51 protein-coding genes, 3 tRNA genes and 1 CRISPR repeat array (2 of these 55 cut by a window edge) are annotated in these 57307 nt (G+C 63.4%); of the genes, 31 read left to right on the top strand and 23 right to left on the bottom strand.

Annotated features, from left to right (window positions below):
- Positions 1 to 697 carry the 5' portion of a cytochrome P450 gene (locus tag Hhyl2_RS03765; RefSeq protein WP_483549394.1) on the bottom strand. 623 nt of this gene lie to the left of the window's left edge, so 697 of the gene's 1320 nt are visible here — the first part of the coding sequence; its start codon is at positions 695 to 697; its stop codon lies beyond the left edge, outside the window.
- Positions 698 to 785: 88 nt separating this feature from the next.
- Here Hhyl2_RS03765 and Hhyl2_RS03770 point away from each other — a divergent pair, with 88 nt between their 5' ends.
- Both Hhyl2_RS03770 and Hhyl2_RS03775 read left to right on the top strand, forming a co-directional pair.
- A complete protein-coding gene (locus Hhyl2_RS03770) occupies positions 786 to 1433 on the top strand; it encodes a helix-turn-helix domain-containing protein (protein WP_483549395.1) in 648 nt (215 codons plus the stop codon).
- Positions 1434 to 1529: 96 nt separating this feature from the next.
- Positions 1530 to 2501 carry a phosphotransferase family protein gene (locus Hhyl2_RS03775; protein WP_483549396.1) on the top strand — a complete coding sequence of 324 codons (972 nt, stop codon included), beginning with the start codon at positions 1530 to 1532 and terminating at the stop codon, positions 2499 to 2501.
- A 25-nt stretch (positions 2502 to 2526) separates the two neighbouring features.
- Here the strand turns inward: Hhyl2_RS03775 and Hhyl2_RS03780 are convergent, their stop codons facing one another.
- On the bottom strand, positions 2527 to 3669 hold the full coding sequence (locus Hhyl2_RS03780; RefSeq protein WP_483549397.1) for a CBS domain-containing protein: 1143 nt from the start codon (positions 3667 to 3669) through the stop codon (positions 2527 to 2529).
- Positions 3670 to 3778: 109 nt separating this feature from the next.
- On the opposite strand from Hhyl2_RS03780, the gene Hhyl2_RS03785 reads away from it, so the two are divergent.
- From Hhyl2_RS03785 to Hhyl2_RS03800, 4 genes are all read left to right on the top strand, one after another.
- Complete coding sequence (locus Hhyl2_RS03785; RefSeq protein ID WP_483549398.1) at positions 3779 to 4114, top strand: lycopene cyclase domain-containing protein; 336 nt, start codon at positions 3779 to 3781, stop codon at positions 4112 to 4114.
- 167 nt (positions 4115 to 4281) lie between these two features.
- On the top strand, positions 4282 to 4773 hold the full coding sequence (locus tag Hhyl2_RS03790) for an HTH domain-containing protein (RefSeq protein WP_483549399.1): 492 nt from the start codon (positions 4282 to 4284) through the stop codon (positions 4771 to 4773).
- Between the two features lie 110 nt (positions 4774 to 4883).
- Positions 4884 to 6104 (top strand): sensor histidine kinase, encoded by a 1221-nt coding sequence (locus Hhyl2_RS03795; RefSeq protein WP_483549400.1) that lies wholly within the window; start codon positions 4884 to 4886, stop codon positions 6102 to 6104.
- A gap of 417 nt (positions 6105 to 6521) precedes the next feature.
- Positions 6522 to 7277: a lysostaphin resistance A-like protein gene (locus tag Hhyl2_RS03800; protein ID WP_483549401.1), complete on the top strand. Its 756-nt coding sequence runs from the start codon at positions 6522 to 6524 to the stop codon at positions 7275 to 7277.
- A 172-nt stretch (positions 7278 to 7449) separates the two neighbouring features.
- On the opposite strand, the gene Hhyl2_RS03805 is transcribed toward Hhyl2_RS03800, so the two are convergent.
- A tRNA-Val gene (locus Hhyl2_RS03805) sits at positions 7450 to 7524 on the bottom strand.
- Between the two features lie 178 nt (positions 7525 to 7702).
- Here Hhyl2_RS03805 and trpD point away from each other — a divergent pair.
- The 4 genes from trpD to trpG are packed head-to-tail and all read left to right on the top strand — an operon-like array spanning position 7703 to position 11584.
- On the top strand, positions 7703 to 8698 hold the full coding sequence (gene trpD / locus Hhyl2_RS03810; protein WP_483549402.1) for an anthranilate phosphoribosyltransferase: 996 nt from the start codon (positions 7703 to 7705) through the stop codon (positions 8696 to 8698).
- Positions 8695 to 9336 (top strand): phosphoribosylanthranilate isomerase, encoded by a 642-nt coding sequence (locus Hhyl2_RS03815; RefSeq protein WP_483549403.1) that lies wholly within the window; start codon positions 8695 to 8697, stop codon positions 9334 to 9336. The genes trpD and Hhyl2_RS03815 overlap by 4 nt, the downstream gene beginning before the upstream one ends.
- Positions 9333 to 10949 carry an anthranilate synthase component I gene (gene trpE, locus Hhyl2_RS03820; protein ID WP_483549404.1) on the top strand — a complete coding sequence of 539 codons (1617 nt, stop codon included), beginning with the start codon at positions 9333 to 9335 and terminating at the stop codon, positions 10947 to 10949. Before Hhyl2_RS03815 ends, trpE begins: the two co-directional genes overlap by 4 nt.
- Positions 10946 to 11584 carry an anthranilate synthase component II gene (gene trpG, locus Hhyl2_RS03825; RefSeq protein ID WP_483549405.1) on the top strand — a complete coding sequence of 213 codons (639 nt, stop codon included), beginning with the start codon at positions 10946 to 10948 and terminating at the stop codon, positions 11582 to 11584. Before trpE ends, trpG begins: the two co-directional genes overlap by 4 nt.
- Positions 11585 to 11603: 19 nt before the next feature.
- Here trpG and Hhyl2_RS03830 read toward each other — a convergent pair whose 3' ends face one another.
- Positions 11604 to 11792, bottom strand: coding sequence for a DUF8029 family protein (locus Hhyl2_RS03830; protein WP_483549406.1), 189 nt, complete (start codon positions 11790 to 11792; stop codon positions 11604 to 11606).
- 479 nt (positions 11793 to 12271) lie between these two features.
- Here Hhyl2_RS03830 and Hhyl2_RS03835 point away from each other — a divergent pair, with 479 nt between their 5' ends.
- Complete coding sequence (locus Hhyl2_RS03835; RefSeq protein WP_483549407.1) at positions 12272 to 16801, top strand: adenosylcobalamin-dependent ribonucleoside-diphosphate reductase; 4530 nt, start codon at positions 12272 to 12274, stop codon at positions 16799 to 16801.
- A gap of 97 nt (positions 16802 to 16898) precedes the next feature.
- Here the strand turns inward: Hhyl2_RS03835 and Hhyl2_RS03840 are convergent, their stop codons facing one another.
- Positions 16899 to 17048, bottom strand: a complete 150-nt coding sequence (locus Hhyl2_RS03840) for a hypothetical protein (RefSeq protein WP_483549408.1) — start codon at positions 17046 to 17048, stop codon at positions 16899 to 16901.
- A gap of 110 nt (positions 17049 to 17158) precedes the next feature.
- Positions 17159 to 18658 carry a molybdopterin-dependent oxidoreductase gene (locus Hhyl2_RS03845; protein ID WP_483549409.1) on the bottom strand — a complete coding sequence of 500 codons (1500 nt, stop codon included), beginning with the start codon at positions 18656 to 18658 and terminating at the stop codon, positions 17159 to 17161.
- Between the two features lie 86 nt (positions 18659 to 18744).
- Between Hhyl2_RS03845 and Hhyl2_RS03850 the strand changes: the two genes are divergently transcribed.
- Complete coding sequence (locus tag Hhyl2_RS03850) at positions 18745 to 18870, top strand: HVO_2523 family zinc finger protein (RefSeq protein ID WP_483549410.1); 126 nt, start codon at positions 18745 to 18747, stop codon at positions 18868 to 18870.
- Positions 18871 to 18935: 65 nt separating this feature from the next.
- A complete protein-coding gene (locus Hhyl2_RS03855; protein WP_483549411.1) occupies positions 18936 to 21821 on the top strand; it encodes a PAS domain-containing sensor histidine kinase in 2886 nt (961 codons plus the stop codon).
- On the opposite strand, the gene Hhyl2_RS03860 is transcribed toward Hhyl2_RS03855, so the two are convergent.
- Positions 21796 to 22458 (bottom strand): TVP38/TMEM64 family protein, encoded by a 663-nt coding sequence (locus Hhyl2_RS03860; RefSeq protein WP_483549412.1) that lies wholly within the window; start codon positions 22456 to 22458, stop codon positions 21796 to 21798. The genes Hhyl2_RS03855 and Hhyl2_RS03860 overlap by 26 nt on opposite strands.
- A gap of 75 nt (positions 22459 to 22533) precedes the next feature.
- On the opposite strand from Hhyl2_RS03860, the gene Hhyl2_RS03865 reads away from it, so the two are divergent.
- Positions 22534 to 22905, top strand: a complete 372-nt coding sequence (locus Hhyl2_RS03865; RefSeq protein WP_483549413.1) for a DUF5830 family protein — start codon at positions 22534 to 22536, stop codon at positions 22903 to 22905.
- Positions 22906 to 22909: 4 nt separating this feature from the next.
- Here the strand turns inward: Hhyl2_RS03865 and Hhyl2_RS03870 are convergent, their stop codons facing one another.
- Positions 22910 to 23845: a DUF7115 domain-containing protein gene (locus Hhyl2_RS03870; RefSeq protein ID WP_483549414.1), complete on the bottom strand. Its 936-nt coding sequence runs from the start codon at positions 23843 to 23845 to the stop codon at positions 22910 to 22912.
- 112 nt (positions 23846 to 23957) lie between these two features.
- Between Hhyl2_RS03870 and Hhyl2_RS03875 the strand changes: the two genes are divergently transcribed.
- Positions 23958 to 24101: transfer RNA gene (locus tag Hhyl2_RS03875), tRNA-Met, on the top strand.
- 209 nt (positions 24102 to 24310) lie between these two features.
- Here the strand turns inward: Hhyl2_RS03875 and Hhyl2_RS03880 are convergent.
- Both Hhyl2_RS03880 and Hhyl2_RS03885 read right to left on the bottom strand, forming a co-directional pair.
- Positions 24311 to 25243, bottom strand: a complete 933-nt coding sequence (locus Hhyl2_RS03880) for a hypothetical protein (RefSeq protein ID WP_483549415.1) — start codon at positions 25241 to 25243, stop codon at positions 24311 to 24313.
- Between the two features lie 57 nt (positions 25244 to 25300).
- Positions 25301 to 25600, bottom strand: coding sequence for an HVO_A0114 family putative DNA-binding protein (locus Hhyl2_RS03885; protein ID WP_483550548.1), 300 nt, complete (start codon positions 25598 to 25600; stop codon positions 25301 to 25303).
- A 393-nt stretch (positions 25601 to 25993) separates the two neighbouring features.
- Here Hhyl2_RS03885 and Hhyl2_RS03890 point away from each other — a divergent pair, with 393 nt between their 5' ends.
- Entirely contained in the window at positions 25994 to 26881 is an 888-nt protein-coding gene (locus Hhyl2_RS03890) for a hypothetical protein (RefSeq protein ID WP_483549416.1), read from the top strand.
- Positions 26871 to 27623 (top strand): hypothetical protein, encoded by a 753-nt coding sequence (locus Hhyl2_RS03895; RefSeq protein WP_483549417.1) that lies wholly within the window; start codon positions 26871 to 26873, stop codon positions 27621 to 27623. The genes Hhyl2_RS03890 and Hhyl2_RS03895 overlap by 11 nt, the downstream gene beginning before the upstream one ends.
- Before the next feature lie 168 nt (positions 27624 to 27791).
- On the opposite strand, the gene Hhyl2_RS03900 is transcribed toward Hhyl2_RS03895, so the two are convergent.
- The 4 genes from Hhyl2_RS03900 to Hhyl2_RS03915 form a co-directional block, all read right to left on the bottom strand.
- The gene (locus Hhyl2_RS03900; protein ID WP_483549418.1) at positions 27792 to 28334 is read right to left on the bottom strand and encodes a DUF7351 domain-containing protein; all 543 of its coding nucleotides are present in this window, start codon (positions 28332 to 28334) and stop codon (positions 27792 to 27794) included.
- A gap of 68 nt (positions 28335 to 28402) precedes the next feature.
- Positions 28403 to 29743 carry an RNA-guided endonuclease InsQ/TnpB family protein gene (locus Hhyl2_RS03905; protein ID WP_483549419.1) on the bottom strand — a complete coding sequence of 447 codons (1341 nt, stop codon included), beginning with the start codon at positions 29741 to 29743 and terminating at the stop codon, positions 28403 to 28405.
- A 306-nt stretch (positions 29744 to 30049) separates the two neighbouring features.
- Complete coding sequence (locus Hhyl2_RS03910; RefSeq protein WP_483549420.1) at positions 30050 to 30454, bottom strand: ArsR/SmtB family transcription factor; 405 nt, start codon at positions 30452 to 30454, stop codon at positions 30050 to 30052.
- Between the two features lie 43 nt (positions 30455 to 30497).
- Positions 30498 to 31358 carry a hypothetical protein gene (locus tag Hhyl2_RS03915; RefSeq protein ID WP_483549421.1) on the bottom strand — a complete coding sequence of 287 codons (861 nt, stop codon included), beginning with the start codon at positions 31356 to 31358 and terminating at the stop codon, positions 30498 to 30500.
- Between the two features lie 781 nt (positions 31359 to 32139).
- On the opposite strand from Hhyl2_RS03915, the gene Hhyl2_RS03920 reads away from it, so the two are divergent.
- A complete protein-coding gene (locus Hhyl2_RS03920) occupies positions 32140 to 33372 on the top strand; it encodes an FAD-dependent oxidoreductase (protein ID WP_483549422.1) in 1233 nt (410 codons plus the stop codon).
- A 6-nt stretch (positions 33373 to 33378) separates the two neighbouring features.
- On the opposite strand, the gene Hhyl2_RS03925 is transcribed toward Hhyl2_RS03920, so the two are convergent.
- The gene (locus tag Hhyl2_RS03925; protein WP_483549423.1) at positions 33379 to 33948 is read right to left on the bottom strand and encodes a HalX domain-containing protein; all 570 of its coding nucleotides are present in this window, start codon (positions 33946 to 33948) and stop codon (positions 33379 to 33381) included.
- Positions 33949 to 34111: 163 nt separating this feature from the next.
- Between Hhyl2_RS03925 and Hhyl2_RS03930 the strand changes: the two genes are divergently transcribed.
- Both Hhyl2_RS03930 and Hhyl2_RS03935 read left to right on the top strand, forming a co-directional pair.
- Positions 34112 to 34525 carry a DUF8009 family protein gene (locus Hhyl2_RS03930; protein WP_483549424.1) on the top strand — a complete coding sequence of 138 codons (414 nt, stop codon included), beginning with the start codon at positions 34112 to 34114 and terminating at the stop codon, positions 34523 to 34525.
- A 177-nt stretch (positions 34526 to 34702) separates the two neighbouring features.
- Entirely contained in the window at positions 34703 to 34945 is a 243-nt protein-coding gene (locus Hhyl2_RS03935) for a DUF8028 family protein (RefSeq protein ID WP_483549425.1), read from the top strand.
- 292 nt (positions 34946 to 35237) lie between these two features.
- Here Hhyl2_RS03935 and Hhyl2_RS03940 read toward each other — a convergent pair.
- Positions 35238 to 35321 (bottom strand) — tRNA-Leu (locus Hhyl2_RS03940).
- Between the two features lie 95 nt (positions 35322 to 35416).
- Between Hhyl2_RS03940 and Hhyl2_RS03945 the strand changes: the two genes are divergently transcribed.
- A complete protein-coding gene (locus Hhyl2_RS03945) occupies positions 35417 to 35725 on the top strand; it encodes a cyclin family protein (protein WP_483549427.1) in 309 nt (102 codons plus the stop codon).
- Here the strand turns inward: Hhyl2_RS03945 and Hhyl2_RS03950 are convergent, their stop codons facing one another.
- From Hhyl2_RS03950 to Hhyl2_RS03970, 5 genes are all read right to left on the bottom strand, one after another.
- Positions 35726 to 36214 (bottom strand): phosphopantetheine adenylyltransferase, encoded by a 489-nt coding sequence (locus Hhyl2_RS03950; RefSeq protein ID WP_483549428.1) that lies wholly within the window; start codon positions 36212 to 36214, stop codon positions 35726 to 35728.
- Positions 36215 to 36360: 146 nt separating this feature from the next.
- Entirely contained in the window at positions 36361 to 36894 is a 534-nt protein-coding gene (locus Hhyl2_RS03955; RefSeq protein ID WP_483549429.1) for a helix-turn-helix domain-containing protein, read from the bottom strand.
- A gap of 426 nt (positions 36895 to 37320) precedes the next feature.
- Complete coding sequence (locus Hhyl2_RS03960) at positions 37321 to 38403, bottom strand: glutamate--cysteine ligase (RefSeq protein WP_483549430.1); 1083 nt, start codon at positions 38401 to 38403, stop codon at positions 37321 to 37323.
- 52 nt (positions 38404 to 38455) lie between these two features.
- Positions 38456 to 39082 carry a fibrillarin-like rRNA/tRNA 2'-O-methyltransferase gene (locus tag Hhyl2_RS03965; protein WP_483549431.1) on the bottom strand — a complete coding sequence of 209 codons (627 nt, stop codon included), beginning with the start codon at positions 39080 to 39082 and terminating at the stop codon, positions 38456 to 38458.
- Positions 39079 to 39924 carry an NOP5/NOP56 family protein gene (locus Hhyl2_RS03970; RefSeq protein WP_483549432.1) on the bottom strand — a complete coding sequence of 282 codons (846 nt, stop codon included), beginning with the start codon at positions 39922 to 39924 and terminating at the stop codon, positions 39079 to 39081. Before Hhyl2_RS03970 ends, Hhyl2_RS03965 begins: the two co-directional genes overlap by 4 nt.
- 165 nt (positions 39925 to 40089) lie before the next feature.
- Between Hhyl2_RS03970 and cas6 the strand changes: the two genes are divergently transcribed.
- From cas6 to Hhyl2_RS04020, 10 genes are all read left to right on the top strand, one after another.
- The gene (cas6, locus tag Hhyl2_RS03975; RefSeq protein ID WP_483549433.1) at positions 40090 to 40902 is read left to right on the top strand and encodes a CRISPR-associated endoribonuclease Cas6; all 813 of its coding nucleotides are present in this window, start codon (positions 40090 to 40092) and stop codon (positions 40900 to 40902) included.
- A complete protein-coding gene (gene cas8b / locus Hhyl2_RS03980) occupies positions 40889 to 43036 on the top strand; it encodes a type I-B CRISPR-associated protein Cas8b/Csh1 (protein WP_483549434.1) in 2148 nt (715 codons plus the stop codon). The genes cas6 and cas8b overlap by 14 nt, the downstream gene beginning before the upstream one ends.
- A gap of 1 nt (position 43037) precedes the next feature.
- Positions 43038 to 44108, top strand: a complete 1071-nt coding sequence (cas7b, locus tag Hhyl2_RS03985) for a type I-B CRISPR-associated protein Cas7/Csh2 (protein WP_483549435.1) — start codon at positions 43038 to 43040, stop codon at positions 44106 to 44108.
- Between the two features lie 2 nt (positions 44109 to 44110).
- Positions 44111 to 44917, top strand: a complete 807-nt coding sequence (gene cas5b / locus Hhyl2_RS03990; RefSeq protein ID WP_483549436.1) for a type I-B CRISPR-associated protein Cas5b — start codon at positions 44111 to 44113, stop codon at positions 44915 to 44917.
- A 1-nt stretch (position 44918) separates the two neighbouring features.
- Complete coding sequence (locus Hhyl2_RS03995; protein ID WP_483549437.1) at positions 44919 to 47600, top strand: CRISPR-associated endonuclease Cas3''; 2682 nt, start codon at positions 44919 to 44921, stop codon at positions 47598 to 47600.
- The gene (gene cas4 / locus Hhyl2_RS04000) at positions 47597 to 48181 is read left to right on the top strand and encodes a CRISPR-associated protein Cas4 (RefSeq protein ID WP_483549438.1); all 585 of its coding nucleotides are present in this window, start codon (positions 47597 to 47599) and stop codon (positions 48179 to 48181) included. Before Hhyl2_RS03995 ends, cas4 begins: the two co-directional genes overlap by 4 nt.
- A 2-nt stretch (positions 48182 to 48183) precedes the next feature.
- A complete protein-coding gene (gene cas1b / locus Hhyl2_RS04005; protein ID WP_483549439.1) occupies positions 48184 to 49176 on the top strand; it encodes a type I-B CRISPR-associated endonuclease Cas1b in 993 nt (330 codons plus the stop codon).
- Between the two features lies 1 nt (position 49177).
- Entirely contained in the window at positions 49178 to 49441 is a 264-nt protein-coding gene (gene cas2, locus Hhyl2_RS04010; RefSeq protein WP_483549440.1) for a CRISPR-associated endonuclease Cas2, read from the top strand.
- A 102-nt stretch (positions 49442 to 49543) separates the two neighbouring features.
- A CRISPR array of direct repeats spans positions 49544 to 52395; the repeat unit is 30 nt; unit sequence GTTTCAGACGGACCCTTGTGGGGTTGAAGC.
- Between the two features lie 165 nt (positions 52396 to 52560).
- A complete protein-coding gene (locus Hhyl2_RS04015) occupies positions 52561 to 52959 on the top strand; it encodes an Hsp20/alpha crystallin family protein (protein WP_483549441.1) in 399 nt (132 codons plus the stop codon).
- 75 nt (positions 52960 to 53034) lie between these two features.
- On the top strand, positions 53035 to 55014 hold the full coding sequence (locus tag Hhyl2_RS04020; protein WP_483549442.1) for an AMP-dependent synthetase/ligase: 1980 nt from the start codon (positions 53035 to 53037) through the stop codon (positions 55012 to 55014).
- Between the two features lie 15 nt (positions 55015 to 55029).
- Here Hhyl2_RS04020 and Hhyl2_RS04025 read toward each other — a convergent pair whose 3' ends face one another.
- Positions 55030 to 55416 (bottom strand): secondary thiamine-phosphate synthase enzyme YjbQ, encoded by a 387-nt coding sequence (locus Hhyl2_RS04025; protein ID WP_483549443.1) that lies wholly within the window; start codon positions 55414 to 55416, stop codon positions 55030 to 55032.
- Between the two features lie 60 nt (positions 55417 to 55476).
- Positions 55477 to 57307, bottom strand: partial view of a SpoVR family protein gene (locus tag Hhyl2_RS04030; RefSeq protein ID WP_483549444.1) — the 3' portion only. Its footprint extends 206 nt past the window's final position; the window shows 1831 of its 2037 coding nt (coding positions 207-2037); the start codon falls outside the window, past its right edge; its stop codon occupies positions 55477 to 55479.

Below are 57307 nucleotides of genomic sequence, written 5' to 3' on the forward strand. Positions count from 1 at the left end.
CGCGTGCAGCGAGCAGGCGCGTGCACACGTCGCCCCCACCCGTATCGGGGTCTTTCTCGTCCAGGATCCCAGCCACATAGTCGTCGAGGGCAGCCACGGAGCGCTCGAAGCGCCGGTCGGTCGGCGTCGGCACCCAGTCCGGGAGCAACTGTCCCGGCCGCCCGAAGTCGGCACGGTCGACCAGGGCGTCCGAGGCCGCCAGGACGGCCGCTTCGTCGCCACTGGCGTCGACACCCAGCAGCGCGTCGGCCAGCAACTGGACGGTCAACCGTCGCATCTCGTGGTGGAGGTCGACGTCGGCGCCGGCGTCCCACCGCTCGACGAACGACGCCGTCGTCGGCCCGAACCGGTCGGCGTACCGGTCGAGCGCGTCTCTGGCGAAGGCGGGCCGGAGCGCGTTACGGAGACGGTGCCATCGCTCGCCCGTCGTGGTTGTGATCGCGTGGTCCTCGACGCCCTCGAAGGAGTCCCGCTGTGCTGGTCCGATGGAGAACCGCTCGTGTTTCTCGACGAGGACCTGCTCGATCAGTTCGGGATCGGTCAACAGATACATCGACTCGCCGGGGATCCGGAGCCGGACGAGCCCGCCCCGTGTAGCCCACTGTTCCATGGCGGTCACCGGGTCGCGGGCGAACGAGAACGCGTTGCCCACTATCGGCAAGCCGTCGACGGTCGGTGGTGCTCTCGTATCGGCCATACCTGTTCTTTCGGTGTCGACGCCCGTAGCGCTACCCTGCCGCATCCGAACCGGTTTTATGTCGGTCGCGACGCGACGTTCGAACGGGATGCGGTACGTCACCGTGGTCATGTACCCGGACCCGGCGGAGCTCCACCCCGTGGAGCGGCAACTGGCCGAGGACCCGGCGGTCCAGCGCCGGGCGATCCACGAGGTCAAGGAACTCGACGACGGCACCATCGCCCTCCTGGCGGAGGTGTCGGGCGACCTCGATCGGTACCGGGAGATCATGGAGACGACGGCGTCGGTCCACGAGTTCGCCGTCTCCGGTGACGAGTCGGGGTACTGCTACAGCCGCGTCGACCCGACGCCGCTGACCAGACGCCTCATGGGAAGCAACCAGGCCGAGGACTTCGTCGTGCAGATGCCCATCGAGTACACCGAGGACGGTGGCCAGCGTGTCACGCTCGTGGGCCGCGAGACGGACTTCGCGGGACAACCCATGGATCTGCCGGACACCGTCGACATCGAACTGGAGTCGACTGGGCCGTACTACCCGGAAGCAGAGGGCGTCTTCGCGGACCTGACCGACAGGCAGCGCGAGGTCCTGGAGGTGGCACTCAGGCTCGGCTACTACGAGCAGCCACGCCAGGCGACACAGGACGCGATCGCGAGAGAGGTCGGCGTCGAACCCGGAACGGTCGGCAAGCACCTCCGGGCAGTCGAGTCGAAGGTGTTCTCGAAGTACGTCCGGTGAACCGGCGCCCCGCAGAGGTACCACGGCGTCGCCGACAGAGTCCGGTGGGCGAACGTTTTTCACCCGAACGCCGAATACGGAGACGGAATCTCCCGTATGTCCGACGCCATCGAACGCGCCCTCCACAGCGCCCTCCCCGACCGTACCGTCGAGACGATCGATCCACAGACGACCCGTCCCGGTAACGAAACGGCGTTCGTGACGTTCTCGGACGGTGACCCGGTCTATGTGAAGACCACGACCGAGACAACGAGGCGACTCCGACGCGAGATCGCGGCGATCCGCTACGCCGGGACTCACTGCAGAGTCGGGACGCCGGCGATAGTGGCCGCCGACCCAGCAGCTGACCCGCCGTATCTGCTCACCGAACCGCTGTCCGGGACGCTGTTCAACGACAGGTGGACCGAGGGCGGTGACCGGGAGCCGCTACTTCGCAGTCTCGGTACAGTCGTCGCCGGCGTCCACGATGCGAGGTTCGATCGTCCGGGTGTCGTCACCGGCGGTGACGCCGACGCCCTCACGGTGCGGGAGGGAACCTGGACCGAGACGCTGTGCCGGACCATCGAAGCGCGAGCGGACGACTGGCTCCCCGAGCGGTTCGCGGACATGCCCGAACGACTCGTCGAGACTGTCCGCGAGGTCGACCCTACGCTCGAAGGCTCACCGACACTCCTCCACGGGGATCCCAGTCGGATCAACGTCCATCTCGACCCTGCAGGACTGCTCGACTGGGAGCGCGCTCTCGTCGGCGACCCGGCCTTCGGGCTGGTCGACGCGATGTTCCACCACACCGGACAGCCGGACGTCTCCGAGACCGAACAGTCGGCCCTCGACGATGCGCTGCTAGAGGGCTACCGGGAGCGAGCGGGAGCGCTCCCGCCTGGGTTCGAGCGGTACGAATCGCTCTACCGGGCCGTCTCGTATCTTCTGGTCCCGCAGGCGTTCGACGACTGGTCGGCCGACGCCGAGGCGCCGGCTGACGAACTGGCTGCTGACGTTCGGGCGGAGTTCGACAGGAGACTCACGGCCGCTCGCGAGCCGACAACGGCGGACCCATCACAGTCGTAAGCGGGAGAGAACGAGAGAGACCCGGCTACAGCTCGCCGAGCTTCCGCAGCAGCTGGCCGCGGTACTCCTCGTCGGCCTGGACGCCCTTCAGTTCGAGGACGTTCCGTTCGAGTTTGTCGAGCGCGACGTTGAACGCCGTCTCGGCGCCGTAGCCCTCGCCGGAGCCGGCGGCCTGGCCCTTGTTGGTCCGGAGCCGGATCTGGCACTGGATCAGCGGGGTGCCACGGAGTTTCTCCTTGTGCTCGTGGAACCGGACGTGGGCGTGCTGGACCTGCATCGCCTGGTACTTGTCGGCGACGTCCTGGATGGACTGGCGGATGTCCTCGCGGCTGATCGTATCGAGAAGGTTGATGTTGGTGATCTGGACGTCCATGTGTTCCTCCTCGGTGTAGGTCAGCGCACGTAGGACGTCGGTCTTGGTGACGATCCCGGCGACGTGGGTATCGTCGTTCTCGGGCGTGACCACGAGGCCGGCGAAGTCGTGTTCGAGCATCCGCGCGACGGCGTCCCGGACGGACTCGTCGAGGGTCGTGGTCGCGACCGGACTGGACATGACGTCGTAGACTGGCAGGTCGAGAATTCGCTCGATCTCACCGGCACGGTCGCCTCTGGTGGCTTTGTTCATGTCCCGGACGACGACGTCGACGATGTCGTGACGGGTCGTCATGCCGGAGAGCTGGTCGTCGCCGTCCAGCACCGGCAGCCGGGAGATGCCGTTCTTCCGCAGGAGGTTGACAACCTGGCCGACGTTGGTGTCCTCCTCGACCGTGATGACGTCCTGGGTGTAGATCTGCTCGACGGTGAGGGCGTCGAGATTTTCGAGGACCGCTTCGAGGATGGCGTCCTCGGTGATGATCCCCCAGAGGGTCTCTCCCTCGAAGACGGGTGCAAGCTTGGTCCCGCCCTCGACGAGCACGCGAGCGACCTTCCGCACGTCGTCGGTCCGCGCGACTTTGGGCGCCGTGCTCGTCATCGCCCCCGCTTTCGCGTTGTCCTCCACGTGGGACTGGACCAACTGTTTCTGCGTGATGACGCCAGCGTAGGCACCGTCCTCGGTGACGATGATGCCCTTGGGGTTCTCGCGCTCGAAGATAGACCGAACCTTCCCGAGGCGCTTGTTGGCGTCGACCTCGACAAACTCTCTGGTGGCGATATCAGCAATATCCATCGTGCTTCACACCGCGGAGGTTCGACGTGAAGGGTTATCAAGCTTGGTTCGGTTCCCGGCAAGGGAGACCTCCGGATAGGTTTTTGCACCGTCAATACGTCCGTGGAATATGCTTCCGGATATCGGTGTGTTCGGCCCCTACACATACCTCGTCACCGAGGTCCTCTGGGGGAGCGTCGCCCTGGTCCTGCTGTGGCGGGCCGAGGCGCTCCGCAAGGCCGCCCGGACCATCGTGATTCTGTACCCGATCGCGTACGTCTGGGACTGGTATACGCTGGAAGTCGGTGTCTTCGAGATCACGCTCCGGACTGGCGTGGATCTGCTGGGGATCCCCATCGAGGAACACATCTTCATGGTCGTCGTGCCCGGATTGGTCATCGGACTCCACGAGACGATCCACGGCCAGCGTGACACTGACTCGCGAGATGTGTCAGACTCCGTATGACGCGTTTCGGTTGGAAACGCTGCTCCCTTTCTGGCACAACGCTGGAAACTACATTCTACAGAACCACCAGATAGCGCCGTGGTAATAGGAATATATACTCTCCCGTGATGTGCATACAGTCCCCACAGTATCTATTTGTAGTCTCGCCTGTATGACTCGTAACAGACATGAGCGAAGACACGTCCACCACGCATATCGAACTCTACGTCCGGTCGATGCTGCCCGACGGCGCCAACGAGCGACAGGAAGCGGTGATCGACCATCTCGAACGACTCGACGCCGACGACGAGATCGAGGGGTTCAACGTCGTGGTCTGGGGCAAACAGATCGCCCCGGAATCCGCTGCCGCTGGTACCGAGGAAGGCACGTACATCCTGAACCGGGTCGCGGAGTTCAAGCAGTGGGCCCTCTCGCACAACGTCTCCCTGGAGTCGTTCTACCAGACCACCGAGGTCGAGTCGGAGGTCACCGAGGAGGCCTACGACGCGATGGTGTTGCCCGTCATGGGTCTGGCCGAGTACCGCGACGGGGAACTCGCACACGTCGCGCCCTGCACCGAGGGAGACATCGTCCACACCATCATGGACCGACTGGAGCGCCTCGACAGCGGCCAGGAGAGCGAGATCAGCCGGAGCGCTCCGGACGCGAGCGTCGTCTAACGCCCGGCAACGAAACCCGAAATCGTCGCGTCCTGTTTCTCCGAGTATTCGTCTCGGCGACGCTGAAACCGTCTCGTGGGTTTATGAGTATCCGTACCTATCATCAGATAATGACCGGGGACGAGGGTCCCGACAGCCCTACCGAGGGCAGTGGGGACTCCCCACCACGAGAGCCAACCGTCGCGGAGACGCCGCTGGCCGAGCGGATCGAAGCGCTCCACAGGGCGGCCACGGATATCGGCGCCGCGACGACCGCGGAGGACGCCTGCCGGGAGACGATCGTCGCGGCCGCCGACATCCTCCAGTTCGAACTCTCGACGGTCGTACTCTACGAGGACGGGATGCTGGTCCCGAAAGCGATCTCCGCCGATGCCGCCGCCGACGGCGCTCGTCCGATGGAGCCAGATCAGGGGAACGCCGGCCAGACGTTCCAGACGGGGGAATCACTGATCGTCGACGACATCCACGAGAACGAGCGCTCCGACCCGTCCAGGGAGAGCTATCGATCGGTCGTCAGCGTCCCTGTCGGCGACCACGGCGTCTTTCAGGCGGTCTCCGAAGAGGTCGCCCGGTTCGACGAACAGGACCTTCGACTGGCCGAACTACTCGTCTCACACACCGGGTCGACCCTCGACCGGATCGAGCGCGAGCGTCGACTCCGGGAGAAGAACAGGCGGCTGGAGAACTTCGCCGGACTCGTGAGCCACGACCTCCGTAATCCCCTCTCGGTGGCTGCGGGCCACGCCGAACTCGCTGTGCAGACTGGCGATCTCGAACACGTCGAGACGGTCGTGGACGCCATCGAGGACATCGACGAGATGATCGACAACCTCCTCGTGCTCGCTCGTGAGGGCGACGTCGCCGGCGAGACCGAGCGGATCGACCTCGAACGGACCGTCCACGCAGTCTGGGGAGAACTGGATACGTCCGGAGCAACGCTGGACTGTGACGTGAATTGCACCGTCGACGCCACACAATCCCATCTGCGGCATCTGCTGGGGAACCTGTTCCGGAACGCCGTGGAGCACGGCTCCACGAGCAATCGGACAGGGTCCGATGACGCGGTCGAACACGCTGGCTCGACAGACGCGGAGACGACGGTAACCGTCGACGATCTGGACGACGACAGCGGGTTCTACGTCGCCGACGACGGTCCTGGTATCCCACCGGAGCACCGAGACGAGCTGTTCGAACCGGGGTACTCGACGGACGCCGATGGAACGGGCTTCGGGCTCTGTATCGTCGAGGAGGTCGGTTCCTCGCTCGGCTGGGCTGTCTCGGTGACCGAGAGCACAGACGGGGGCGCTCGGTTCGAGATCCGGACCGAGTGAGCGGCCGACCATACCGGAGATATCGAGTCTCGGCACACAGGTGATTTCGTCGCTCCGAATTGGTCGCGACAGAAGTAGTGGGTTCGGGCGTCCTGCGCGCCAGCGCAGGGCTACGGGTGAGCGGAACTCTCCCGGCGGACTCGAACCACGCCGAGATATGCTCGCTTCGGGTGTCTCGTCTACTGCAAATCCGGCCCTGGTGAAACCATCGATCGGTGATCGGTGTCGATAACCTCGCTGCATACACAGCGTAAATGCAGTAGTGAGGGAGAGCACCTCAGTAGTAACCAGCAGTTCGTTCAGTCGTAGACTGAGTTAGAAAATGTCACTACGAATTTATTACCTCGGGTATCGTTTAGACGAACGGCAAATATGCCGTGATACAGCATGTCGTCAATTACGAAACAACAAGACCAGGTGCGGTCCGAGAGATCACCCGGGGCCTCGACGGGACACGGGACCGCCCGAAGCTTCCTTGCGGCCTTCGCACTGCTCGGAATCTCGACGTTCGGCGGATTTCTGATTGTAGAAGGGTTCAGCCGGTTCCAGACGCTCGTGGGACTCGGTGATAGCTTCGCGCTAACCTTCATCATCGGCGGATCGCTCGCCACGTTCTGGTTCGCCGTCGTCGGCATCGTCTACCTTCGGTACCGACCGGTATCGATCAACTACGATCTCCGGTGGCCGACGCTCCGTGATGGCGGCTGGATCCTCGGTGGGTTGGCCGCAATCATCGTCGCGTCACTCCTCACCGAACTCGTGGTAAGTCTCTTCGGATCCGGGTCGGCGACGAACATCTCGAACGCGGCGGCGGTCGAGAACCCCGTGCTCATCTACTCGCTGTTCATCGTCGCCAACTTGCTGTTCATTGCGCCGATCGAAGAGTTCCTGTACCGCGGCGTCGTCCAGGGCCGCCTGCGTGAATCGTTCGGGGCAATCACCGCGATCTCGATCACTGCAATCGGATTCGGTCTCACGCACATCCCGAGTTACTGGTTCGGTGGTTCGGATCTCCTCTCCATCGGTGTCTGGGGGGCGGTGCTGAGCATCTCGGCGACCGGCTTCGTCCTCGGCTACGTCTACGAACGGACGAACAGCCTGCTGACGGTGAGCATCATCCACGGACTCGTCAACACCATCGGGATCGGACTAGCCCTGCTCGCGTTCCTCTGAACACACCGCCTGATCGCCCGAGTCAGACGCGACGGCCTCGACTTTAGCAGACAGGTCCCCGATCGAATCGAGCGAGCGCTGGGGCCAGGGCGTGCCCTCTGCTATGAGTTGACAGTCGAACCCGTCCGCATGAACGATTCAGTCACTCACGGGTTGGTTCGCGACAGAAATATGGGTTCGGGCGGATTTGAACCGCCGGCCTCCTCCATGTCAAGGAGGTGTCATAACCGACCTAGACCACGAACCCTCGCTGCCTCGTACACTTCTCTGTTGCCGGGGGGTATAATTGAAGGTTTCGAATTCGGTATCCGTGCGTCGTCTGTTGGTTCGACCCACACCAGCCGGATACGGCCGCCGGCCCGACAACGTTAAGTCAGTGTACGAATTTGTACATCACAACACGAAATAGTCCATTGGTGCATACTATGCAGGAGTACATCGAACGCGTCACAGACGGTGAGGACCTGACACAGGACGAGGCACGCGAGGTCGCGGGCCTGGTCTTCGAAGAAGCGACGGAGGCTCAGATCGGCGCGCTGTTGACCGCGCTCCGGGCGAAAGGCGAGACCGAGGCCGAGATCGCCGGATTCGCTCAGGGGATGCGCGACGCCGCTCGGACCATCGCACCCGAGCGGGACACGCTCGTCGACACCTGTGGAACCGGTGGGGACGACTACGACACGATCAACGTCTCGACGACGAGCGCTATCGTCGCCGCCGGGGCCGGCGTCCCCATCGCCAAGCACGGCAACTACTCGGTCTCGTCCTCGTCGGGCAGCGCGGACGTACTGGAGGTCGCCGGCGTCGACGTCGAGGCCGAGCCGCCGGCCGTCGAGGACGCTATCGAGGACGAGGGGATCGGGTTCATGCTCGCGCCGGTGTTCCACCCGGCGATGAAGGCGGTCATCGGGCCACGCAAGGAACTGGGGATGCGGACGGTGTTCAACATCCTCGGGCCGCTGACCAACCCCGCCGGCGCGGAGGCGCAGGTCCTGGGCGTCTACGACCCGGACCTCGTCCCGATCGTCGCGGAAGCACTCGCACGGATGGACGTCGACCGGGCGCTGGTCGTCCACGGCGCGGGCCTCGACGAGATCGCCATCCACGGTGAGACCACCGTCGCCGAGGTGACCGGCGACCGGATCGAGGAGTACACGATGGTCCCCGAGGACATCGGGCTGGAGACCTACGACATCGACGATGTCGCCGGTGGCTCCCCCGAGGAAAACGCCGAGGACCTGCGGGGCATCGTCGAGGGAACCGTCGACGGCGCCAAGCGGGACATCATCCTCGCGAACGCGGGCGCGGCCATCTACGTCGCCGGCGTCGCCGAGACCCACACCGAGGGCGTCGAACTGGCTCGCGAGGCCATCGACTCGGGCGACGCCGCCGCGAAACTGGAGGACCTGGTCGGGGTATGACGCGGGTCAAGATCTGTGGCGTGACGTCCGCCGAGGACCGCGACGCCGTCGTCGCGGCCGGGGCCGACGCCGTGGGCGTCATCCACGGGGTCCCGGTTGACACCCCCCGCGAGGTCGACGAGAAGACGGCCGCACACCTCGTCGAGGGCGTCCCGCCGTTCGTGACCAGTGTCCTCGTGACCATGCCGACGACCGTCCAGGCGGCCGTCCGCCGCGTCGACGCCGTCGAACCGGGTGCCGTCCAGGTCCACGACGGGCTCTCGCCGAGCGAACTGGGCGCGCTACGGCGGCGCGTCTCACAACCGGTCGTCGCCGTCGTCGACGCTGCGGCCGACGACCTCCAGGCCTACGCCGACCACGCCGACGCGTTGCTGGTCGATTCGGTCGACGCCGACGGGGCCGGCGGCACGGGCGAAACCCACGACTGGGAACGCACGCGCGACCTCGTCGCCTCGCTGGACGTTCCGGTCGTGCTCGCAGGCGGACTGACGCCCGAGAACGTCGCCACGGCCGTCGAGACCGTTCGGCCGTTCGCAGTCGACGTCGCCAGCGGTGTCGAGGCCAGCGGGGGCGTCAAAGATCACGACGCCGTCGAGCGCTTCGTCGCCGCGGCGACCGGCGTGGAGGTGGCCGCGTGACCCTCGACCGCTCGCGCGAGCAGTTCGTCGCCGACGCCGAGGCCGACCGACCCGTCGTCGTCCGCGCCGCGGCAGAACTGGACGTCGACGTCGAGCCGTTGACGGCCTACGCCGCGCTGACGGGCCGAACGACCGACGTCGACGCCGGCGACTACACCTTCCTGCTTGAGAGCGCCGAGAAGGTCGCGTCCAGCGACCCCGACGGTGCGTTCGCGCCTGATACCGACGACCGGCACGCGCGCTTCTCGTTCGTCGGCTACGACCCACGCGCTGTCGTCACCGTCACCGGCGACGACAGCGAGGTCGAGGTCTTCGACGACCGGTACGCCGACCTCGTCACGACCGACGGGGGCGACGTCGTCGACGATCTCCGGGCGGCGATGCCCGACGTCGAACTCCGGGGCTTCCCGGAGATGGACCGCCAGCATCTAGACGGTGGCCTCGTCGGCTTCCTGTCCTACGACGCCGTCTACGACCTCTGGCTGGACGAGGTCGGCCTGGACCGACCGGACTCGCGGTTCCCGGACGCCCAGTTCGTCCTGACGACGGCGACGGTCCGGTTCGACCACGTCGAGGACCGCGTCGAACTCGTGTTCACGCCGGTCGTCCGCGAGGACGAGGACGCGGGCGCCCGCTACGACGAACTCACCGCCGAGGCCGAACGCGTCGAGTCTGTCCTCTCGGACCTGGACCCGCTTGACACCGGCGGCTTCACCCAGGTCGACGAGGTGGCCGGCCCCCAGGACGAGTACGAGGACGCCGTCGAGCGAGCCAAGGAGTACGTCCTCTCGGGCGACATCTACCAGGGCGTCATCTCACGCACTCGTGAACTGTACGGCGACGTCGATCCGCTTGGCCTGTACGAGGCACTGCGGTCGGTCAACCCCTCGCCGTACATGTACCTGCTCGGGTACGACGACCTGACTATCGTCGGCGCCAGCCCCGAGACGCTGGTCTCGGTGGCCGGCGACCGCGTCGTCTCGAACCCCATCGCGGGCACCTGTCCGCGCGGGAACTCCCCGGTCGAGGACCGCCGGCTGGCCGGCGAGATGCTCGCCGACGACAAGGAACGGGCCGAACACACGATGCTGGTCGACCTGGCGCGCAACGACGTTCGCCGGGTCTCCGAACCAGGCTCGGTCCGGGTCGACGAGTTCATGAACGTCCTCAAGTACAGCCACGTCCAGCACATCGAGTCGACGGTCACGGGGACGATGGACGAGGCGGCCGACGCCTTCGATGCTGCACGGGCGACGTTCCCGGCGGGCACGCTCTCGGGCGCCCCGAAGATCCGCGCGATGGAGATCATCGACGAACTGGAACTGTCGCCACGGGGCCCCTACGGCGGCGGCGTCGGCTACTTCGACTGGGGTGGTGACACCGACTTCGCCATCGTCATCCGCTCGGCGACGATCGAGACCGACGCGCCGCTGCCCGACGCCGACGGGACCGCCGACCGCGTCACCGTTCAGGCCGGCGCGGGCATCGTCGCGGACTCGGATCCGACCAGCGAGTACGAGGAGACCGAACAGAAGATGGACGGCGTACTGGTCGCGCTGGACAGGATCCGGAACGACGACCAGGTCGAGGTCGCCCCGGAGGGAGACCGATGAGCGCGCCAGCACCCGCGGGCGAGGGCGCCGTGCCGGCGAATATGCGCGTGCTGTTCGTCGACAACTTCGACTCGTTCACGTACAATCTCGTCGAGTACGTCTCCGAACACGCAGAGACCGAGGTCGTCCGCAACACGGCCACGCTGGACGATGTCGAGGCGTTCGACCCGGACGCCATCGTCCTCTCGCCGGGACCGGGCCACCCCAAGAACGACCGCGACGTGGGCGTGACGATGGACGTCCTCCGCGAGGTCAGCCCCGAGGTTCCGACGCTGGGTGTCTGTCTCGGGCTGGAATCGGCGGTGTACGCCTACGGCGGCACCGTCGGTCGCGCCCCCGAACCGATCCACGGGAAGGCCTCGCCCATCGACCACGACGGCGAGGGCGTCTTCCGCGGGCTCGAACAGGGGTTCCAGGGTGGGCGCTACCACTCGCTGATCGCTTCGTCGGTGCCCGAGGAGTTCGTCGTCTCCGCGACGACCACGGAAGAGACCGCCGACGGGGCGACCGAACTCGTGATGGGCGTGCGCCACCGCGAGTACCCCATCGAGGCAGTGCAGTTCCACCCCGAGTCGGTGCTGACCGCCGTCGGCCACGACATCATCCGGAACTTCCTGCGGGCCGCCGAGCGGTGAGTCGTGGCTGGCGCGCCGATCAGAGGATCTGGAAGCCGAGGACGCCCAGAATCCACACCGTCGCCACGATGATGATGGCGATGACGACCAGCCGCCAGGCGACCTTCATGACGACGCGCCCGACGAGCAATACCGCCGCGATGGCGAGGAGACCGACCAGTATCGCTGGCAGCCCGGGCAGCCCACCGAGTTGTAAGAGAGAGAGCATACTAGCAAGAGGCGAGTCTGTCACAAATACTTCGTGGCTGTGTCCTGACTGGAGCGGCGTGTCCCGGCCGCACTTGCGGGGGCCCCACCCCGTTTGAGGACAGGGAGCGGCCGGTGGTCGGGACGGTCGGCGAACAATCTCCAGTCGAAACCCCCGTTCGTTTCCACTGGATGTTCGGCCCCTGTCCTGTGGTTCGGTAGGTTCCGATTTCACTTTCACCGTGGTCTGGAAGGTATTAAGAAGCGACCGACGTTGCTAGTGGTCGTACGCGCCGGCGATGCGAGCCGCGCCGTTGCACTGCCTGACGACCACCGTAGTCACTACTCTCGCATAGCTACGGAATCCGACAAAATCCGCAGACAGAAGCGTTATACGACATCCATGAGTACAGATGTGCCGCCAGAAATGACAGGAACTGGGTCAGCCGTAGATCGGGGTATCGACCGACAGACACCCGCTGTCGGGGAGACGATGAACAGATGAGCGATGCGGAACTCTCCGCCGACGAGATTTCGTTGCCGATCAAGCGCACCGAGGGGGAGACACTGGCCGACCGGCTCACCGACAACGCCTATCACAACATCCTGCCGGCCCGGTATCTCCGGAAGGACGCCGACGGCGACCTCGTCGAACAGCAGGAGGATCTGTTCGAGCGGGTCGCGAAGAACATCGCCCTGGCCGAGGCGGTCTTCGAGTCCGAGACGGAGGACGTCGACGTGACGGTGACGCCGGACCAGCTCAAGCCCGACCACCCGCGCCGTGACGAACTCGCAGAGGAGGTCTTCGGGAAGGGCACCAGCGTCGACGACGACACCGAGACCGAACTCTCGGTCTACAACGTCAACAAGTTCGCCTACGAGACGGTCGTCCCCGAACTCCCGGACGCGGTTCGCGAGCACGTCGAGGAGACCGCCGCGGAGTTTCAGGAGTCGATGGAGCAGCTCTCCTTCATGCCGAACTCGCCGACGCTGATGAACGCTGGCGACGAACTCCAGCAGCTCTCGGCCTGTTTCGTCGATTCGCCCGAGGACGACATCGACGACATCCACCAGACCGCCAAGGAGGCCGCACAGGTCTTCCAGTGTCTGACTGCCGAGACGGCCGTCCACGTCGACGGCAAAGGGACCATCTCGATCGCCGACGTCGAACCTGGCGACGAAATCTGCCAGCGTCACGACGATGGCCACCGATCCCAGACCGTCGAGGAGACACACGCCTATCACGACGCACCGGTCAACCGCGTCGAGACGGCTGCTGGTATCGAACTCACCGGCACGCCGAACCACGAACTGTTCGTCGACGGCGCATGGACCCGGATCGACGAGATCGAGGAGGGGGCGACGCTCTCCGTCTCGCTGGGCTGGCTCGCCGACATCGATGAGACCGACCAGCTTACGACCGTCGCAGCCGGTGGGCAGTGGTCCCAGAACCGCACCGTCACGAACGACGAGATTCTTGACCTCTACGCCGACGGACTCAGCGACTACGAGATTGCAGACCGACTCGATTGCTCTGCTTCGACCGTTCAGCGACGACGCGCCAACGGACTCGGTCTCGACCCCAACGGCAGCGGTGGCCGCGCTGCTGGCAGTGTTTCCTTCGATACCGACCAGTTCGAGACCCTCTACGAAGACGGTCGTTCCGACCGCGAGATGGCCAGCGAACTCGGTGTCAGTGCTGGCACTATCTGCCAGTATCGCGCCAGCCAGTCACTCGAACCCAACGGCGAACCGGTAAAGACAGTCTCTCAGCCGACGACGCTCTCTTCCGATCTAGCCGAACTCCTCGGTATGTGGGTCGGCGACGGTTCGACCCACCAGGACGGCATTCGCTTCCACCTCAGCCGTGAGGAGAACCTCGAACACGTCGACCATCTCTGCCGTCGCCTCTTCGACGAGGGTCTCGACTGGCGCTTCGAGGATGGTTGCTACGACGCGGTCCTCCATAGCCACGAAGTCAAGCGCTTCTGGCTCGCCAACTTCGGCGACGCAAAGCCCGACGCACCGACTGCGGAGATCCCAGACCAGATCTGGGCCGCCGACCACGAGACCGTCGGTGCCTTCCTCCGTGGTCTCTTCTCGACCGACGGCAGTCTCCAGAAAGACCGCTATCCGCGACACTGGAGCGCGTCCGAGGACCTCATCGACGGCGTCCAGCAACTCCTGATCGGTCTGGGAATCCCCGCCACGACCTGGGAGATCGACGACGACGAACGCGACTACTACAACGTCGGCCCGACCAGCGAACGGGGACTCACTCGCTTCGCCGAGCTGGTAGGCTTTACCGACAGCCGTGACGAGACACTTCAGTCGGAACTCGACGACGCGGCCTTCCGTGACACCACCTGTGGCACCGTCCGCGACGACGGTGTCTGGGAAGTGCCCGTCACCGCCGTCGAGGACGCCGGTACCGACACTGTTTACGATGTGACCGTCGCTGGCGACCACCAGTACGTCGCCTCCTCTGTCGTCTCACACAATAGCGGCGGTGGCATGGGCTACGCCTTCTGGCGTCTCCGCCCCTACGGTGATCAGGTCGGTTCGACTGGCGGTATCGCCTCGGGGCCGATCACCTTCATGCGGACCTACGATCAGATGTGTGAGACCATCGCCCAGGGTGGCGCTCGGCGGGGCGCCCAGATGGGCGTCATGCGCGTCTCGCACCCGGACGTCATCCAGTTCATCCACGCCAAGAACAAGGACGTCTCGCTTGCTCACACGCTGCGGCTCAACGACCCCGACGACTTCACGCACAACTCCTTCGCCGACGCGCTCGACGAGGCCCGCGAACTCATCGACGAGGACGGCAAGGTGCCCAAGCACCTCCGGAACGCCGTCGAGGGCCACCTCTCGAACTTCAACATCTCCGTCGGCGTCACGGACGCTTTCATGGACGCGCTGAAGAACGACGAGGAGTTCACCTTCACCAACCCACGGACCAACGAGCCCCACGTCGCCACCGAACAGACCGAGGAACTCTACGAGATGTTCGACCTCGGCGAGTACGTGGAGGCTGGCGAAATCCTCTCGGTGCCTGCGGACAAGCTCTGGGAACGGATCGTCGAGGGCGCCCACGAGAACGGCGAGCCCGGCGTCATCTACCTCGAACGAGTCAACAAACAGCACAGTTTCGATGTGGACAAACATCCAAATCATCGCATCTTAGCTACAAATCCCTGCGGCGAGCAACCGCTCGAGGAGTACGAAGCGTGCAACCTTGGCCATATTAATTTGTCAACGTTGGCTGCTGAAGACGCGCCGGACTGGCGCGTCTGGGAGGCCGCTCACGCCGACGAGTACGACACCGAGGCCGAGGCCGTCGCGGCGTTCCTCGAAGAAGCGGTCGACTGGGAGGAGTTCGATCGCCGCATCGCGATGGGCACCCGTTTCCTGGAGAACGTCGTCACGATGTCGGACTTCCCGGTCGACGAGATCGAACGGAAGGTCCGGGAGATGCGCAAGATCGGGCTGGGCATCATGGGACTGGCACAGCTGTACATCCAGCTGGGCATGAAGTACGGCTCGGAGACCTCCAACGAGGTCGCCCGGCAGCTGATGACCCACATCAATCACGGCTCGAAGGCCGCCTCGCACGAACTCGCACAGGAGCGGGGCTCCTTCGAGGAGTGGGACAACTCCAAGTACGCCGATCCGACCGCCTACCCCGAGTGGTTCGAACACCAGACCGGCGAGGACGCCGACGACTGGGCGGACGGCTACCCGATCCGCAACCACAACACGACGACCATCGCGCCGACCGGGACGACGTCGATGATCGGCAACACCACCGGTGGCTGTGAGCCCATCTACAACGTCGCCTACTACAAGAACGTCTCGGACGACGTCCAGGGCGACGAGATGCTCGTCGAGTTCGACGACTACTTCCTCCGGGCCCTAGAGGAGAACGACCTCGACGTCGAGGCCGTCAAGGAGGAGGCCCAGGAGCAGATGGCCAACAACGAGTTCGACGGCATCGACGGGCTCACCACGGTTCCGGACACCATCGGTGAACTGTTCGTCACGACCGGCGACCTCCCCGCGAAGGGCCACGCCGGCGTTCAGGTCGCCTGCCAGCAGGGCGTCGACTCCGCCATCTCGAAGACGGTCAACGCGCCCAACGACTCGACCGTCGACGACGCTGCCGAGGTCTTCGAGTACATCTACGACCACGGCGGCAAGGGCGTCACCTACTACCGCGACGGCACCCGCAGCAAGCAGGTGCTGACCACGCGAGCACAGAACACCGAGTTCGCCGACATGGACGCCGAGGAGATCGTCGCCCAGATCGAGGCGGTATTCGGCGGTATCGAAGGCTTCCTCGAGGACGAGGCCGTCCAGGCCGCCATCGACGACTCCGTCGAGGCCGTCCTCGACGTCGCCGACGGCGAGCAGTCCGAGTTCGCCAAGAAGCGCTCGCGCCCGGACGTCCTCCACGGCGTCACCCAGCGCATCGACACCGGCTACGGGAAACTCTACGTCAACATCAACGAGGACCCCGAGGCCGAGCGGCCGTTCGAACTGTTCGCCAACATCGGCAACTCCGGGGGCTTCACGGCTTCCTTCACCGAGGCGCTGGCCAAGACCATCTCGACGGCGCTTCGCTCGGGTGTCGATCCACGGGAGATCGCCGACGAACTGCAGGGAATCCGGTCGCCGAAGGTCGCCTGGGACAAGGGCGAGCAGATCCAGTCCATCCCGGACGCCATCGGCACCGCGCTGCGTCGCTACCTCGACGGCGAGGTCGACAAGGCCTATCCCCAGCAGGCGACGCTCGAAGAGACCGCCGAAGACGAGGAAGAGACGAGCGCCAACGCCGCCACCCAGACGGACGGTGGGCCCGGCACGACGGCGACACAGGCGAGTGCCGACGCCGACGCTGGCGCCTCGGGCGACCAGCAGGACATCATCGACGCCGGCGAGAGCCCGGAGTGTCCGGAGTGTAGCTCGCTGTCGCTGTACTACTCGGAGGGGTGCAAGACCTGCGAGTCCTGTGGCTGGTCCGAGTGCTGAGCTGACACTCCCGGCTCTCGTAGCCGGTCGAAGCAGACGCTGGAGCGTGTGACATACGGAGCCGTCGTTCGCGTTCGCCGTCGCTCGCAGACTGTTTTCACCGTGGGACGTCGACCCAGCCGCTGATCCATGCCTCGCCGTCGCCGGGGACGTACGCGACCGTGATGCCGCCGAACTCCGTCACCTCGACCGAGGGGTCCGGTGGCTGGTCGCGGGCCGGCGCCTCACGGTGGCCCTGCTCGCTCACTGGGACCGCCTCCGGTGTGGGCTGGGTGACCGCATAGCACGTCTGGCTATCGGCCGGGAACGCTCCTCGTTATATCTCGCGTACCGGGGAGTAGCAGGAGGCTACGGGGCTCAAGCGAACTGCTTGGAGACCCACCCGCTGGGGCCGCTGGGGTACTTGCCGGTCTCCTCGCTTGGCTGGACGGTCCCGTCCTCGTCGATCATCCGGACGACGGCGGTGTGGGACCGGTCCGGGGGCTCGTACGTGTAGGACCACTGGCGCCAGACATCGTCGTCGGGCAGCGGGTCCGAGAGCGTCGCCTCGTCCCAGGAGGTCCCACCGTCGGTCGAGACCTCGACGGTCGAGACGCCGCGGGTCCCGGCGTAGGCGTGGCCGCCCAGTTCTCGGGTCCCGTCGTCGAGCAGTTCGTGATGGTGGAGTTTGGCGACCGGCTTGACGGGGCCGGTGCCGTGCCAGCCGCGTTTCTCCCAGTACCCCTCGGCCTCGCGTTCGAGGATCTCGATCTCGGTGAGCCACTTGACGTTGATCTCTCCCCAGTGGCCCGGGATCAGCGCCCTGACCGGGTAGCCGTGGCCTCTCGGGAGGAGTTTCCCGTTCATCCCGTAGACGAGCAGGCCGTCTTCGAGTGCCTCGAGTGGGAACTCCTCGAAGTAGTCGTCGGCTGCCCGGAGCATGACACAGTCGCAGTCGCTCTGGATGCCGGCTTCCTCTAGCAACTGGTCGACGGGGACACCGGTCCACAGGGCGTTGTCCATCTTCTTGCCGTTGAGGTCCTCGCCGACACAGCGCAGCGTCGAGAACTGGTTCCTGGCCTCCATCTCGGTGAGCTGTTCGTAGTCGATGGTGACCTCCTCCTCGACGGCCCCGGTGATCGTCAGCGACCACTCTTCGGCGTCGAGCGAGGGGTCGATGGAGTTGATGTCGACCTCGAAGAAGCGGTCGCTGACCAGCGGTTCGAGTCCGTCGACGGCCAGCCCGTTCGATTCAGCAGTCCGAAGTTTCTGCCGTGCATCTTGGAGGTCGGCGCCGGGCGCAGTCAGCGGTGGTGCCTCGTCAGCTGTCGCCGTCGGTGTCCGGTCGCGCCCGACGGTGAACCCGACCGCGCTGGCACCCAGGGCGACGCCGACGGTCCCGAGCGCCCGCCGTCGTTTGGCCGAGATGGGGTCGGCACTGTCGGCGGCGGCATCGAGCACCTGTGCGAGGACGACCACGCCGGCGGCAGGCAGTGCTGCGCCGGCCGAGAGGACGACCTCGTCGGTCAGTATCAGCGCCGCGACCCAGACGATGATCGCGGTCCCCACCGACGGGAGCACCCGGTTGTTTGCCGCGTCACCGAAGATGAGCGCCGCTCTGGCGGCCAGAGCGACGAACAGCATCGTCAGCACGATCGCGGTCAGGAAGTTGAGTTGCTGCCCGAGGCTCCCGAGTGTCGTGATAGCAAACGAGACGACGATACCGGGCATCGTGCGGGCGAGCGTGCGCTCGACCGGCGACGCCAGGAAGGCGGGCGAGGCACCCGTCAGGGCGTACGAGCCGGCCACCCCCGCGACGCCGGCCGCCGCGCTGACGAGCAGTCGCCCCCAGCGCGAGTCGAGTAGATCGTCGGTCATACCTGGCCAGAAGCAGTCTCCCCCAAAAGGTGTTGTTCCAATTTCGTTCCCAAAGAGCCATGCCGTCGGCCGGCCTGGGATCGCGTATGGCAGAGGAAGTCGCGGGCCGGCCGTGTCCGCGCTGTGACCGGCAGATGTACCACCGACACTGCAAGTACGTCTGTCCGGAACACGGCGTCGTCTACGACTGCGCAGATACCTTCTACGACTGAGAGACGGCGTCCGCATCGGTCGACTGCTGTCGGATTTATAAGGGTGGCCCCACAGGTGTGGAGTAATGAGTCGCGCGGCCGGGGAGATCCGCGTTCTCCACGTGGACGACGAACAGGACTTCGGCGAGATCGTCGCCATGCATCTCGAACGGATCCACGAGGAGATGACCGTCACCACCGTCGGGTCCGCACAGGCCGGACTCGACCGACTCGCGGAGTCGGCGTTCGACTGTGTGGTCAGTGACCACGACATGCCCAACATGGACGGCCTGGAGTTCCTCCGCTGTGTGCGCGAGGAGTACCCCGATCTCCCGTTCGTCCTCTTTACCGGCAAGGGCAACGAGGAGATCGCCAGCGACGCCATCTCCGCCGGTGTCACAGAGTACCTCCAGAAGGACGTCGGCACGGACCAGTACGCCGTGCTGGCCAACCGGATCGAGCGAGCGGTCAGCGAGAAACGAGCCAAGACCGCACTCGAAGAGTCCGAGCGGATGCTCTCGACGCTCATCTCGAACCTCCCGGGCATGGTCTACCGGTCCCGCAACGACCCGGACTGGCCCATGGAGTTCGTCAGCGACGGGGCGAGCGACCTGGTCGGGTACGATTCCGAGCAGATCGAGAGCGGTGCGGTGTCCTGGGGCTCGCTCATCTGCGAGGAGGAGACCGACCGGCTCTGGACCCAGGTCCAGACGTGTATCGCCGCCGACGAACCGTTCGAGGTCACCTACCGCGTCGAGACGGCCGACGGGCGCATACGATGGCTGTGGGAACGGGGCCGCGTCGTCGGTGAGGCTGACGACGGTGTCGAGATTCTAGAGGGGTTCGTCACGGACATCACGGCCCGCAAACAGCGTGAACAGGAACTCGAACGCGAGCGGGAGTTCACCGAGGACCTCATCGACGCTATCGACGACGCGTTCTACCTCATCGGGACCGATGGGCGTCTCATCCGCTGGAACGACACGCTCGCGTCGGTCACCGGCTACAGCGACGAGGAGATATCCGGGATGCACGGCTCGGAACTGCTCCCGGAGGAGTACCGTGACGACCTGGCTGCGACACTCGACGAGTCGACCGAGACGGGCGACAGCACGTTCCAGGCACCACTGTCGACGAAGGACGGGCGTGAGATCCCCTACGAGTTCCGCGGGTCGATCATCAAGGGCCGTGACGGCGAGATCGTCGGTATCGCCGGTATCGGCCGGGACATCACCGAGCGCCGGGAACGCGAGCGGAAACTCGAACAGTACGAGACGCTCGTCGAGAACGTCGGTGATCCGATGTTCATCCTCGACCGCGAGGGCCGTATCCAGATGGCCAACCAGGCGATGGCAGAGTACCTGAACGAGGACCGCGAGGACGTCGTCGGGTCGCTGACGGGCGAGTACATCGCAGACGAGGACGTCGAGCACGGACTCGAACTACTGCGGGACCTGCTCGGGTCGGACGAGCGGGCGTGGTCCACCTACGAGATGCAGGTCACCACGGCCGATGGAGAGGAACGGATCGCCGAGAACAAGATGGCCGTCCTGACGGACGACGGTGAGTTCATCGGCACGGTCGGCGTGGTCCGGGACGTCACCGAACGGAAGCAACGACAGCGAAAGCTCAAACAGTACGAGACGCTCGTCGAGAACGTCGGCGACGCGATGTACGTCCTCGACGAGACGGGGACCATCCAGGTCGCCAACGAGGCCATGGCCGACCACCTCGGCTACGACCGCGACGAGATCGTCGGTGCCGAGCCGACGAAGTTCATGCCACCCGGGGACGTCGAACACGGGACCGAGATCATCCGCCAGTTGCTAACCGACGAGTCGCGCATCTGGGAGACCTTCGAGATGCACACCATCGACGCCTGCGGCGAGCGCACGATCAACGAGGACAAGATCGCACCGCTACTCGACGACGGCGAGTTCGCCGGCTCTGTCGGTGTGATTCGCGAGATCAGCGACCGCAAGGAACGTGAACGCGAACTCGAACGCTACGAGACCATCGTCCAGGCTGTCGGCGACCCCGTATACACGCTCGACGAGGACGGCGTGTTCACGTTCGTCAACGAGGCGATCGAGCGGTTGACCGGCTACGAGCCCGACGACCTCGTCGGCGAGCACATCGGGGTCGTGATGACCGACGAGGACATCGAGCGCGGACAGGACCGTATCCAGGAACTCCTCGCGGAACCGGAGCGCGAACACGCCACCCTGGAGATGGACGTGGTCACCAAGTGGGGCGAACACGTCCCCTGTGAGAACAACATCGCGTTGCTCCCCACCGAGGACGGGTTCATGGGGAGTGCGGGCGTCATCCGGAACGTCGCCGACCGTGTCGAGCGGGAACGACAGCTCTCTGAGTTCGCCTCGGTCGTCAGCCACGACCTGCGGAACCCGCTGAACGTCGTCCAGGGGCGGCTCTCCCTGGCGGTCGAGACGGGCGACATCTCACACCTCGACGACGCCATCGCCTCCGCTGAACGGATGGAACAGCTCATCGAAGAGTTGCTCTCGCTGGCCAGAGAGGGCGAGACGGTCGGCGAGACGACTCAGGTCGAGGCCGGCCCGGTCGCACAGCAGGCCTGGGAGAACGTCGATGCACCGGACGCGGCACTGACCATCGCGGGGACGGCGACCGTCGAGGCCGACACTGCACGGCTCCGTGAACTGTTCGAGAACCTCTTTCGCAACGCCATCGAACACGGGCGCGAGGACGTCACGGTCGCCGTCGGCGCGCTGGACGATGGGTTCTACGTCGCCGACGACGGGCCAGGGATCCCCCCGGACGAGCGCGAACAGGTCTTCGACCGCGGGCACACCACCAGTCCGAACGGGACCGGATTCGGGCTCGCTATCGTCGAGGAGATCGCCGACGCCCACGGCTGGACGGTCGCGCTCACGGAGAGTACGGATGGCGGCGCTCGCTTCGAATTCAGGACGACTCCGGACGACCGTTGACGTGGCGGTACGCCGGCCCCGCCAGCAACAGTACTGCCAGGACGCCGCCGAGGACGAGCACGTGCGGGAGCGCGTCGACCGAGAGGCCGGTCAGCGCGAGCGACCGCATCGACGCCCCGGCGATCACTTCGACGACCACCCACGGGATCTCACCGAAGAACGTCCCGACGACGAAGGCACGCGTCGAGACCCCCGCGAAGCCCGCACCGTAGGAGACGGGATCGGCGGGTACCGGCGAGAGCCGGGCCGCCAGTACGCCGCGGGTCTCCCCGGTCACCTCGATGATCCGGCGACCGGAGTCGCCGAGCCAGCCGAACATCCCGCCCTGTTCGCCGGCCTCAAGCGCGAATCGATACGGGATCAGACAGGTGACCAGGGCACCCATCAGTGCGACCGGGATGCCGTACTCGATACCGAGCACGAAGCCGACGAAGGCAGACAGCGGCATCGTCGGCCAGGCGAACAGCGGTCGGATCAGGTAGAGGCCGACGATGACGCCGGCGAGATAGACGGGGTGGTCCGCCAGGTGCATCGCCTCGGCGACGACACGCGCCGGCGAGAGGACGACCGTCGCCACCACGACCAGCGCCACCAGCCCGGCACTCCCGACCAGTTGCCGCTTCGCGAGACGGTCCATCTACTATCTGTACCCACAGGCATCGGCAAACCTCTTGTGGTAAGCGTTTAGCCACAGGCGGTCCCAGAAGCGGGTGTGCCAGCCGCCGACCGGGACCCCGTCGAACTCGGGGTCGAACTGCTCGCCCACCTCGAACACGCGGAGCTGTCGGTCGCGGACGCGATGGACCGCATCGAGACCGTGACGACCAACCCACAGCTACAGCGAGAGATCCTCGACACCGCCGTGATGCGTGGCGTCGTCGACCGCGAGGACGGGATCGTCCGTCCCCGCTCGCAGGGGACCTACGTGAACTTCGAGGCCGACGTCGTGGTCCGCGAGGGCGACTACAACTGTGAACGCTGTGGTGCCTCCATCGGGACCGGTCACTTCGTCCAGTTCGACGGCGGCGAACTGGGGCCGTTCGGCTCGACCTGCATCAGGAAAGTGCTGGGCCGTGAGGACTGAGGGCCTACCGGCCCTGCCTGAGTTCGGCGATGAGCTTCTTGATGATCTGCTCCTGTCGCTGGAGTTGCTCGTTTTGTTGCTCGATCTGTTCGGTCAACTCCTCGACCTGTGCCTGGAGTGCCGCGAGGTCGCCGTTCGACGCCGGCGCCGCCGTCGAATTCTCGCCCTCGACCATCTCCCATTCGTCGGGATCGGCCTCGGATTCGGTGCTTTCGTCCTCCGCCGTGTCTCCTTCTCCACCGACCAGCGGGTCGATATCGGCGTCCAGTCCGAGGTTCGACGCCGTGTTCCCCGTCTCCTCGTCCTCGCCGACTTTCGCGTTCAGCTCGTCTAGCGACGAGACGTCGTGGTAGTCGAACAGCGCCTGCTGGAGCGCACGCCGTAGTGACGGTGCCTTGTCCGAAGGTGCCTTGATGCGTTCGGACCGTCCGGCCACCGAGAGGACGATGGCCGTGGCGACACTCCCCTGTTCGAAGTCCAGGCCGGTGACGTCCTCGAAGGAGAACTGTTCGAAGTCACCGTCCCAGGTGACGCTACCCACGTGTTTGAGCAGTTGTGCGGTGGTGACCACGAGCGTGAGTTCGCTGAACCGGAAGACGCCCGCGACCGTCTCGTCCTCGTCGAGGATGCCTGTCGCTGTGAGCGCACTCCCCAGCAGTCGTTCGAGGACGTCGTCGACCCGTTTCGTCGGCACCGACAGTTCGCGCTTGGTGTCGACGTACACGAGGGTGAACGTCGCCTTCCGCCGCCCTTCGGAGACGGAGAGGCGTTCGAACTCGTGGGGGTACGTCTCGACCCCTTCGTCGCTCAGTAACCCTTCGCCACGGTAGACGAGCGTCCGACTGGGCGTGAAACAGACCATGTCCTCGTCACCGAGCGAGACGCTGGCCTGGACCTCCTCGTCCCCGAGTTCCTCCCGGACGAGGTCTGGAATCTTCATGGTCAGTCCATACCAGTCCGATGGCTTAAATCCGCGGGTGGGAGTGACCCACAGCCCTGTCCCAGATGGGAACCTTCAAGACGGAAAGCGGCCAAGCCTGCATTGCACCCGCGCCCGGGTGGCTTAGCTGGACATAGCGCCGCACTCATAGGGTCTTTCGACTCATGCGGTACCAACCGGCATGACCCGTGGGGTGCTCGTCACACCCCGGACCTGGGCCATGCGGAGATCGAGGGTTCGGAGCCCTCCCCGGGCACTTATACAAAAATTCACAGACCCATAGTAGCTGGTCCGTAGAACTGTCGCTACGGCCACTACACACGTTACGTACCCATCACTTTCGGGTGGTGTCGGGTCTTCACCGCATTCAATGAAACCCGTACAGACGCATCATCTGTTCAGTCAGTATTCCAGTGAGCGGTCAGCGCCGATATCGGCGGACTGAATGTGGGTGTATATCGACAGTTAGCGCCTTCCCCGACGCCTCTCGAAGAACAGCTGTGTGATGTAGATGCTGGCAGAATAGAACAGGAGGATTGCACCCCCGATGGACACGAACCCGGAGATATATGATTCTCGGTACAGAAAATTCGATGCAACCTCGCTCAACATGATCCCGAAAACGAGAATGATGATTCCCATCACTCCCGCTACGTTCTCTTTCCGAACACGCCACGACCCGAAGACTCGAAGATTGAAATAGTCGTCAACCGCCGAGATAGCGACAAACAACGGAGGAAAGCAGATGAGTAGCCCCAAGATAGCTGCGATTCCCGGGGACTGGCCGGCCATCCGACTGAACCGGGGGACAAATGGCGCCAAACCGATCAGTGCGACAGCACTTCCAAGCAACATCACGAGGACCTCGAGCAGTGACGCCTTCTCCTGTGCCATTTCACTCGTCGACGCTTCGGCTGGTTCAGCAGCAGTCGTGTCCGAGTCCTCAGTACCGGTGTGAGCTGCGTCGGTGGTCCCTGAGGAGTCCGGGAGTTCGATATCCTCGACAGCCACGCCGAACCCCGTAGCAGTCTCCAATAACTCGCTCGGAGGAATGATTTCGACACCGTATTCTTTCGCCGCCTGTTTTGCATCTGGACTGACCCCGCCGAGAGACGTGAGTGACAAGCTTCCGATATCCTTGTCCTTCCCAGTTTTGACCAAATATTTCATATGGCGAAGAGAAACCGACGTATCTGTTGCAGTCTCAACTAAGCAGAGAGTGCGGTCTGGACCATCGGCGTTGTCCCCAGCCACACAAGCAATCATCACCGCGGAAGAATTGAGTTCGTTTGTCGCCGTTTCATAGCCCCGAGAGCGTAGATAATCCAGTACTCTGTCGACGTACTGTTCTGCATCGATAGTCCCCTCGGTACTCTGACCCGGGTCAGATTCACCCATCAGAAATGAATTGACAGCTATGTTGTATTAAATGTCAGTTTATTCTACCCATTGCCGCTATAGATATAGTCGGTACCAAAGTCTGACACGGAACTCGGTTTGATTCGGGGTGGGCGGTTCACGCACTGGGTTTGTGACCCGATTACGCCGGGGCAGTATCCCCCTCGAGGGTCTCGCGGAGTGGGAGTCGGATATCGATCTCGTCGTAGGGGACGACCGGTCGCTTTGTCGGCCTTCTTCGACGAATACAACAATTCTGTATTCTTCGAGTCGCTCAAGATTTTCCGAGACCTGCTTGATATCCCGATCGACCAGCCGGGCTGTCTCATGGATGCTTGCGGGCTCCTCTTGGGCGATCGCCGACCACGAGCAGGTCCGCTACGAATACTGATCCGTTTGGTCGGTCGACGGATCGACGTGGAGGGACGAGTAGCCGATCCGTAAATCGTTCGCGGTCGTACTGGTGGTCTACTCGGATTCTGGTATTTCGCGCGCCGGGCCTGTGACACCGCGCAGCCGTGCCGGAGGAGATGGGTCTGCAGTCGGTGTGGGAGCGAGCAGGTCGAAGAAATCACAGAGCAACTCTCGGCCGGGCCGTACTTTTCGTCATCACCGGTGGATTCTGTAGTCTACATCAAGGACGATACGTTGGCAGGCGGGCTCTCGCCCCGTCCCATGGATAGACGAGGAGTACCGGCTGAAAGAGTGGCAAGCAAAGACTATTTTATGGAAGTTACGATACCCTGACTTGTGACAGATTTCGCGAATTTACTGACGACGATGTTGATACTCCATCTCCTCCCGTTTGGGTTCATCGTCGCCGGTGTCCATACGGACCTGCCGGTGGGGATGAAAGCGTACTTTCTGGGACAGATCGCCGCAACAGGCCTCGTCCTCGATATGATCTTTTCCTCGGTCGACTCGCTCGTCGATGCCTTCGGTGCCTATCTGGCACTCTTCCAGGAGGCGATCATGATCCTGTGCGTTGGGCTCTGTGGCGCGCTGTGCTGGGCCCGCTTCGAATTCGAATCGACGTGGCGTCGCGGGTCGCTGTCAGCGAGTTCGGTGACAGACCGCGTCGAGACGGACCGGTTGGCACGGGATCCGCGGTCGAACCTGAACCGGGCTGTCCGTGTTCGTGGCGAGGTCGTCATCGGGCTCTTCGTCTGTTCCCTCGTCGCAGCGCGGCTGGTCGCGCTGACGTTCCCGATGGTCCCAGCGTCGGGTGCTTCGCTGCTGTCGACACCGGAGGTCACAGTGGTCGAGTCGGAGGTGTTCGGCGACAACTACGACTTCGTCGTCCAGTTGCTCAAGGTGATCCGGCTCGACCTGTATCTGGTCGTCGGGCTCATCGGCGTGATGGCGATGTTTCCCTTCGGGAGCGAGATCTCACCGAGGAACATGAAGTATACGTACCTGATTCTCGGGACGATGGCACAGATCGTGATCCTGCCGGCTGTGGCGCTGGCCGTGTTCGGGCTCACACTGTTCGGGGTGACCATCATCCCACCGAACGCGCCCGCCGATCTGGTCGGGAACTTCTCGGCGTTGGCAGCCCCGATCTTCCTCCTCCTGTTGGTGGGTGGTGCAGTGACGAGAGAATTCCTGCGGAAAGCGGAGCACACGTATGGTACTTGAGTGGGCGATCGAGTTCGTACCGGGATGGCTCGGGCCGACAGTGATAGTACTCGGCCTGTTCGTCTGCTCGATCGGGCTGTTCCGAAGCGGACTCGACCAGTTGTTCACGGGTGTGGAGTCGAACTTCGAGTACATCGTCCCGGCACTGGCCGGGCTCGTCTACGTCTGGGCGATGACCAACGTCCTTGCGCTGCCGGGGTTCGTCATCCGGCATCCCACGACGTTTGCCGTGCTCTTCGCGTTCGGTGCCAAGTGGATCGAGGGGGTCTCGGCCGTCATTATCTTCCCCAAGTTAGCGTATATTGCGACCAACTTCTCGGAGGTGTGGGAGACCAAGTCGACGCCGGGCCAGACGACCCTGACACAGAAGCTCATCCGTCGATTGGTGCTGTTCCTCCTTGCGATGCTGGCCTTCTATGCGTTCATCGGTGCGTTGCTGTTCGCGAACGGCCTCTCGATCCCTGGTGGTCAGTTGCTGGTCGTGGTCTGGACGGTGCTGACGTTCGTCATCTCGTTGCTGGGTCTGTTCTGGAAGGTCTCGTCGATCGACCTCCCGGCGTACCTCCTCTACGGGACGGTGCTCATCCTGAGTGGTGCCGAGGTTGTCAACCTCTCGTCGATCGGCGGCGACATCGCAGTCTATCTCGCTGGTGGGCTCGGGTACACGCTGGGGTATGTCACGTTGCTCCTCCTGTGGGTGGTTCCTGACGGGACACTTACTGCGAGTTCCACTGGTCGGTAGTCAAGGCAGTCGTCTCTCGACCCGGGTCGTAGGACACGTCCAGCGCCCACTGCCCGGCATTACGGGCTTGGTAGCTCCCAGCTCTCGACATCGGTTCTGGCGGGGCGGTACCCGATCAGTTGTCTTCGACCGACTCGGTCAGATCAGATAGCCCGGACCATGTACGGTTCACGACCGCTCGGTGCCGACCACAGCGAGGTCCTCGTCGACGGTGAGGGTGAGCGTCTCGTTCGGTTCGAGCTCCAGCGTGAATCGCGCCTCGAAGGGGTCGGTCGAGAGGAGCTTTTCGTCGTACTCCATGAGAGCACCACTGTAGGCCGTCTTGTCCGAGGGTGCCACCGGATTGATACCGTTGGTGGCCAGGAACGCCACGACGTCGACGTTCGCCAGTAGAACGATCGTGAACACGGCGGTCCCCCCGTAGAGACAGTTCGTACAGTCGAACGAAACCAGGATCGCGTGCAAGTTGCCACACTGGTCGCAGGTACCGTCTGTCCTGTCGTGGTCTGTACAGACGTGTGGTGACTTCGTGACTGTCGCGGCGCATTCCGGACAGACACCGGCCGACACTGCCATGAGGTTGAGCAGCCCCCACGTCGTAGCAGCACGGAACAGTTCGTCCGGCGATCGCCCTTCCGTTCCCGCCGGTGGGAGCTGGAACGAGCCCAGGTATCCGTACGCCGTCGAATCGTCCGGACCGCTCGATGGCACAGTACGGCCGTAATGACATCCTCCCCGTCGTGAACGACGGGGTTTCCTCCGTGAGAGTCTCAGCCGGTCTAAGACTCGCCGGAAGCAACATTCCCGTTGTGGTGGACGGTACTCGGGTCTGTGCGCTGTTCTTTGGGACGGTGAGAGCGTGGTGACTCCGACCAGTTGTGGTCGTCCCACTCGAACCGCACGGGCCGTGCCATCGGCCTGACTGCTTTCTCTGTGTGCCGCTTCAGAAACGTTTCTGACGCCGTAAGGTCGGCGTGCCCCTCGAACCCACACGGGCAGGTGAGCGTGTCTTGATGCCGTGTCGTCCGGTCTGTGCCGCCACACTGCGGGCACTCTTGACTGGTCCACGCTTCCGACCGGACTTCCACCGAAATACCGTATTCCTCGGCGGTACAGACCAGTCGCTCGGAGAATTGCTTGAACGCCCAGAAGTTGTGCGTTTTCGCGTTGGTTTCGACCGACCAGTGTGTTTCGAGTACGTCGGTCAAGCCACCGATATACACCGTATCGACACCTTCGGCGTACAGTCGGTCCAGCAGGTCACGACACAGTGCTTCTTGGGCGTGGTTGCGGCGGCGGATTCGCTTCCGATACAGTCGCCGGATACGGTTGCTACTGTATCGGCCTTCCCGTAGCTTGGACTGTAACCGGGCGATTTCTCGCGTCGTCTGCCGGAAACGGTCGAATAACTTGCGGCCTTCGTACAGGTATTTCTCGCCGGTCGTCGTGGTACAGGCAACGAGATTGTTTGCACCAATGTCCAGAGCGGCCATCTCGTCGGCCAGTGGAGTATCCCGTGCATCGTCAGAAACAGTCACGGGTTGCGAAGCTCGGAAGGTGCTGTCAGTCTCGTCGTACCACAGGTCCAACCGGCCCTGCTTCTCGTAGTCGGGCCAATTCGGGTCGCCAGCGATTTCGAGGCGGAGACGCCCAGTGTGGTCGTATCGGTCTTTCAACTCGCTCCCGACCAGTATCTCAAGCCGGGACCGCTCGCCCCATTCGACAGTGTACGACGTGTTTCGAATGACGGTTTTGAGAACACGTCCATCATCCTCGTTGCCACGGAATCCCGGCGGTTCCGGGTGTTCCGTAACCGACGTGTTCGACTCGTCGTGGTACTTGTTCTTCGTATCGAAGAACCCGCGCCAGGCTTCACTGTTTTTGCGAATGACCTGTTGAGCGGTGGACGCACCAAGCACGCCTTTGTATTTGCCTTCGAGACTGCCCGTATCGGCGTCCCACACGTCCTCGCCCTCGAAGCCGCCCTCGTCGTTGTATCGCATGAGGCGCTGATAGTTAACTTCGTTCCAGAGAGCGGCGGAAGCGTCCAACAGGTCCCGTAGCAGTTGCTCACCATCGTCGGAGAGCGGTCGCACGGCGAACGTGTTGGTACGCTTCATGCCACAATCGTTTTCACGACTCTCCGTCAAATAAGTCTTGTGAGACAATGCGACCAGCAATAGATATTTCGCATGGACTACACGGACGGGTGAAAGACTACGCCGAAGCAAACGACCTGTCGCTCGATGAGGCGTATATCGAGGTTCTGGAAACGGGACTCGAAACGTTGGAGACTCAAGACCAGCAGTAACGGGGCGGTTTCTCACCAGAGCTTACGCGATTCACGCCCGCCCTGTTCGGTCCTCGGTTCCGACTTGCGGTCGGAACACTCGTCCCTCACGGGAAGGGCGGGGACTCTCTCGCTGTCACAGGTAGCCCGCACAGTCACGACAGTAGTGTTCGGCCCGGCCCTCGGCGAAGGCGACGAGTGTCGACCCACCACAGAGCGGACACGACTGGTCGATCGCAGTGGGCTCGATCACCGGGTCGTCGGTGATGGCGCCCGAGAGGACCGCCGCGACGACCCGTCGCCCCGATTGGCGGAGCTGGTACTTGCCGTCGACCTTGTGGAGGAAATGACCCTCGATGGTGTCGAGGTGGTAGTTGAACTGCCCGGAGTCGGTGATGCCGACCCGATCACGGAGCTGAGAGAACGACAGCGGCTCGTCGGCTTCGGCCAGTACCTGCAGTATCTCCATCCGGTTTTCGTTCCCCAAGGCCGCGAACGCGTCGTTCGGTGGGAGGGTATCCTGGTCGGACTCACTGGTCATATCCGGTCGTCGCCGGGCGCCCGATTAAAACCAGTCCTGTGAGTCACCCGGACGCGACCTCCGATCGGTCCGCCTCCTGAGATTCTGTCTCGGTACGCCGGACGGACTGGAAGTAGCGCAGCCCGACGGCCACGCCGACGACCGTGACCAGCCCGAAGACTGCGATCTCTCCGGCTGGGACTGGTTCGCCGTGGGTCACCATCCAGCCGATCATGGCCAGCACGGCCAGGCTGATCGAGATAACCTTCACGAGGAGGACTCCCGAGAGGACGAACCCCCAAGGCTCGCCCTGCTGGAGCCAGCGAGCCGTGAGTAACATCGCGGGGATGAGGAACCCCAGATCGAGAACGTGAATCACGTTCGCGGGCAGGCCGAACTCGGCGACGCTGGACGGCTTCGTATTCGAGAGGACTGCCGGAAGCGCCTGGGACAGCCAGAGCAGTCCCACGAGCAGTCCCATGACGGCCAGGAACCCCCCGACGAGCCGGGTCGGGAGCTGCGGCGTGAGCGACTCCTTGACCGCGGGGGCATCCGTCTGGAGGAGTCCCGCGATGAACGTGAAAGTCGAGAGGCCGAACAACGCGACGTATCCGAGGAAGTACCAGTTGAACTCGGTGATGAACGAGTACACGAGGTACGTGTACGCTACGTATCCGAGCGCCCCGAGCCAGAGGAAGTACCCGGATGGCGAGCCGCGAACTCCGAACCAGAGTCCGATAGCCAGCACCGGGAGGACGACCCCCAGGGTGACCATGTCCTGCCCGTACGCCTGGAGCTGGAGTGCGTACGGATCCTTGTAGAAGCCGTCACTGAAGAGGCCCAGAGCTGTCGCTCCAGTCCCCAGGAGGAGAATCCCGATCGTCGTCCAGATCTGCCACTGCCTGATCGCAGTATACAGTCTCATACCTATCACCGATTACTAGTTCGACGACTGATACAATAACTGAGGTTGTTGATTCTCGGGATCGAGGAATCACTGGAGTCCGACCCCGTGCCAGGCAGCGACGCGGAGAGCCATCACCGACCCTGTCCACGGCTTCGACGAGCAATCACCACGAAGAACGGGGCCCTGGGGAAATTGATGGGGTCACTCCCGGGAGAGGGAGTTGGGTCGTCCAGGGTCCCAGGAGAAACTGGTGACCGTCTGCACATAAACCGTCGCTCGATATCGAGCGCTGTCATGCGATTCAGTACCGAAACAGGGTGGGGCGGATGCGTCACCTGGCGAGGGTGACACAGCCCCAGAGAGGATGGGACCGGGCGCGTGGTGTCATGTCGACCACGCGCCGGGAATCGAACAGATGGCTGTCAGGAGTCGGGCCCCGGCACGGATGCTGGGGGCGCACGGGAGGGGGAACGGAGCGGGAACCGGGACCCATCTGACAGTTCGGGAGAGGGTCGGCATAAGTTTTCTGTACCCTGCAACACGGGCCCCGTCCAGGGGTCTGCAGGACCCATTCACGCCTGCGGGAAGTACGGGAACCGTTCGGGGACGTCGAGGCCGGGGTCGACTGTGACGATAGGCGACCCCATGGAAGTGTGGCCCCGGATCCGAGTCCCGGTGTGTCTCTCGTAGTGAATCGTGTGATCGCTCGACGCTCCACACGAGGCCACGGGACATCCCAAGCAGACCATCCACACACGGTAGGCGCCAGACATATGTTCACACAGACCAACAGCTGTTGATGACAATCAGTTCAGATGTTCTGGTCGTCGGCGGTGGAGCGACAGGCGCCGGAATCGCAAGAGATCTCGCGCTTCGCGGAGTAGACGTGACACTGGTCGAGCGGGGTGGACTCGGCAGTGGCACCTCGGGGCGCTCGCACGGGCTCTTACACAGCGGTGCTCGCTACGCGGAAGCCGACCGTATCGGGGCGGAAGAGTGTCTGGCGGAGAACCGTACCCTCCGGGACATCGCTGGCGAGTGTATCCGTGACTCCGGCGGACTGTTCGTCCAGTTGTCGGCGGACGATTCCGACTACTTCGACGAGAAGCGGGCTGCCTGCGAGGAGATTGGGATCGAGACGGAGACCGTCGACGGCGACCGGGCTCGCGAACTCGCTCCGGGACTCTCGGACGACGTCGAGCGGGCGATGTGGGTTCCGGACGGGGTCGTCTATCCGTCACGGCTGGTCGCAGCAAACGCCGCCGACACCGAGGATCACGGTGGGACAGTTCACCCACACGCGCCGGTCGAAGCGTTCACTGTCAGCGACGGCCGAATCACGAGCGCACGACTCGGCGGTTCCGTCGACGACACCGTCGAACCGGATATTGTCGTCAACGCCGCCGGTGCGTGGGCCGGGTCGGTGGCCGCGATGGCCGGAGTCGAGGTCGAGATGGCGCCCGCGCGAGGTGTGATGGTCTCCGTCGAGTACGACGACCTCGGACCGGTGCTGAATCGCTGTCGAGACCCGGACGATGGTGACATCGTCGTCCCACACGATCACGAAGCAGTTCTCGGCACGACCAGTGTCCCCGTCTCCGACCCCGACGACTACGAACAGGCCCAGTGGGAGGTCGACCGGTCGGTCGAGGAGTGTGCGAAGATGTTGCCGCCGGTCGCCGATGCACCCGTCGTTCGGACCTGGTGGGGTATCCGTCCGCTGTACGCCCCCGACGAGGCCGGGGGCGACCGGCGTGGAATCTCACGTGGGTTCTTCAGGCTGGACCACGCCGACGACGGTGTCGAGAACTTCGTCAGTATCGTCGGCGGCAAACTGACCACCTATCGACAGATGGCCGAGGCGACCGCGAATCTGGTGTGTGACCGACTCGGAGTCGACGCGGAGTGCGAGACGGCGACCCGGGCGCTCCCCGGCGCAGCAGACGCTGCACGGCTCGACGAGTTCGTCGCCAGATACGACGGCCAGGGACCGACCGACGAAGACGTCGTCGGAAGTACCACACCACGCTGACGTGGCTCAACCGCTCGGGAACTCCTGGAAGACGGCTTCGAAGTCGTCGAACTCCTCGACGGATTCGGTCGCCTCCTGGCGGAGGTTCTCGACGCGCTGACTGACCTCGTGGTACTCCTCGTGGGCGTCGAGTTCCGCCGGGTTCCGCTCGGACTCCAGGGTCGCTTTCTTCGACGCGGCCGCGAAGTACTCCTGCATCCGTTCGTCGTAGGAGTCCCGGGTGAGCATCTCCTCGACCTTGCCGTCGAGTTCCTCACGCGTCACCGGTTTGGTGAGATAGTCGTCGAACGGCATCTCGACGATGTCGAAGTCCGGGTCGACCGCGGTGACCATCACCACCCGACAGTCTACCCCCCGTTCGTCGATACGGTCGAGTACCTCGTCGCCGGATTTCCCCGGCATCTGCCGGTCGAGCAGGACCACATCGACCGTCTCGTCGACGCGCTCCAGTGCCTTGTCTCCGTCGTAGGCCGTCCTGACGTCGTAGTCGATCGACAGCCACGTCGTGTAGAGGTCTGCGACGTCCTCTTCGTCGTCAACCACGACCACGGTTACGGTCTCTGAATCTCCGGTCATATGCACGGTTTCGTTTTCCAGCATCGCAGCGAGCCAGTTTGTCGAACAACTGTCTGACATCCTCTTAAATCCACTCCCCGGATTATCATGACTGATTCTGTGGGATTCGAGCGGGCCGCCGGAGCCAGCGTGATTTAGTGGCTCGCTGCCGTAGGCGTAGTCGATGACTACCGACCCCTCGGTGATCCGGTCGCTGGCGATCCATGCCGAGGACCTCGTGACCGCTGCTGAGACGACTGCCCGCGGCGAACAGACGGCAGTGTTACGTGTGACACCGCCGTACAGCGGCCGGATGCGCGCTCGTCTCCACGTGGTCCAGGCCGGCGAGACGACCGAGACGCTCACCCTCGACCCGTGGCAGTTACTCGACGACGACGCTCCGCCGTTGCCCACCCCCGACGAGACTGAGGACGACCTCAGAACGGATCCCGACGAGACATACTCCGTCGAGCGGCATCGCCGGTATCACGAATCGTGTGTGGCGGACTGGCGTGATTCTGTCCTCGACCACGTCCGGGACAGAGTACCACTCCCAGGGACGGATACGACGGTTTCAGTCTCGATTCTGGGCCCGTAGACGGCTCCCCCTCGTATTCGACCGACTCCCTCACGACGCCGAATAAAACTTTAAACCGTCTCTCGTCGCTCGATGAAACGTCGTCTGACGCTCGTCTGTCTGCGTAAAACGACCCAAAAATCCCCGAAGCCTCTGACGGTTATATGCAGTGGGCCATGGTATAGAGGGATAGGTCCCATGTCGAACTCATCTACGAACGAATGGTTCGCCCTCCCGAACGAGTCGCTCACCGAATTCCGTGAGTCGATCCTTACCCCCGTACGCGGGATGGCTTTCTGGACAGCGATTACACTGCCCTTCCTCTATCTCCCCCTGCTCGCGTACGGTCTCGAATCGTCCGCCACCAGGCTGGCCTTCCTCGCGCTCGTCGCCTGTAACGCCGTCGCGCTGGTCGTTGGCCACTCGTACTCCCAGTCCTGATCCCCACACTTCTCTGTGCGCTCTTTCCTCCCTCGATTCGACGCCTCACCAGCCGTCGCTGTCTGCTCGATACCGGGCGAGATCGGATTTGAACCGGTTGGAGACTCGCTTCGCTCGTCTCCTGGGGTCCCAGAATCCCTCGGCCGCAAAACACGACTCTCACGTTCGTTCGAGTCGGTGATGCGCGGGACCGGATTTGAACCGCCTGAACTTCGCTCGCATAGCTCGCTCGTTCCGTGCTACAAATCCAACTGACCGCGCACTCTCCGCTCACAGTTCGTTCGCGGAGAAGTGCGCGGGACCGGATTTGAACCGGCGGACCCCTACGGGATAGCGTCCTAAGCGCTACGCCTTTTCCTGGCTCGGCAACCCGCGCGCAGTATGCCATATCGGCAGGTCGTGTATCAAGCCTTCGTTTGCCGGTGGCAGTCGATACGATAGTTTAGGTACTGGGAGGGCCAACTGGGAGCCATGTATCGTGCCAGTGACCGCGTGGAACACGAGGAGTGGCTCTCCGAGATCGAGGGGGCCGCCGACAGGCTCGGTCTCGGAACGGAGGCACGCTCCCGAGCGGTCGACCTGTTTCTCTCGTCGCTGCCCGAACAGGAGCGGTCCAAGCGAGCGACGATGGCTGCGAGCGTCTACGTCGGGGCGCTCGTCGCCGGTCAGGAGCGCTCCCAGACGACTGTCGCAGACGCCACAGACGTCTCTCGGCTGACGATCCAACAGCGCTGGAAGGACCTGCTGGAGCGAGCGGGTCTCGACGCGCCGACCTGGTAGCTACGAGGGCGTCTCGCGGCCGTCGCGTTCGGGCGTGAGGTTCCCGTGTTCGTCGATCTCGCCTCGGACGATCCGTGTCGAGGAGATGACTTCGCCGTCGTCGGCGTAGACGTGTGGGACGACCTCGATCTCCAGTGGCTCGTGGCCTCGCTCGCGACGGATCTCATTGATCCGTTTCCCGCCGGTCTCGGTCTCGGGGGAGACCACCAGGACGTCGAACTGGGGTTCGGTCGCGATGCCGGTCGGCTCGGTCAGTTCGCGGACGGTCCACTGCCGGCCCCGGTCGCCAGCGATGGCTGCGAGTTCGTCCGCGAGGGCCGCCCGTCGCTCCTGGTAGGGGCGGATGTGACGTTCGTCGTGACGGGTCTTGGGCGCGAGGTCGTCGCTGGTGAGCCCGACAGTGACGTCCCCGAGCTCGAACGCGCGCTCGAACAGTGCGCGGTGCCCGTCGTGGATGGGATCGAACGTCCCTCCCAGCGCGACATTCATACCGACGCGAACGGCGTGACTCGATTTAGTCGTGTCGACTTCACGACTCCGCGTGGATACGTCTCAGGGGGGCTGTCGGCGGCGTTTAAACGGGACGCACTCGGCAGGGTGGTCCGGGGACGCGTGATGAACGTTCGGTTGCAGCCTTACTCTTCGCTGTCGTCGCCGTCGTCCTCGACTTCGTCGTCGTCACTCTCCGCGTCCTCGACCGAGATGGTGACGGGGTCGGAGTCGGTCTCGGTGTCTCGCTTCGGGAGTGGGCCCCCGTCGGCGTCGAGGTAGTCGTCCAGATTGAACACGGTGTTCAGTTTGGACTGGACGTCGCCGACGACCGTGTTGACGAGTTCGCTCGGTGCGATCGCGCTGTACTCGTAGGGGTTGTTGCCTGCGCCGTCGCTCTCGCGCTTGCGGCGGGTCACGATATCCTCCTCGTGGAGTGCAGCCAGCGCCTCGCGGACGGTACTCGGATAGAGGCCAGTGCCCTCGGCGACCTCGTCGCTCGTGCTCCCTGGGTGTTTCCGGAGGTTGACGTAGATGCGCGAGCGCGTCTCGGTGTCGAGGATCCACGAGAGCAGGTCGACGAGCCCCTCGTCGAACTGCTCGACCGCGCGGTCGGCTTCCTGTTCGAACCGGTTCCGCACGTCCTCTTCGGAGTCGTCTTCGTGATCGTCTGTCGTCATGCGTTGTCTCTACGAGGACAAAAGCTCGCGGCGAAGAAAAATCCTCGCCCTCGCGACTCGCTGTGCCGGACAGTTTGTTACCGATCGATTCCGTGATACCCTTTATTTCATACCTGGCGGTAATTACACACTTAAACAACCCCCGTTCCACCGGCCGGCTATCGGCGCTGAGAGCGTTCCTATGGTATTTTACCATCTTGGTGAATAATATGGTATGTCGCACGGCACACTGGTCGACGACGGCCTCCGGCGTCGGCCCTCGTGATGTCCGGCACAGGACATGGCGCGGGGTTGACCCGCTACACGTGCCAGTGTGACAGTGAATCCAGCTCGGTTTCACGGGGCTGTGGCTTCGAAGGACTGACGGCACGTCACTGGGGGGTGACTGGCACCCGTCGTTCACGTTGGAACCGCCGAGCGGCCGCGTCAGGATTTTTGCAACCGTAGTGCATCGGCTAGCTCCACGACACTCGACGCCCGGAGTCGCCGCTGTTGCTCGGCACCGCTCTCCATCTCGGCCAGTCGCTGGAGCCCGTCGATTCCGAGGCGGTCGCTCTCACGTTCCACGAGTGTCTCGACCGACTGTGGATCGGACTCGCCGGGGACGAGCAGATCGGCGTCCCGACCGTATCTGATCGCTCGCCACTTGCTCTCGTCGAGGAGTTCACGGCGCATCTCCGTCCCGGACTCGCCGTCGTCGTAGCGGGCACCGAGGTCCTCGACCAGCGCGTGCGTGTACTCGACGAACGCCAGCACGTGGTCGGGATCCGCCTGACCGTCGGGTGCGCGGACTTCGACGGTTCCGTGACCCGAGTGGGGTCGCACGTCGAACCAGAGTTCGCCACGGTCGTCGATGCTTCCGGTCTCAAGCATCCGCTCCTCGTAAGCCTGGAACTCGGCATAGTCGTCGAACGCGGTCGGCATCCCGGTGTTCGGGAGCGCCTCGAATATCTTCGCCCGTGCCGACTGCAGACCCGTGTCGAAGCCGTTCCAGTACGGCGAGTTCGCCGACAGCGCAAGCATCAGGGGGAGGCGCCAGCGGAGTTCGTTGGCGATCCAGACCGCCTTGTCGGGGTCGTCGACGCCGACGTGGACGTGGAGTCCGGCCGTCGTGTTGCGATGCTGTGGATACTGAATCCTGTCTAACTGTGCTCTGTACCGTGGTTTGTCGGCGTGTTCGAGTTCGCGCCACTTCGCGAGTGGATGCAGGCCGGCGGCCGCGATATCGAAGCCGTGTTCGTGGGCGTGCTCTAGGAGTGCCGCCCGCACCGACGTGAGGTGCTCGCGAGCACGGTCGGGGTTCTCGATCAGTGGGGTCTGTGTCTCGATGACACACTTGAACAGTTCGTGGTCGAGCCTGTCCTGCAGGATCTCGGGCGGGTCGGACTCGTAGACGAGTTCGTCCGTCCCCGAGGTCGGGCGACCGTGCTGGTCGACCACGTAGAACTCTTCCTCGATGCCGAGCGTTCCCTCCTGGGTGAAATTCTCCGGCGACCCCGTCTCGTCCATCGCCTTGGCAATCGGCAGGGACGCGCTAAAGTTTTCCGTCACCAGTCGGTGACTACCGCGGCGTCGCCACCACGCCGAGATGGTCCTCGTGGTACGGGTCGAGTGGTTCGCTCTCCAGCACCTCGAACTCCTCCCGGAGCTCCGAGAGCACGTCCTCGAAGACGGCTTCCGGCGCCGCCGTCACGTCCTCGCTCCGGGCCTTGATCGCTGCCAGGAGCCGCCCATCGTCGTCGAGGAACCGCTGATTCAGTGCCGCCACGCGTGCCTGTCCGCGCGTGGCAACGTCCTGAACGACGACGTCGACCGGTTCGACCACGTGTGCGTACGTCTCGGGCCGCCGTGCGTCTTTCAGCAGCGGGAAGAGGGTCGGTCTGTCTTCGGCCACCGAGAGCAGGTCCCGGACCGGCCGCGGTGCGAACTCCACCGCGTAGGTCGGGCCGGCGATGTCGGCGACGTGACTCACGGTGGTGCCCGAGGCAGCGCCCAGATATAGCACCGTCTCGCCACCCGCCAGTCCAGTGTCCATCCCGAGGGCCAGCATCGCTCCGAGTTTGGACCGATGCGGGTTCCAGCGGCGCCACGCCCCGTCTGTCGGCTCTCCGTAGACGGGCGCACCCTGGGTAGCGAGTCCAGTTTCGCCGTCGAAATCGTGTCGCTCGACGCCGGAGGGAAGCGTCACTCGTCGTCACCCCGGCGACTGCGGATGCGTTCGATGCGTTCGTCGAGTTCCGCCTGGAGGTCGGGTCGCCTGTCGCCGCTGTAATGGTCGATCCGTGCGGCGATGGCGAGCTTCCCGGCCAGCGCTCGGGCCGCCGACCCGCGTTCCTCGGGATGGGTTCCGCGGACGTACTCGTGAGTGAAGATGACGCCGTGTTTCGGCGACGGCGCCGAGCCGGTGAGGTGTGCGAACAGGGCGTCTTCGGCACCGAGCACCTGGACGGTCCCGCTTGGTTGTTTGGCGAGAGCTTCGAGCCCGCCGGCAAGCGAGATCAGGCGGGCAGCCAGAATCGGACCCGCGAGCATCGAGAGGTTCGGCGCGACCGCCGGGGCGGCCCGCTCGATGAACGACCGGAGCTGGTCGGCCTCCGCAGCGAGGTCGACGGTCCGCTCGGCCAGCGAGACGAGCGCCTCGTCGGTCTCGTCTTCGGCGGCCCGCTCGGCCACCTCGCGGGCGAATTCGACGCCACTCCCGCTCTCGCCGTAGCGGCTGCCGGCCCACTCGCTGACCCGCTCGGCGAGTTCGTTCGCTGTTCGCTCACAGTCGGCCATCGCTCTGACGGCGTGGACGAGCTGCTGGTCGTCGGCGCCCTCGCGCTCGCGGACCGCCTCCCGTGCGGCAGCCGTCGTCGCGGCGTGCAGCCGCTCGTAGTAGTCGTCACGGTCGGCGGCGAACCCGGACTCGACGGCCCGTGCCGGCCAGTCGGCCGGTTCGTCGGCCCGCCCGTCCCTGATGCGTGCGACGGCGGCCGCCTCGTCGTCGGGGTCCAGCCCGACGAACCAGCCGCCTGTGTCCTCGGTCATGTGTCGACTCTGGACGTAGTGGCGTATAGGTGTCATCCTTCGAGACGCCGGCGATGGAGGCGCGGTTTCACTTTCACTACGGTATGCTAGCACTTATGTACCATTCGATAAACACCTCAATCGCAATGACACTCGAATCGACACGAACGGGAGTGAGGTAATCGGATGCGGATCCTCGCACGGCTCCGCGCGCGGGCCGACGCCGCATACGACAACACCTATCACAACAAGCTCCGCGGACGGCTCTGGGGTGCCCTGGAGGGGACCGACTACGACGCGGTCCACGACGACGAGGTCCCGAAGCCGTTCTCGTTTAGCAACCCGTTTCCGCCGGGAGACATGCGTGAGGGCGACGAGCGGACGCTGCTGGTCGCCTCGCCGGAGGAGGAACTGCTGGCCCACGTCGCCGCTGACTTTCAGGACAACCCCGAACTGAACGTCGGCGAGATGCCGTTCACGGTCGAAGACTTCTCGGCGATATCGCCCGACGTTGGCGAACCAGGGACGACGGGGACAATCGAGACGGGGACCGGTGTCCTCGTCCGGATTCCGCCGTGGCGCTTCGACGAGTACGAGATGGATGTCGACCACGACGAGGCAGAATTCTGGCGCCCCGAACACACGATGGAGCCGTTTCGCAATCAGATCGAGGCCAACCTCGACAGGAAGCACGGCCTGTACGGGCCGGAGTACCTACCAGGGCCGTCGGAGTGTTCCGGGGATCTCTTCGACGGCTACGAACTCATCAAGACGTTCGCGATTCCGGTGACGCCGACGACGGGCGAGACCGAGACCTGGGTGTTGAGCAAGTGGCGGTTCGACTACCGCGTCCGGGACGACAACCACCGCCGGCACCTGAATCTCGCGCTGGATGTCGGGATCGGCGAGCGCAACTCGCTCGGGTTCGGCTTCGTGAACGTGACAGAGAAGACGCGGCCGGGCGAGACGCAACTGGAGGGCGAGGATGCTTTCGCCTGACGAATTCGAGAAGAAATATCCCGAGGAGAAACTGCAAGCGGAGCTTCCCGACTCGCCGATCACCTCGCTTCGGGGAGTCCAGTTCCTCTACGGCAAGCTGTACACGCTCGCCACGCTCGGCGGCGGGCGGTTCGCCGCGTATCTGACGCCCGACGCGGCTGGGGACCTCGTCGACACCGACCAGAGCCTCATCGTCGTGCGCGTTGACGCCACCGGTGACAAGCCGCAGTTGGCGGACGACGGCCCGGGGCCAGTGTGGGTGACACGCTACTCCGACGACCGGGTCGAGGAAGTTGCCCACTGTAAGTACCCTGCTGCGCGCGGTATCGACCATAGCGTCACGCATCAGGCCGGGAAGAACAGCGATCCGGAAAAGCTGGCACGCTACGCGAAAGAGCGACTGACGAAGTGGGCGACCGACGATGTGGTACAGAACGCTACCGCGGACCACGACGAGGGCTGGATCGTCGACGCGCTGGTAGACCTCGGCGAAGACGAGGATGTACTCGCCGAAATCGAGGAGACGCTGACTACCAAACTGGGTGGTGAGTCCGCGACTGCACTGCTGACGGTTCAGGTGAAGACCGAACCCGACGGCGAGTACCGGTGGCCTGCAGACCTCGACGTCTTCATGGAGGCGATGCGTGCCCGAAAGCTCTCGAAGCTTGTCACGAAGAACAAAGCCGACGACTCGTCGGGAGATGCGACGGACCTCGTCACCGGCCAGGACGCTCGGACCGTCGGTACGTCCGAGGACCCGCAGAACTACTTCCTCGGCAAGCAACTGGAGAAGTTCCCCGGGCTCGACATCGAGGAAGCGTGGCGAAGCCATCCGATTTCGGAGGACGCGGCAGTCACGGTGATGAACGCCGACACCTTCGTCGAGGCCTGCACGTATCGCACCTTCGGGACGAAGGTCTACTACCTCCCCTACTTCTTCGGCCAGCCCGACTCGGAGTCGGTGTACGAGCTCTATCGACTGCTCTACCAGTCCGCGACAGCTGACGACGATGACGAGATGACACCCGTCGAGCGCGCCTACGTGGAGTCCGACGGCGGTTCGAACGGACGCTGGAACCGACTCCGGTTCTACGTCTCGGCGGTGATGCCTCATCAGATGTCGCGCTACGACGTGTTCGGGGAGACGCTGAACGGACGACTGCTCTACCCGAAGAAGCTCGCTATGGAACACAACTACCTCGTCGACGACGCCACGGCGTTCCGCTCGACCGGCGAGTGGAGTGCACCAATCCCGACGAACGAGAAGTGGGATCTCCTGTCCGGACACGACGGTCGGTTGCACTCGGTCGCGACGGGCTGGTACTTCTACCAGACGTTCGCCGAGCGAGACGACACCGACGCGGACGCGGACGATCCACGGATCGAAGCCCTCGTCGCCGTCCTGAGTGGAGACTCGATTCCCGTCGAGACACTGCTTTCCGAGTATGTCGATCGTATCGTCGACGAACAGGACGACGACGAGAACGAGGGGTTCCCCTCGTTCCACGTCGCCGGGCAGTTCGCACAGCTCTGTGCGCTCGCGACCGACGAACTGGACTTGCTGACGACGACTGACGATGGTAAAGAATCGATCACCAGAGAACCAACCTACGAGAGACACACGATGAAAACACACGACGCGAACCCGATCGCGGCCACGGACGGGGGGAACCCCGCCACCCAGAAACTAGAATCGTTCATCGAGAACACGCCAGCACTCGCCGAAGACGAGGAGAGAGACGACGAGACCATCTCGGTCAACACACAGCGTCGCGGCGCGTTCCTCCTCGGCGCACTCGTCGGCGCGGTCGGGAGCTATCAGGTCGGTGTCGAAGAACGATCCACGACACTCGTCGACCAGTTCCCGGTGAAATCCATCACCCAGGCGAGAATCAAGAAGGTGACACAGGAGACCATCGGAAAGACACTGACCTACACTCGTAGCGACGGCGGCAGTATCACGAAGTACGAACACATCGTCGAACGGCTCCGCCAGACCATCATCGACCCCGACCCCGACGAGTGGCAGATCGGAACCGACGACCTCCGATTCTACTACGCACTGGGAATCACCTACGGCATGAACGACCGACCGAGCAACCGACCGCAGACCGACGAGACGGAGGAGAACTGAGATGACCGATGACACCGACACTGTGACGAACCGTTCCGAAATCGTCTTCCTGTACGACGCAGTCGACGCCAACCCCAACGGGAACCCGCTAAGCGGTTCGAACCGTCCACGTATCGACCCGCAGACACAGCAGGCTATCGTCACTGACGTTCGCTTAAAACGGTATCTCCGGGACCAGCTCGAAGACGACGGCCACGGCGTCTACATCCGTAACGTGCAGGAAGAGGGAGAACAGGCTACGAGAACTGACCTGCTCGAAGACCGGCTGAACGATGTCGAACCCGACGACTACGCTCTCGACGACGAGGAGGGTGCCGCAGCGTTCCGTGACGCGGTTTTCGGCGAGTACCTGGACAACAGTGCCGACGTGCGCTACTTCGGGGCAACGATGTCTGTCGACACGAAAAACGAGTACGCGAAGCACCTTCCGGACCACTTCACTGGCCCGGTACAGTTCTCGCCGGGGAAGTCGATGCACGCAGTCAACGAGAACGAGGAGTACGACAGCCTGACGAGTGTCATCGCGACCCAGGATGGCAAAGAGCAGGGTGGGTTCGACCTCGACGACAACCGCATCCAGTACGCGCTCATCCGGTTCCACGGACTCGTCGACGAGCACGGTGCAGCCGACACGAAACTCACCGACGGAGATGTGGAACGGCTCGACACGCTCTGCTGGCGCGCGCTGAAAAACCAGACGATCAGCCGGAGCAAAGTCGGCCAGGAGCCACGACTCTACTGCCGGGTCGAATACGCCGATGAGAGCTACCATCTCGGCGGACTCGACAAGGATCTCGATCTAGACCCCGCCCGTTCTGCCGACGACGAGAAACTCCGGAACGTCCGCGACCTGACTGTCGCAATCGACGACTTCGTCGACCGTCTCGCGGGTGCGAGCGACCGGATCGAGTGTGTTCGCGTCGTCGCCAGCGACGTGTTACCGGTTTCCTACGATGGCGACGAAGGCGGGCCGGAGCTCTTGTACGACGCGCTCCGCGATGCCGTCGGATCGGACGCTGTCGAGACGGTCGACGTGTACGACGAATACCCGTCGACCCTCCCTGACGAGTGACGATGAGCCAGGAATCGCTCGACGAGTGGACGGACAGCGATGGCGCGGGGGAGGGGTCGATCCCGGAGCGGTGTCTCTCGTTCACCGTCAGCGGTCCGTGGGGTCATTTCCGCCGTGTCGAGGGGAACGTCGTCAAGCAGACCTACCGGATTATCCCTCGGACGACTGTTGCCGGACTGCTCGCAGCCGTCCTCGGTATCGAGCGCGACGGCTATTACGACCTGTTCGCCCCCGGGGTCTCTGCGGTCGCCATCGAGCCGACGGTCGAACTCAGAACGGTGAACATGCCCGTGAACGCGCTCTCGACGGCTGCGGAGAACATGCAGTCGCTCAACTCGCGGGGAAAGATCAGTGTCAAACTCCCGGACCCGACGCATCTGCGTCAGCAACACAACTACGAGGTGCTCGTTGATCCCGAGTACCGCATCGACGTGGCACTCTCCGACGAGGAGCGCTACCGTGAACTACGCGAAATGCTCGAAACCGGGCGGTCGCACTTTGTACCGAGCCTCGGGCTCTCCGAACATCTCGCGACTATCGACTACCACGGCGAGTTCGCTGTCGAACCCGGATCAGACGAACCGGTCGTCGCGGTCGATTCGGCGATCCCGGACGCGGTGGACGACGTGAAGATGACGGAAGGGACGCGCTGTCAGGTCGAGGAGTCACCGGCGTTCATGACGACCGACGACGGCGGGCGGACGACAACAGCGTTCACCTCGTACACGTACAACCCCGACGGCGATCCGTTACAGGTCCAGTCGATAGACACCGCTACCGTCGACGACAGAACTGTGGTGTTTGTCTGAGATGACCGAACGCTACTCCCATCCGCCGGAGGACGGCCACGACGGCGTTCTCCTTCGGGACCATCTCGCCGAGGTAGCCGGGCGCATCGAACACGTCGTGCCACCCGATGTGACCACTCCCGCCGAAGAGCCGCTCGTCGATGTGGTCGAGACCCTCGCGTGGATCCACGACCTCGGGAAGGCGACGACGTACTTCCAGCAGCATATCGATGTCATGCCAGGAACGCCGGACGAGAAGATGTGCCGCTACCATGCACCGCTCGGCTCGTTCGCAGCGTACTACGCCCTCAAAGCGCAGGAGTTCGAAACGGAAACGTGTCTGGCCGGATTCGTCGCCGTCGCGAAGCATCACGGTCGGCTTCCACATGTCGCGGAGTACGTCTTCACCCGTTCCCATCAGCGTGACAACCCTGGAGACAGACTGACTCGACACGAGAAACAACAGAACGCGATCGGCGAACAGATCGTGGACATCGACGGGCGTGTCCGCCCGCTCGTCGCTGACATTTTCGAATATGCGACGGCGGGGGCTGGCTCGTGGACAGCGTTCCGAGACGGTGTCGGCGACCTCCTCGGTGAGATCGCGGGCACCGTCTCGTCGTCCGACACCGGAGCGGATGCGAACCCAACCGGACTCTCAGACAGCAGCTACGCGCTCGCCCTCCAGTGTTGGAGTGCCCTCGTCCTCGCGGACAAGACAAGTGCGGCCGGCGCACCCGAGGGAGCGGAGACGTACGCCGCCGACCCACCGACGGCGCAGCGGCTGAACGATTACGTTGCGGAGATCGAGGACCGCGTCGACGCAGACCCCAACGGCGATCGCGGCGAACGGCTCAACTACCACCGATCACGTGCTCGCAAAGCGGTGCTCGACAACGCAGAATCGTTTGCGAACGACGGCGGTGGCGTGGCGACGCTCACGCTCCCGACCGGCATGGGAAAGACGTTCGCCGGACTCTCGGCTGCACTTGCGGTACGTGATCAGCTCGGGGGCGACCGTGTCATCTACGCGCTCCCGTTCACGAGCGTCATCGATCAGGTCGTCGACGATGTTGAAGACGTATACGAAACGGAGATGTCTGGCCGCCTGCTCACCGCACATCATCACCTGACGGAGACCACGATCCGTGACGATGCGGACGAGGGTAACTACGAGGACGCTGACCTGTCTGATGACGTGGCTGGTATGCTTGGGGAGAGTTGGCGTGCCGGCTTGACCATCTCGACGTTCGTCCAACTCTTCGAGAGCCTCGTTGGTCCCGAGAACACGCAGTCGATGAAGCTCCCCGCGCTATACGACAGCGTTGTCGTACTCGACGAGCCACAGAGCCTCCCGCTCGACTGGTGGAAGCTCGTTCCCCGGCTTATCCGTATTCTAACCGAGCAGTACAACGCGACGGTCATCGCCATGACGGCCACACAACCGAAGTTGTTCGAGCACTCGCCCGAGGTAGCCGATCCGAACAAACTCGTCGACGAGCCTGGGACGTACTTCAGGGCAGTCGAGCGTGTCTCTTACGAACTTGACAATTCCACCGAGCGGTACATCGACGACCAGAGCGAGCCGAAGTCCTACGACGACGCGGCAGCGGAGCTGCTGGGCGCGGTCGAAGCTGGCGAATCGGTCCTCGCAATCTGTAATACGGTAGACAGCACCCGTCGACTCACTGAGTCGCTGACCGACCACCTCGGATCGTTCGTCGACGTGGCCGAACACTACACGGATCTGCTTGGTGCTACCGAGCGAACGGACGAACTCCCGGAAGACCCCGAAGACAAGGGGGTCGATCCTGGCACCCTCACAGAGACTGTCACCGATGCGTTCGCAGATGGTGCCGGAACGGCTGCACTCGTTCATCTCTCGACCCGACTCCGTCCTCTCGATAGACTGACGCTCGTCGAAACGGCAAAGTGCCTCACTGAGAAGGACGTCCCCGTCGCCGTAGTATCGACGCAACTCGTCGAGGCAGGTGTCGATATTAGCTTCGATCGCGTCTACCGCGACCTCGCACCGGTCGACAGTATCGTCCAGGCTGCCGGGCGGTGCAATCGATCGTTCGAACGCGAGCGTGGACGGGTGGTCGTCTGGTGGCTCGACACGCCGGCCGACCAGAAGCAGACGCCGGCAGCCGCTGTGTATAATCGTGGTGTATCGTTACTCCCGGTGGCCGCTGAGGTACTGGAGTCGGTCCGGAACGATGTCGGCGGACTCACCGAATTCAGTGTCGCCAGAACGGCTGTCGAGCGGTACTACCATCGACTGCGCGAAGAGAAAGACGTGGGAAAGCAGACGTACGCTGATTACGTCGACGATGCTGACGGAGAGGCGCTAGCTGGCCTCTCGCTCATCGACAAGGACTTCACTGTCGACGTGTTCGTCTGTCGGACCGATCGGGACCGCGAGTACGTCGACGAAATCAAGACGGCAAGAGATAACTACGCGTTCGACAGATTACAGTCACTCCTCGACGAAACGAAAGTCCGTCGTGTGTCCGTCCCAGTGTACGACGAGGCGAGCGAGCGAGCGGACGCTGTTCGTCAGCTTCCGAAGCTCCTTGGTGGCGACAGACCGGGCTCCCGAGAGGTGATTCGGCTTCTCGATGTAGACCAGTACAGCTCACATTTCGATCACCGGTTTGGCTTCGATGTACCAGAGTCCAGCGTCGACCACCAGTTCCTATGACTGAGGACAGGTCCACCGACGAGGAGGCCGAACTCGACGACCCAGTCGACGTTCTCCTCCGCTCGGCACGTGACGAGACGTCCGACGACGAGTTTCACGTCACCGGTGTGATGATGCAGTACTACGAGGTATGTACACGAGAACTCTGGTTCGCCTCGCGACACCTGGAGATCGACCGTGACAATGCCGCCGTGGTCCGTGGCACGCACGTCGACGACAGTGCCTACGCCGACAAGCGCCGACATGTCTCCATAGACGGGACCATCGCCATCGACGTACTCGACGATGGGCGCGTGATGGAGGTCAAACCGTCGTCGTCGCTCGTCGAACCAGCGAAACTCCAACTGCTCTACTATCTCTGGTATCTCGACCGGGTAGTCGGTGTCGAGCGTGAGGGGATCCTCGCCCACCCACGGGAGCGACGGCGGGAATCGGTCGAGCTCACAGAGGAGAACGTCGACTGGGTCGAGAGTGCGATCCGCGGCATCCACGACGTCGTCACGTCGGAGGCGCCGCCGCCCGCCGAGGAGAAGCCGTTCTGTGATGCCTGTGCGTATCACGACTTCTGCTGGAGTTGTTAACAATGGACGATAACTACCACGTGTTCACCGACGGTCGCCTGGAACGACACAACGATACAGTCCGACTCGTCACGGAGGACGACGAGAAGAAGTACCTCCCGATCGAGAACGCCGAAGCACTGTTCCTGCACGGACAGATCGACTACAACACCCGACTCATGTCGTTTCTCAACGACCACGGAGTCGCGATCCACGTCTTCGGATGGAACGATTACTATGCCGGATCAGTGATGCCCGAGCGCGGACAGATGTCCGGACAGACTGTCGTCGAACAGGTGCGGGCGTACGACGACGTCGAACACCGACGGCGGCTGGCCCAGCAATTCATCGCTGGGAGCATCCACAATATGCGGGCGAACGTCAAATACTACGACGGACGTGGGCACGATTTCTCGACGGTCGTCGACACACTCGAGTCTCAGGCCGCTGCGCTGGATGACGGCGCGCCAGTCGACGAGCTGATGGGTATCGAAGCCACCGCCAGACGAGCGTATTACTCCATCTTCGACGCCGTACTGCCGGACGGATTCGTCTTTGGCGGCCGCCAGTACAATCCGCCGGACAACGAGGTCAATAGTCTCATCTCGTTCGGAAACTCGCTGGTGTACGCCAACGTCGTGTCCGCGATCCGTGCGACTGCGCTCGATCCGGCAGTGAGTTTTCTGCACGAACCCGGCGAGCGTCGGTACTCGCTCGCTTTGGACATCGCAGACCTGTTCAAGCCACTGCTCGCCGATCGTGTACTCTTCCGGGTCGTAAACCGATCCCAGCTGACGCTCGAGGATTTCGAGACGGATCTCAATAGTTGCCTGCTCGACGAAGACGGCCGAAAGACGTTCTCCAAGGCCTTCGAGGAGACGCTGGAAGAGACGGTCGAGCACCCACGACTGAACCGGAAGGTGAGCTACCAGTATCTGTTGCGCGTCGAGGCCTACAAACTCAAGAAACACCTCCTCACGGGCGAGGAGTACGTCCCGTTCAAGCGGTGGTGGTGACGTGACATACGTTGTTGTCGTCTACGACGTCCAGGCCGACCGGACGCCGAAGTTCCTCAAGTTCCTCCGTCGCTATCTCACGCATGTCCAGCAATCTGTCTTCGAGGGAGAGCTGTCTGAAGGGACGGTGACGGAGGTGGAGGAGTCACTCGAATCGATGCTACAGGATGACGAGTCGGTCATTCTCTACCGGATGTCTTCCGAAGCATACGTCGACCGATCCGTCTTCGGTGACGATCCCATGGACGACCAGCAGTTCCTCTGACTCGTCGTCGACCCCCCGGGGGTAACGGGGCTATTGCGGGTCGACGAAAATAATGAAGTGAAACCGGATAGGAGAGTGTATATGGCCCTGAATTCGGCCATGGTTTCAGACGGACCCTTGTGGGGTTGAAGCTGAACTCATCGTGCCTCCTGTCGGGGCCAGCTGGCGGTTTCAGACGGACCCTTGTGGGGTTGAAGCCGCTCGTGGGGGCCGGTCGTCGACGGCGAGCGTACCGTTTCAGACGGACCCTTGTGGGGTTGAAGCGATCCGGACCCATCGACGCCGCTGCCGACGGCGAGTTTCAGACGGACCCTTGTGGGGTTGAAGCCTCGGCCTCATCCCTGGCGTCACGATCGATGTGTCGCGTTTCAGACGGACCCTTGTGGGGTTGAAGCGCCGTTCGTTTCACTCTCGTTAGGTAACTCTGCTGTGTTTCAGACGGACCCTTGTGGGGTTGAAGCAAATCTGGCGGATATGTGTTTATTGAAGGTAGGGAGTTTCAGACGGACCCTTGTGGGGTTGAAGCGACGAACACGAGGACCGTGCCGAGGATGTCCTCCAGTTTCAGACGGACCCTTGTGGGGTTGAAGCGACACCCCAGTATCGAAGTGTTGGTAGTCGGGCTCGGTTTCAGACGGACCCTTGTGGGGTTGAAGCGTCAGCGAGCTCCGGCGCCTGCTCGACCGCTACGAGTTTCAGACGGACCCTTGTGGGGTTGAAGCTTGGGGTGGGATGTAGTCAGTCATGCTCTGTATCCTGTTTCAGACGGACCCTTGTGGGGTTGAAGCACGTCGACGGACGACGCCGACGACGGGACCGGCGCCGTTTCAGACGGACCCTTGTGGGGTTGAAGCAACCAGGAACGGGCCGGGCCGGTCGCCCTCCTCGTTTCAGACGGACCCTTGTGGGGTTGAAGCTCGACGGCCACCTCAATCACCTGTGTGATTTCCGGTTTCAGACGGACCCTTGTGGGGTTGAAGCGCCCGCGCCCCACTTACTCATAGACTCGCCACCGTCGTTTCAGACGGACCCTTGTGGGGTTGAAGCGGCGGCTACCTCGGCGGCAATCGTCCGCTCGTCGTGTTTCAGACGGACCCTTGTGGGGTTGAAGCGGTCGGTGCTAAGTCGTCGTCCATACCGACCGTTCGGGTTTCAGACGGACCCTTGTGGGGTTGAAGCGGGCGGTAGCGGGGTGCTGTGTGGTGGTGGCGCCGTGTTTCAGACGGACCCTTGTGGGGTTGAAGCTCAACGTCCGGTGGGAGTGGATCGTAGCCCCGCGTGGTTTCAGACGGACCCTTGTGGGGTTGAAGCGGAGAGTAGGCTTCTACGTCCTCCTTGAACGTCGAGTTTCAGACGGACCCTTGTGGGGTTGAAGCTTTTTGAGCGCCTGGAGAGCCGGGCCGGGTAGCTCGGTTTCAGACGGACCCTTGTGGGGTTGAAGCATGTCGAACGTGAACCGGTCCTTGATGTGAGTTTCGTTTCAGACGGACCCTTGTGGGGTTGAAGCCTGACCGGGACGATTGGCTATATCCGACGGGTTGAGTTTGTTTCAGACGGACCCTTGTGGGGTTGAAGCCGATCCACGGCGCCGCCATCGGCTGGAAGACCTGGGTTTCAGACGGACCCTTGTGGGGTTGAAGCATAATCAACAGAGACGGCGACCGGTTCGTGCAACGCGTTTCAGACGGACCCTTGTGGGGTTGAAGCACCAACGCCTACGTCCAGAAGGACGAAGGTTCAGGCCTGTTTCAGACGGACCCTTGTGGGGTTGAAGCACATAGTCGTCTGAAGCCCCACTCTCAAAATCATCTAGTTTCAGACGGACCCTTGTGGGGTTGAAGCGACGGCCACAGGTAACTCCCCTCGTGCAATTCCGAGTTTCAGACGGACCCTTGTGGGGTTGAAGCTTCTCGCTCTCAGCCGCTCAGACGTACCGAATTATAGGTTTCAGACGGACCCTTGTGGGGTTGAAGCCTAATCGCTGCTTGCTGTGTCACCCTCTGTTGTGGCAGTTTCAGACGGACCCTTGTGGGGTTGAAGCGTTTAGCATGGGCAAAGGCTTGGAGCGAGAGATGAAAGGTTTCAGACGGACCCTTGTGGGGTTGAAGCCAGGGGACATCTGTCGTCGTCCAAGGTGGCGGGTGTTTCAGACGGACCCTTGTGGGGTTGAAGCGCTCGGGCGATGGATCGTACAGAAGAGGGCCTGTTTCAGACGGACCCTTGTGGGGTTGAAGCACCCCCACCTCTATTTTGTTCGCGTGGGGATGGGTGTTTCAGACGGACCCTTGTGGGGTTGAAGCGCAAAGTGCGAGACAAGTTGCCCGAGCGCGGTCAGACCGTTTCAGACGGACCCTTGTGGGGTTGAAGGATGCCGGACCGAGCCGGCCGACAGGCCGGACGTGTTTCAGACGGACCCTTGTGGGGTTGAAGCACGGAACTGCTCGACCCCAGTGCCAGCACAAACGTGTTTCAGACGGACCCTTGTGGGGTTGAAGCCGCCAGCGCCAGGCCGGCGAGTCGAACCTCGACGCCGGTTTCAGACGGACCCTTGTGGGGTTGAAGCGAGACGCTATCGGAGATCTCGCGTACGACGTGCCTGGTTTCAGACGGACCCTTGTGGGGTTGAAGCGAGCAGACCCCAGCCCTCAGGGAGTTCTGATTCTTGTTTCAGACGGACCCTTGTGGGGTTGAAGCAACTGCTTTGAAGTCTACAAGAACACCGAGACAGAGTTTCAGACGGACCCTTGTGGGGTTGAAGCCAGGATGGGGCCGTCGCCATCGGCCGGGAAATGCGTGTTTCAGACGGACCCTTGTGGGGTTGAAGCGCAAAGGTGAGCACGCATGATCTGCGACGGCGGGTTTCAGACGGACCCTTGTGGGGTTGAAGCTGAACGAGACTATAGACAGCGGTGGCGGCGGTGGCGGTTTCAGACGGACCCTTGTAGGATTGAAGCATGGGCCGCTCGGTGACTCTCGTATATGCGAGCGTTTCGGACGGGCCCTCGTTGTGGTCGAAGCCCACTAGCTATCCAGCCACGCGTCAGTCTTACAACGTCACAGAGAACCCTGCTATCACGTGTTCCTACGACTTTATCTCCTCAGGTGACCTCAGATAGCGTATGGATTCACGATACAACTCCTTCGACAACATGGAACGACTCTTCGACCAGATGCGACGCGGCATGTTCGGTGGCTGGAGCGGTGACAGCAGTGGGTTCGGCGACGGGATCCGCGTCGAACGGATCGACGGTGGCCTCGTGGTCATCGCTGACATGCCCGGCTTCGAGAAGGACGAGATCGGTGTCCGACTCCACGATGACCGCCTCGTCCTGACTGCTGAACACGAAGCCGGCGACGAGATCGCGTCCCGGCGGCGTTCGCTCCGCGAGACCATCTCGCTCGGTGAACACGTCGACCACGAGGACGTCTCCGCGAGCTACCGCAACGGCGTCCTCGAAGTCCGGATGGAGATCGAAGACGATGCCGACGAAGGTATCGACATCGATATCTCCGAGTGAAGACAGAAACGTTCGACAACCGGGGAGGTGTGAAAGTCCCCTATATATTTGCCATCTCCCCTGGAATTGCGGGGCATGGTAGGGTCAGAGTCGACGGCGGGTTGGCGGGCGGCCGAAGCCCAGTATACGGACGAGGTTATCGCTGACGACACACTGGGTGAGATGTTCGCCGCGACCGCCGAGCGAAACGCCGGAGACGACGCACAGCTGTACAAGGGTGGTGTCTACGACCGGTCACTGACGAGCGACGTCATCCCACCGGCACCCGACGGTGAGTACGCGGGACTCGGATTCGATCGGATGCACGAGGTCGTCAAACACCTCGCGGCCGGGTTCCGCGACATCGGCGTCGAGTCGGATACTCGGGTCGGGATTTTATCCTCGGCACGGATGGAGTGGGCGCTCTCGGACTTCGCCATCCTCTCTGCCGGCGGCGTGGTCACGACCGTCTACACGGAGTCCTCACCGAAACAGGTCCGCTACCTGCTGGACGACCCCGGTGCCGAGTTCGTCGTCGTGGAGAACGAGGACCTTCTGGAGAACGTCCTGGCGGTCGAGGACGATCTCACCCTCGAAGGTATTATTTTGATCGACGAATACGAGAGCGATCGCGATGACGTCTACACGCTCGCGGAGATCCACGATCGTGGTGCCGAGGGCTTCGACGAGACAGAGTACCGCTCGTGGCTCGACGAACGCGACCCGGAGGATCTGGCGAGTCTCATCTACACCTCCGGGACGACCGGCCAGCCGAAAGGCGTCCAGCTCACACACCGAAACTTCCGCTCGAACGTCAATCAGTCCCGCAAACGACTCGCACCCAGGCCGGACAAACACCCAGACGTGCCGGCGATCGGTGCCAACTCGACTTCTGTCTCGTTCCTCCCGCTGGCACACGTCTTCGAGCGCCTCGCCGGCCACTTCTTCATGTTCGCCTCCGGCGCGACGGTCGGCTACGTCGAGAACCCCGATACGCTGGCCGACGACATCCAGTTGATACAGCCAACGACCGGTGCTAGCGTCCCACGCGTCTACGAACGTATCTTCGACCGGATGCGCGAACAGGCCAGCGAGTCGCCGATCAAACAGCGAATCTTCAACTGGGCGGTCGATGTCGCCCGCGAGTACGCACGTACCGAGGACCCAGGAACGATCCTGAATGCGAAGCACAGCCTCGCGGACACCCTCGTCTACAGCACTGTCAAGGAGAAACTCGGCGGCAACATCGAGTTCATGGTCAGCGGCGGCGGGAGCCTCTCGAAGACGCTCTGTGAGACGTTCGTCGGCATGGACCTGACGATATTGGAGGGGTACGGCCTCACCGAGACGTCGCCGGTCATCACCACCAACCCCCCCGAGGACATCCGGCCGGGGACGCTCGGTGTCCCGGTCTCCGACGTCGACGTCCGACTGGACACCCACGTCGTCGACGCCGACCAGTTCGACGACGTCGCCGGGGAACTCGGGGAACTGCTCGTCCGCGGGCCGAATGTCACGAACGGCTACTGGAACCAACCGGGCGCCAGCGAGCGCGCGTTCACCGAGATCGACGGCAAGCGGTGGTTCAAGACGGGCGACATCGTCGAGCAGACCCACGACGACTACCTGATCTATCACGACCGGATCAAGGAGATCCTCGTCCTCTCGACCGGGAAGAACGTCGCCCCACAGCCCATCGAGGACATGTTCGCGACGAGCGACCGCGTCGATCAGGTGATGGTCGTCGGCGACGACCAGAAGTTCATCGGCGCGCTGATCGTCCCCAACTTCGAGGAACTGGAGCGGTGGGCCGACGCGGAGGGGATCGACCTCCCCGAGGACCCCTACGAGCGGTGTGCGGACGACCGCGTCCGTGAGTGGGTCCAGGTGGCCGTCGACGAGGCGAATGCCGAACTGGAGAAGATCGAGCGCATCAAGCGGTTCGAACTGGTCCCACTGGAGTGGACGGCCGAGAACGACCTACTTACGCCCTCGATGAAGAAGAAGCGCCGCAACATTCGCACGGAGTTCGAGGAGAAACTGCGGGATATCTACGGCGACTCCTACAACGACTGAGACCGATCGGCGTCGTCAGTACCGCACGTCGACCGCCCGTTCTCGCGGCCCGTCACACTCGACGAGGAGGATCGACTGCCAGGTCCCCAGATCCAGCGATCCCTCGGTGACCGGGACCGTCACGTCGGGACCGACGAGCATCGCTCGGACGTGCGAGTCAGCGTTGCCGTCGAGCGCGTCGTGCTCCCACCCCTCGTCGTCGACCAGTTCGGTCAGTGCGTCGGCCAGATCACCGAGCAACCGTGACTCGGCTTCGTTGACGGTCACGCCGACCGTCGTGTGTCTGACGAAGACGGTGCAGGTGCCGTCGGCCTCCGGCGGTAGCTCCGCGGCGACCTGTTCGGTGATGTCGGTCACTGTCGACCGCTCTTCGGTCTCGACGGTGAACCGTGCGCGTCCCATACCAGGGGGTTCGCACCGCTCCAGTGTGTATCTTCCTGTCAGAAACTGCGGTGTGACTGGTCAGGCCAGCCACTCGTCCGGTTTGGTGTCGTAGTCGATATCCGTCGCGGTGAGATGCTCGACCTCGGCCCAGTCGGTGGTCTCGACGGTGACCTCCTCGCCGTCGTAGCGGATCCGCTTGCCGACCGGTTCCGGTTCCGGTTCGCGGTCTCGGCGTTTGGCCACCTCGACGTCGTGGTCGTCGAACTCCTTGACGATGGTCAGGAGGTTCACGGGGTGGCCCCACAGTTCGAAGACCCGTTCGAGCACGTCGCCGGCCTGCTGGATGTCCAGCATGACGCCGTTGTACTGGTGGGCCAACAGCAGTTCGTTGCGGTTGCGGTAGTTGCCGTCCTCGACGACGATGGTCGGCTTGCCGAAGTTGGTGAACTGCAACATCAACTTCTTCTTGACGTCCTCGTGGTCGGTCGAGGTCACCCGGTAGTCCCCAGAGGCGTGGGTGTACTCGTAGGTGAAGTAGTCGTTGTTGTCGACGAACTCCTGGGTGAGGAACGCATCGAGGAACGTCACGTCGTTGTGGGACTCGCGGATCTCACGCATGCGCTCCCAGCCCCGGGTGTAATCGACAGCTGCCAGTGCGTCGGCGACGCCCTCGTAGCGGTCCTGCTCGAAGAGATACCGGGAGACCCGTTCCAGTTCCTCCTGGCCGACCTGGGCGAGGAACCCGCGGTTCTGTGGCCTGATCAGCGAGTAGTGTCGTTCACACAGCCCTTCGTAGGTCAGCACCTTCCAGGGGTACTGCTCGACGTCGAACTCACCTTCGCGTGCCGCAGCCAGTCTGTCGGCGTCGACGCGCGGGTCCTCGGGGTCGAGGTCGTCGAGGTGACCCGGAACGTCTGTCAGCCACTCGGGCGGTTCGAGCTGTTCCTGGACCGCACTGAAGTCCACGACGTCGTGGAAGTTCCGCCAGGTGACGCCATCGGTACGGAGCAACCGTTCGACGACCTCCCGGCGGTTCTCGGTGTTCTCGACGTACTTCCAGATGGCCAGGCCGAGGCTGTAGGGGTTGAGCCCGCCCGACCCGAGCACCTTCGACATGTGATCGGCGTAGAGGACGAACTCGTCGTCGCCGGCGAAGTTCTCGTCGGTCATCATCACCGACTCCCAGTAGCTCGCCCACCCCTCGTTCATCACCTTCGTCATCTTCTGGGGGGCGAAGTAGTAGGCCTCACGGCGGAGCAGTTCCAGCAGGTCACGCTGCCAGTCGGTGAACTCGGCGGCCTTCTCGGCGTCCTCGTCGTAGCGGTTCCCGTGTTTGCGCAGGAACCCCAGGATGTCCTTCTCGGGTTCGGCGGGGAACGAGACCCTGTCGTCGTCCTCGCCCTGGGCTTCGAGCCACTCCTCGTCGAACACCTGCCGTTTGACCTCGTCCGAGAGGTCCAGTTCGTCCAGCTGATCGGCGACCTCGACGCCCGCCAGGTCCTCGAACTCCTCGGGAGTCGTGTCGACGGGTGCGTACGGTTCGTGCTGGTCGATGTTGTCCTCCAGACAGAGGACGTGGTCGATGAACCGCTCGACGTCGGCCCGCTCGATCTCCGGGTCCTGCATGTACTCCCGGATGGTTTCGGCGTGCCGGGAGAGCATCTCCGCGGCCTCGGGGCTGCGGACCCGGCGCTCGCCGTCCTCGCCGCGGGAACTGGTGCCGTCGGCGAACATCCGGAACCACTCGTTGTTGGCGAAGAAGTCCGCGTGGGCCTCGACGTGGGTGATGACCGCCTTCTGGTCGGCCAGGGTGTTGGACTCCTGGAGGAAGGCGTGGGCGGGGTCGTCGTTGTTGACGATCTCGAAGGCCTTCCCGCCGAGGAACTGGGTCTGTTTCTGCTGGCGGTCG

The organism is Haloarcula sp. H-hyl2, from assembly GCF_056934385.1.

Bases quoted from the DNA above. Each gene is read 5' to 3' on its own strand.
- Hhyl2_RS03770 (WP_483549395.1), top strand. From the start codon at position 786: ATGCGGTACGTCACCGTGGTCATGTACCCGGACCCGGCGGAGCTCCAC.
- Hhyl2_RS03775 (WP_483549396.1), top strand. From the start codon at position 1,530: ATGTCCGACGCCATCGAACGCGCCCTCCACAGCGCCCTCCCCGACCGT.
- Hhyl2_RS03780 (WP_483549397.1), bottom strand. From the start codon at position 3,669: ATGGATATTGCTGATATCGCCACCAGAGAGTTTGTCGAGGTCGACGCC.
- Hhyl2_RS03785 (WP_483549398.1), top strand. From the start codon at position 3,779: ATGCTTCCGGATATCGGTGTGTTCGGCCCCTACACATACCTCGTCACC.
- Hhyl2_RS03790 (WP_483549399.1), top strand. From the start codon at position 4,282: ATGAGCGAAGACACGTCCACCACGCATATCGAACTCTACGTCCGGTCG.
- Hhyl2_RS03795 (WP_483549400.1), top strand. From the start codon at position 4,884: ATGACCGGGGACGAGGGTCCCGACAGCCCTACCGAGGGCAGTGGGGAC.
- trpD (WP_483549402.1), top strand. From the start codon at position 7,703: ATGCAGGAGTACATCGAACGCGTCACAGACGGTGAGGACCTGACACAG.
- Hhyl2_RS03815 (WP_483549403.1), top strand. From the start codon at position 8,695: ATGACGCGGGTCAAGATCTGTGGCGTGACGTCCGCCGAGGACCGCGAC.
- trpG (WP_483549405.1), top strand. From the start codon at position 10,946: ATGAGCGCGCCAGCACCCGCGGGCGAGGGCGCCGTGCCGGCGAATATG.
- Hhyl2_RS03830 (WP_483549406.1), bottom strand. From the start codon at position 11,792: ATGCTCTCTCTCTTACAACTCGGTGGGCTGCCCGGGCTGCCAGCGATA.
- Hhyl2_RS03835 (WP_483549407.1), top strand. From the start codon at position 12,272: ATGAGCGATGCGGAACTCTCCGCCGACGAGATTTCGTTGCCGATCAAG.
- Hhyl2_RS03845 (WP_483549409.1), bottom strand. From the start codon at position 18,658: ATGACCGACGATCTACTCGACTCGCGCTGGGGGCGACTGCTCGTCAGC.
- Hhyl2_RS03850 (WP_483549410.1), top strand. From the start codon at position 18,745: ATGGCAGAGGAAGTCGCGGGCCGGCCGTGTCCGCGCTGTGACCGGCAG.
- Hhyl2_RS03855 (WP_483549411.1), top strand. From the start codon at position 18,936: ATGAGTCGCGCGGCCGGGGAGATCCGCGTTCTCCACGTGGACGACGAA.
- Hhyl2_RS03860 (WP_483549412.1), bottom strand. From the start codon at position 22,458: ATGGACCGTCTCGCGAAGCGGCAACTGGTCGGGAGTGCCGGGCTGGTG.
- Hhyl2_RS03870 (WP_483549414.1), bottom strand. From the start codon at position 23,845: ATGAAGATTCCAGACCTCGTCCGGGAGGAACTCGGGGACGAGGAGGTC.
- Hhyl2_RS03880 (WP_483549415.1), bottom strand. From the start codon at position 25,243: ATGGGTGAATCTGACCCGGGTCAGAGTACCGAGGGGACTATCGATGCA.
- Hhyl2_RS03895 (WP_483549417.1), top strand. From the start codon at position 26,871: ATGGTACTTGAGTGGGCGATCGAGTTCGTACCGGGATGGCTCGGGCCG.
- Hhyl2_RS03905 (WP_483549419.1), bottom strand. From the start codon at position 29,743: ATGAAGCGTACCAACACGTTCGCCGTGCGACCGCTCTCCGACGATGGT.
- Hhyl2_RS03910 (WP_483549420.1), bottom strand. From the start codon at position 30,454: ATGACCAGTGAGTCCGACCAGGATACCCTCCCACCGAACGACGCGTTC.
- Hhyl2_RS03915 (WP_483549421.1), bottom strand. From the start codon at position 31,358: ATGAGACTGTATACTGCGATCAGGCAGTGGCAGATCTGGACGACGATC.
- Hhyl2_RS03920 (WP_483549422.1), top strand. From the start codon at position 32,140: ATGACAATCAGTTCAGATGTTCTGGTCGTCGGCGGTGGAGCGACAGGC.
- Hhyl2_RS03925 (WP_483549423.1), bottom strand. From the start codon at position 33,948: ATGACCGGAGATTCAGAGACCGTAACCGTGGTCGTGGTTGACGACGAA.
- Hhyl2_RS03930 (WP_483549424.1), top strand. From the start codon at position 34,112: ATGACTACCGACCCCTCGGTGATCCGGTCGCTGGCGATCCATGCCGAG.
- Hhyl2_RS03935 (WP_483549425.1), top strand. From the start codon at position 34,703: ATGTCGAACTCATCTACGAACGAATGGTTCGCCCTCCCGAACGAGTCG.
- Hhyl2_RS03945 (WP_483549427.1), top strand. From the start codon at position 35,417: ATGTATCGTGCCAGTGACCGCGTGGAACACGAGGAGTGGCTCTCCGAG.
- Hhyl2_RS03950 (WP_483549428.1), bottom strand. From the start codon at position 36,214: ATGAATGTCGCGCTGGGAGGGACGTTCGATCCCATCCACGACGGGCAC.
- Hhyl2_RS03955 (WP_483549429.1), bottom strand. From the start codon at position 36,894: ATGACGACAGACGATCACGAAGACGACTCCGAAGAGGACGTGCGGAAC.
- Hhyl2_RS03960 (WP_483549430.1), bottom strand. From the start codon at position 38,403: ATGGACGAGACGGGGTCGCCGGAGAATTTCACCCAGGAGGGAACGCTC.
- Hhyl2_RS03970 (WP_483549432.1), bottom strand. From the start codon at position 39,924: ATGACCGAGGACACAGGCGGCTGGTTCGTCGGGCTGGACCCCGACGAC.
- cas6 (WP_483549433.1), top strand. From the start codon at position 40,090: ATGCGGATCCTCGCACGGCTCCGCGCGCGGGCCGACGCCGCATACGAC.
- cas8b (WP_483549434.1), top strand. From the start codon at position 40,889: ATGCTTTCGCCTGACGAATTCGAGAAGAAATATCCCGAGGAGAAACTG.
- cas7b (WP_483549435.1), top strand. From the start codon at position 43,038: ATGACCGATGACACCGACACTGTGACGAACCGTTCCGAAATCGTCTTC.
- cas5b (WP_483549436.1), top strand. From the start codon at position 44,111: ATGAGCCAGGAATCGCTCGACGAGTGGACGGACAGCGATGGCGCGGGG.
- Hhyl2_RS03995 (WP_483549437.1), top strand. From the start codon at position 44,919: ATGACCGAACGCTACTCCCATCCGCCGGAGGACGGCCACGACGGCGTT.
- cas4 (WP_483549438.1), top strand. From the start codon at position 47,597: ATGACTGAGGACAGGTCCACCGACGAGGAGGCCGAACTCGACGACCCA.
- cas1b (WP_483549439.1), top strand. From the start codon at position 48,184: ATGGACGATAACTACCACGTGTTCACCGACGGTCGCCTGGAACGACAC.
- Hhyl2_RS04015 (WP_483549441.1), top strand. From the start codon at position 52,561: ATGGATTCACGATACAACTCCTTCGACAACATGGAACGACTCTTCGAC.
- Hhyl2_RS04020 (WP_483549442.1), top strand. From the start codon at position 53,035: ATGGTAGGGTCAGAGTCGACGGCGGGTTGGCGGGCGGCCGAAGCCCAG.
- Hhyl2_RS04025 (WP_483549443.1), bottom strand. From the start codon at position 55,416: ATGGGACGCGCACGGTTCACCGTCGAGACCGAAGAGCGGTCGACAGTG.